Raw genomic sequence first — 48,456 nt, 5'->3', positions numbered from 1 at the left:
ATTGCTTTAAGAAAGAACCCCTATACTTTAAAGTACTATCTGTGTGATTATTTATAAGTAATATAGTGGTATAATAAAAAAATCGGATGGTATTAGATAATACCATCCGATCCGAATCAATATCAAATACTGATTTTTATTTTTTCTCTTTCAGAAGATCTCTTATTTCAGCCAGTAAAACTTCTTCTTTAGATGGTGCGGCAGGTGCTGCTGGTACTTCTTCTTTTTTATGTTGAAGACTATTCATCCCTTTGATTACAAAGAATATTGCAGTTGATATGATTATAAAGTTGATAACCATTTGTATGAAATTGCCATAATTGAGGCTAACAGCGGGTATTGCTGCTCCTGCTGCATCTACGGAAGCTTCTTTAATGATTAGTTTTAGATCTGTGAAATTTACACCGTTAAGAAGTACTCCGATAGGAGGCATGATAACATCATTCACGAGTGAGGTTACAATTTGACCGAATGCTCCACCGACGATAACCCCGACAGCCATATCGACTACATTACCACGCATCATGAATGCCTTTAACTCTTGTACAATTGCCATGTTTATGTTGTTTTTATTAGTTATATTTTTCTTTTATACATTTAGATTGTATAACGCTAGTCAGTAATTAATTGTTTAGTAATATCTCTATTTTCTTTTCTCCGTTTTCTATATATGTTTTGAAATATGCTTGTTCTTTGCTCATCAGTTTGAGAAGATGGTAGCTTTTTAAATAGTCAGGATGAAATTTTTGAATATTATTACTGAAGAATAGAGAAACTGTTTTTGTACTTATATTTAAAGGATCGAAGTCTGTTTGTATAGAATAGTTTCCATTACGTTTCAGATATTGAATCATAATATCTCTATCGGCAGCAACCAGAAGATAGTTCTTGTAAAAAGTGAGATAAACAGATGAATTGTGATGAAACACATCTTTACCCATTTGTTCAGATGTCATATATATATGCTGATTTCCTAAAACTACATCTTTGGTGCTGAATTTTCTATGTATATAATTTACTTCAAGTTTATTAAGATGATTATATAGATCGAAGCGGTCTTCTCTATGTTTAAGTGCGTAAATGGGTGATGTTTGATTTTCATTTATAATGAAACCATACGACGGAGCATCAAATAGGCAGATAAGCGAACTTGATATGCTTGCTGCATTAGTATCTATCTGATAAGATATTAATGAATCGGGAAATATAGAGTAATCAATAGTTATACTGTCACTATCGCTAATTGCTTCGTTAGGCCAGTTGTTAGAAAAAGTAGTATTGGTAAAACCTTCAAGTTCTATAAAGTTATTCTCTAGATTTATATTGAAAGAGGTGAAAAATGTTTCGTTGTTGAAATATAAGTTTGCTGGATAGCTTGTCTTTATTTTTTTAGCTATTTCCGTAGCAGGTTTACTGCTGAATATATTGTTAGAGGAATCGGTATCTACAAAGTTTTCTAAAAGTACATAGTTGTATCCTCCAATAAAAAATCCCTGATAAAACATACACGAAAAAAAGCGATTGTTGCTGGTTGGGTAAAAAAGTATTTTTGCGTCTTTGTAGGTTCTTACTTTAGGTGCAAAGGCAGGAAAGAGATCTATACTCAGTAGCGATTTTATTTTAGATTCTTGTTCGCTTGTAATTTTGCTTATTATATAAGTGTCTTCTTTATGTTCGGCAATTAATATCGGATAAGTAAGAGACGTTTCTATTGTTTGTATTATATTTTCTAATTCAGGAAAGAAAGGTGTAAATACTTTAGTGTGTTTTTCTTTGTTGATCTGTAAGATACCTGTAACTTTCGCTGGAATATGCGTATATAAGTCTGTCTCAAATACCCCCTTATCATGACTGAGTTTCTGAAACATAATTATCCCCGTAGTTATTATTGCAACAACCAACAACGATAAAAGACCTATTTTAGCTCCGGATTTTATATGCATATACAAAATAAAGTATCAGACCTATCTGTTGCTAAAATTAAGCAGTCAATAATTATTTTATTGAACTTAATCAGCTAGTTACAAAGATATAGTAATATTTCTTTAAATTTAACACCTATAGATAACAAAAAGACACTAAAAATAGTTTCCCTATTGTATATCTTTGTTGACTTGTGGTGCAAACTCGTTCTTATTACCATAAAAGGTTGCTGCAACATAACAGAGTAAAGAATATTGTATATATTTAAATGATAAGACTTTATTTTTATAAACTTATCTTATATATAAAAGGAATAGATTAGTATGAATGTTTTGATACGAAAGGAGCTGGTTTCTATCTTATGCTCGGGTATAGGATTGTTTTTTGCGCTGATATTCTTAGTTGCAAATGGGGCAATGCTTTGGATTTTCGAGGGGACTTTTAATATAATGGACACAGGTTATGCCACTTTAGAGAAATTCTTTAATTTGTCATCTATTCTTTTTGTCCTGCTTATTCCGGCATTGACTATGCGGCTTATTGCCGAAGAAAAGCGGAATAGAACGTTAGATATACTTCGTTCGCGCCCTGTTGGAATATTTGCTATTATCGGTAGCAAATGGTTAGCCTCATTATTATTTGTAGTGTTGGTTCTTCTTCCGACCATTATATATATTTATACTTTGTATATTTTAGGTAGTCCCGTTGGGAATTTAGATATGGGAGTTGTACTGCTTTCTTATCTGTCTTTGATTGGATTAGCGAGTATCTTTATTGCTGTAGGTATATTGGCGTCATCACTTTCAAAGAATCAGATTATAGCTTTTGTTATAGCTTTGTTTATCAACTTTGTTATCTATTTTGGATTCGATCTATTAAGCACACTTTTAGAGGGAGGTGCAACAAAAGTGTTCGTCGCTTCCTGCGGCTTGTCATATCATATGACGCAGATACAGCGAGGAGTTGTTAGCCTTAATAATATATGGGTGTTGATAAATTACATGCTTATCATTCATTTGATAACCCTGTATATATTGAGTTTAAGAAATAAAAAGATAAATAAGAAATTAGGGATATATGCTGTAAGTATTTTAGTTCTAAATATTGTGATGTTGTGTGTGCCTAATCCTCGATTTGATTTTACTGCCGATAAAAGATATACAATCAGTGATTATTCGAAAACCTTGGTAGGTTCTCTTGCTGAAAGTAGATCACCACACGTTGGAGTCAATGTATATTTAGATGGCAACCTTAATTTTGGTTTTCAACGTTTGAGGAATGCTACGAATCAATTTCTCGATGATTTAAATAGATATGCAGGTTATAAAATGGATGTTTCATTTATAAATCCTGCTTCATTGGATGTGTCAAGAGAAAGTTTACCCGATTATATGGCACAACGGGCAATGCCGCCTATTATGCTCAATGAGGTTGATCGTGATGGAAAGGTTAGCAAACAGTTGATTTATCCGTATGCCGAAGTTATTGTTGATAGTGATACTTTGCAAGTTTCTTTATTGAAGAATATAAAAGGTAATACGGCAGAAGAAAATCTGACAGCTTCAATCGTAAATCTAGAATTTCAGTTTGTAGATGCTTTGCGTCTTTTGTTGAGAAAAGAATCTCAGGCTATTGCTTTTATAGAAGGGCATGGCGAATTGCCGAGAGCTTATGTATATGATGCCGAGGAAGCTTTAGCCAAATATTTTTTTGTAAACAGAGGTGAAATAGGAACAAATCCTTCTATTCTCGACGATTTTAAGGTTGTTGTTATAGCAGGACCTACTCAAAAGTATTCGGAAACAGAGAAATATATTCTTGATCAGTATTTGATGAAAGGTGGGCGAATTCTTTGGTTAGTAGATGGTGCATATCTATCGTTAGATGATTTGGCTAATAAAGGACAATCGGCAAGTATGAGGAATGAAACAGGTCTTGATGATTTGTTATTTACTTACGGTGTGCGTATTGGTTCTAATTTTGTACAAGATGTTCAATCTTCCCAGATTTTGATTCAAAATGATTCGGGGACACAACCTGTAAATATTCCTTGGTATTATTCACCCTTGCTCCTTCCATCCTTAGATAATACAATTACAAAAGATATAACCGAAGTAAAAGCTGCCTTTGTGAGTAGTATCGATATATTAAGTAAATCGAAGTTGGTTACGAAAGATATTCTATTGACAACATCGCAACATAGTCGTATTGTACCTGTTCCCGAGATGATAACATTTGATGTAGAGCATATTCAGTCTGATGCACACTATTTTAATGAATCGTTTCTATCTGTTGGAGTTGCTCTAAAAGGTATGTTTCAATCGGCTTTCAATAACAGACTTATACCTGATAGTATAGATTTGAGAGGATATAAAACACGTGTAGAGAGTGCTGATACAAAAATGATAGTGGTGGGCTCTTCTGATATTATAAGGAATGAAGTAGTAGGGCAGGGCGATAATACAGAGGTTTTGCCGATGGGATATGATAGAACTTCGGGACGATTATATGGAAATAAAGATTTTATAGTAAATGCGGTCAATTGGCTGGCAAATGATGATGGTTGGATGGAACTTCGAGCGAAGACTCAACAATTGAATCTTTTGGATAAAAAACTCATTTATGAGGGTCGAAATAAGTATGCTGCATTGAATATACTTGTTCCTGTTTGTTTTATAGGATTGATTATTGGCGGGGTAAGTTTGTGTCGTCGTTATAAATATACCCGATAAATTTATGATAAAAAAAGAAAGAGGTTGAAACATATTCGACCTCTTTCTTTTTATATAGATAGTGTATCTTATTTAAACACTAATACACGTTTTTCGAGTGGTGAGAATTCTTTCTCTCCTGGTTCTGTTGCAGGTGTACCAAACGGCATTTGAGAGATTAGCTTCCAGTTTGGATCAATATTCCAAGTTTTGGCAACCTCTGCATCTATCAATGGGTTGTAATGTTGTAGAGAAGCTCCAAATCCTGCGTCTTCTAACATATTCCAAATTGCATATTGGTGCATAGCCGAGGTATGCTCAGACCATTTTGGGAAGTTCTCACTATATGAAGGGAAAGCTTTTTGTAGACCTTCTACTACAGCTTGATCTTCGAAGTATAAAATTGTACCATATCCAGCAGCAAAACAATTATCTATTTTGTCTTCTGTGGCTTTAAAGCTATCTGCTGGCACTACTTTTCTCAATGTTTCTTTTACGATGTTCCACAATTTACGGTGATTGTCACCAAGTAATAGAACTACTCTTGTTGATTGAGAATTAAATGATGATGGTACATGTAGTACTGCATATTCTACAATTTCTTGTATCTCTTTATCCGAAATCGGAGAAGTATTACTTATTGAATAATAAGTTCTGCGATGTTTAATTGTTTCTTTAAAATTACGAGCCATAATTCTTTATTATTTAGTTTATGTGATAACAATTAGCTTTTTATTTTGTTGTGTAAGGTGATGTGTTTTAAGTAATCTAAAGGCTTTTCGGCTGTATTTCTTAAATATAAGAAAATTTATTTGTGCTTATATAATTGTAATAAAAAAAGCTCCTTGAGAAAGGAGCTTTTTTTATTATATATTCAATATATTAATAAACTGTATGGTTTAGATATTTGAAACTTCTTTAGGGTTAGCTCCATATTCGTTTGTTCCTGGAGTTCCTGCTTGTGCCCATAAGTAGATATTATAAAGTGGAATAAGAATAAACCAACCACTTTTACCTATATCGTGCATTCTTCTTATACCTACACCTATTGTTGGTAGTAATAAAGCTAAACTTAAAAGGCTACCTACAATTCGCATTCCTATAATACTGTCAATAATAGTTGAAACAATAGCAATGATTAGATATACAAGGTAGTACATCCAGAATTCTTCTCTTCTTGCTCTGCCGTCAAATTTAATGTACTTGTTTTTTACAACCTCTAGAAACCAATTGAAATTCATAATCTTTTTAGTTTAAATAATTTAGAAATCTAATTACCTAATTGTTCTGTGAAAATATTAGTGTGTCACATGACGAATTATTTTTCAAAATTAGTAAATTTTACCATATATATGTCAAAAATACGCATTTATTTTAAAATAACTAGATTAATCAATTGTTATCTAATGGCTTCCGATTGTGTCAGAAACAACTGTTTAACAAACAGATTATTTTCTTAACCAAACATTAGTTATGTCACCAATTAGTAATTGATGATAGTTCTTAGCCGTTTTGTAAGCTTTATTCAAAAACTCTTTATCTTCAGGCTCTACAACATCAGCAGGATTAATAGTTGTTTGTTGTAGTACTTTACATTCTATTACAAGAAAAGCTTCTTTATAGGTAATGTTTCCTGAGGGAGTATCTACTTTGGTGAGCTTAAGTTCTTTCATTTTGTCAGAATCTCTACCTGTTTTGCTTCCAAGGAAAAGTACCTGTTTATTATATGCTTCATCAAAGAATGAGAATGTATAAGTTCCTTTTTCTTTTATGAGCTCCAATGTATAGCGACTAGCATTTAGTGTACACCACGCAACTTGCTTTTCGTATAATCTGCCCCATCCGCCCCAACTTGCGGTCATAGAGTTATACAGACTATCTGTTCCAGCGGTGATCACCGAATAGTTTACTTCCAATAATTTGAATATATTCTGATCAATATCTTTAGCGTCAATGGACTTGAATAATTCGTCAAAACTTTTTCCCGATACATCTACAGTAGATGTAGCTACTGTTGTACTGTCATTGGTTTGCTTGTCAGTATTTTGTTCTTTTGCTGCGTTATTACATGATGATAATAAGGCAACACTTACTAATAATAAAAAGATCTTTTTCATATGTTGTTTTAATTTATATTATTTAATTGTATGTTTCTGTATTTTAGAGTAATAACCAAGATATACACTACAAAGTATCAATAAGGTGATAGACCTTATTGAGATTCCAGTTTTTTTATTTGTTCTTCGGCTTCTTCTGTTATTTTTTGTGCATTCTTTTTTGCTTCAGATACTAATTTGTCTGAGGCTTTTTGTGCAGCTAGTTTCGCTAGGGCTCCTTTAGGTTCAGCAGCAGTAACAAGTTGTTGTCCTCTTTTTTGAGATTCTTCTACCAACTTATCAGCAGAGCTTTTTGCTTCATCACGAAGTCTTTGAATTTGTTTGGTTTTCTCTTCTCCTACTTTTGCTGTAGCCTCTTCTTTTTTATTAGCGGTATTTCCTCCTAATAATTTATCTACTGTATCACCCGAAAGTAAATTACCAATTAGGCTTTTAGTATCTACACCAATTTTGGGGTCTGAGAATGTTCCTCCTATAGTGATAGGGATATTGCTAATATATGCATTAGCCATTGATTTAGGTAAGGTTATAGAACCTTTATAGTTGATCGATTGGTCTAAGCCGGTTGTTCCTTCAAGATTGAGTTTTCCTCCATCACCTATTCCCACGGTGAATGGCTTAGTGTTTATTTTACCTTCATTTACCGTAAAAGGAATACTTATATCTTTCGCCGAGAACGACTTGAGAGCATCTGTTTTTAAGCTAGATGATAGTTTGTCTAAAGCTTCGACACCTTCTACTTGAACGTCATTCGCTTGTAAAACACCGCTTGCAGTAAGTCCGCTCAACATTTGGAGTAAGTTATCTCCCATTGATGCGTTCATATTCATGTTCATCGAATAATTCCCCAATACCTTATCGAATACGGGTGCAAATTTCTGAATAGCTTCTACCGATTTAAATGTTTCGGCAAAGGAAGCTTTAGTTATATTGGCATTAAGAGATACTTTTGGATTCTTTGGATCTGCAGCCGTGCTGTATGATCCTGTAATTTTAGCTGTTCCACCTAAAGCATTTGCTGTAACATCTTGCATGGTTATAGTACCATCCTTTACTGCAATAGATCCTTTGAGATTGGTAATATTTACCCTCTCATAAACTACTTGTTTCATATCTGCATTAAGTGCAAAATTTAGATTCGTAGGCACTACAAAGTTATCAGATGATTGACTTGTTGCTGATGGTGTTGTTTCCGAACCACTAGCAGGCGCAGAAGGCGTACTTTCTGTTATAGAAGCAGTTGAACTATCACCCATAAAGTCATTTAGATTGAAATAATTTGATTTCAAATTAAGTTGACCTTTTAAGGTTTGATTCTTCAAGGCATAAGCAATAAAATTTTCAAGACGACCTGTTGCCGAAATATCGTTCTTCCCAATCTTAACATCTAATGACGATAAATTTACATATTGTGGTGTGAATCCTAATTCTGCATTGTTTATAACTACATCTTGCATATCGCCAGACTTATAGATCATATTGTTCAGTTTTAATGATCCACTGGCATTCACATTTTGATATTGCTCTTTTTCTATTGCCGACATACGTGTTGCAATATTAAGATCAGCTGTCAATTTCCCGTTTAGCTCAGTACCTTTATCTAGGGGATAAACATCTTTAATCATTGCTAGGTCTATGATACCTTTCAATTGAGCTTTTAGACTGGCATCGCTCATCGGTGTCTGAATATTCAAGCTTGCAGAGAATGGATTACCTGCCATTGTAAAATTAAATTTACTGATATCGATAATTGTATTATCAAACGAGCCCCCCTTATTGCTGATACCCATATCTACATTGATATTATCAACAGACTTAGGTAACGATGGGTATTGAAACATTGCATTGTTAATCAAAAGCTTGAAGTCGAAGGCTGGGTATTGTTCCCCCTGCATCAACCCTTTTACAAATCCATCAAGAGAAGCAGTACCTGATGTTTTAATATCCTTGAAATCTTCGGTGTACATTGCAGGAAGGATAGACAATATATCCTTGAATTGTGTATCGGGAGCTTTCAGTTTAAGGTCAAAATCTTTACTATCTTCGCCTACCATAGCTACTGATCCATCGATTGAAGCTTTTACTTCATTTAGCTGTATATCGCTTTCAACGAATGTAAACTTAATCTTATCCATGTCAGCATCAATAGTTGCATTGGCTATTCCTTTGATTTTAGATAGATATGGAATACCATCCATTATAAAAGACACTTCTCCGATATTCGATTTCGTTTTCAGTGTAGTATTATCTGCACTAAAATCACCAGAAACTTCGCCACTCCAATTGGTCAGTATAACTTTCATGTTAGATTGCTGATCTTCGTAAGTCACTTGGCAATTATCGAGCGATATCTTTTGTAATTTCAGTTTAAAGGATGAAGCATCTTTAACGGTTTCTTCATTTGTAGGCGTAGGAGCAATTTCTGTAGGATCTACTTTTACAATATCCCAGTTGGCACGTCCATCAGTAAGAACTTTGGCAAAAACGGTAGCACCATTCATATTAATTTTCGAAACTTCATAATTACCTTTCAATACCTGCATGATATTTAAAGTAACATCTGCCGATTTCGCTTTCAATAAAGTGTCACCTTTAAAATCGCCAACTCCGCTGAGAGACATATCTTCGAGAGACAGTGTAATATTGGGGAAATTTGAGAAAATACTTACTCCAAAATCTTTTACATGAAGTTCTGCATTAAGACTACTGTTTGCAGCATCAATAACTGCATCTTTAATCTTATCTTTAAATAAAAATGGGATTGAAATAATTATAGCTAAGAGGACTACAAAAACTCCACCTCCTATTATGAGTCCTTTTTTTACACCTTTTTTCATTCGTCTTTGTTAGTTTAATGCTTTAAATCTTTTGAAATTTTAGATTTATATTAAAGTATGGGCTTCCTTACTTTAATATTGGCGCTAAAGTTAAATCTTTAGTCTGCCATAATAGTAATGATAACTGTTAATGTATATAAAGAATAGAATATCTAGTGAGGTATTAATAAAAAGAGAGATCAAGTGATCTCTCTTTTTAATTATGCTTTGGTTTTCATTTCCTCTAGCTCTATGGTGACAAGTTCCCATGTACTCATCTCATTTTCTATGTCTTTCGTCATCTTACCATGTTTCTCAAATAGTGCAGGATCGCTTGATCCCTCGGGAGTGGCAAGAGTTTCTTCTAAAGAAGCTTTCTCTAGTTCCATTCGTTCTATTTTTTGCTCGATGTCCGATATTTGTCTTTCAAGACGCTTGATAAGTCGATTCAACTCCTTGCGTTCTTCATAAGAAAGCTTATTTTCTGATGGGGTAGGAGTTGTCGTTGCCGTGGTTGCCTCAACAGTTTTGGCAGCAGATGCTTCAACCTTTGCAGCCGAAACAGCTTCGAGTTCTTGTAGAGTATCCATTTTTTTCTTTTGAAGAAATTCGTAAATACCGTACAAATGTTCTTTTACTTGCTGATTTCCAAACTCGTATACTTTGTCTACAAGCCCATCTAAAAATTCACGGTCATGCGATACAACTATAACTGTACCGTCAAATTCCTTGATAGCATCTTTCAGGACATCTTTAGAGCGCATGTCTAAGTGATTGGTTGGCTCATCGAGAATCAGAAGATTCACAGGCTCTAACAATAGACGGATCATTGCCAAGCGGCTTCGTTCTCCTCCTGAAAGTACTTTTACTTTTTTGTCAGATGCTTCTCCTCCAAACATGAAAGCTCCAAGTATATCTCGAATTTTGGTACGTATGTCGCCTGTTGCTACATAATCAATAGTCTCGAATACTGTACGACTTTCGTCAAGTAATGAAGCCTGATTTTGTGCGAAATATCCTATTTTTACATTATGTCCTAATTCTAATTTCCCTTTGAAATCGGTCTCACCCATGATACACTTTACCAAGGTCGATTTACCTTCTCCGTTCTTACCAACAAAGGCTACTTTATCGCCTCTGTTGATTGTGAAAGTGGCATCTTTAAATATCAGATGATCACCATAGCTTTTTTCTAAGCCGTCGGCAATAACAGGATACGAACCCGATCGGGGTGCGGGAGGAAATTTTAAGCGAAGACTCGAATTATCTTCTTCATCTACTTCCAAGCGATCTATTTTATCTAATTGCTTGATTCTAGATTGTACCTGTACAGCTTTGGTTGCTTTATATCGGAATCTTTCTATAAAGTCTTCTGTTTCTTGTATTTGTTTTTGTTGATTTTCGTAGGCTCTGATTTGTTGTTCGCGGCGTTCTTTTCTTAACTCTACATATTTAGTGTAGTGAACTTTATAATCGTGAATTTTCCCTAACGAAATTTCGATGGTACGTGTAGTCACTGCATCCAAAAAAGCCCTGTCGTGAGAAACTAAGATAACCGCATTGGCATGTGTTGATAGAAAATTCTCCAACCACTGTATAGATTCTATATCAAGGTGATTGGTAGGCTCATCGAGTAACAATACATCGGGACGGCGAAGCAATAGCTTAGTCAATTCGATACGCATACGCCAGCCTCCGCTAAATTCGTTGGTTGGGCGTTCGAAATCTGTACGTTTAAAACCTAATCCGATTAGAGTCTTTTCTACTTCTGCAAGAAAGTTTCCACCTCCCGACATTAAGAATTGCTCATTAAGATACGAAGATCTATCTATCAGATTATGGTATTCTTTAGATTCATAATCGGTACGTGTGGCAAGTTGTTCATTGACTTGTTCTAGTTCAACCTCTAATTGTTGGATATGGTCGAAAGCCAAAGATGCTTCTTCAAGAACTGTGTTTCCATCATTTAGTTGCATATGTTGTGGCAAATAACCGATAGTAAGTTCTTTGGGATAAGAAACATTTCCTTGTGTAGGTTGTTGTAATCCTGCAAATATTTTAAGCATAGTCGATTTGCCGGCTCCATTTTTGCCGACAAGTGCTATTCTGTCTTTTTTGTTTACGACAAACGATATATTATCGAAAAGAGGACGACCTCCAAATTCTACTGTTAGTCCTTCTATTGAAATCACTTTTTCTAAATTTTATTTGCAAAAGTACAAATTTTAAGGTCGCCGACCTATTTGTTGATTTTTTTCTGGGAAATCATCTATTTATTTGAGATTCTTTTTGCAATTTGTTCTATGTGTGTATTATCTGTACCGCAACAACCTCCAACAATATTGAGGTTAATGAAATCATTCAATTTGAGAATTTCATTAGTGAGTTCAATACTATCAGAGCATTTCAAGTCAGCGGAATTATCTAATTCTGCGGGAGAAAGAGAGGATGTGTTTGCCTGTATTCCTCCGAAGCGCTCTTTTACTAGTGGAGTTTGATTATATTCTTTTTCTAGTGCCGAATATAAAATTCTTGGATGTACACAGTTAGTCATGTAGCAAACAGGCTTTTGTTTTGTTGCCTTATCTATTGCCTCAATTGCATTGTGAATGGATGTGCCATCTAATAGATATCCATCTTCTCGGATCATAAAGCTGATGATATATGGTAAATGTGTTTCTTCTAAAGCATTTGCCATTCCGATGGCTTCGGATAGTGCAGGCATAATGGCTGCAAATAAAAAATCGACTTCCGATTCTTTAAATAAATTTGCTTGCCATGAATGAAATCCTTTAGCTTCTTCAATAGATAGAGCGTCTTTAGTTTGGTAGGCATCTCTTTTGCATCCCATAAGTCCCCCAATAAACACGGTTGTTTGGCTATTTGCTTTAATCGATTTTAAGAAGGAAACATTTTCTGAAATAATATCTTCTGTATATTTCGACCGAGTGATGCGTTCTTTATTAGCTCGTCGGGTAGGGGTGGTAGCAATAAAAGGAAGGTTATGTTCTTCGGCAATAGCTATGTATTGGTTCCATAGATGCGCTAGGGCTTGACGACCTTCGCTGGTGTAAACTAGGCTTGCCATTGCTACGTCAACATCAAAGGATAAATTGTATTCTCGTTTTAGCCGTTCTCCCAATGCGCCTTCCATCAAAAGGGGAGATTTGTTTGTGTAGCATGTTAAGAAATCCATATGGCTGAAAAGTATTTATTATTATTTCTACATTTGTAGAGGTCGATAAATGAATAATAGAGTTTATTGCTTAATTTTATCTGGAAAATAGATCGCAATCGTATTATTGACTAACTAAACAATAAAAAGGTTTTAGACCTAATAATTATTTCTTTATGAAAAAGATTCTGGTAATTGTTTTTATCTCAAGCTTACTTCTAAGCTGCAAATCATCCTCTAAAGCTTGTGGTTGTCCTTATGGAAGCATACATACACCATCAAGCGAATATCTGGCTCAGAAATAATAATTCTGAGTGTTTTAATGTGCTGATGTTTTAGACCAAACATTTATAATAACTACTCCTGCTACAATAAGTACCAATCCGATAATAGCCGGAAGGTCGGGTACTTGTTTAAAAGCGAAAATACCTATTATGGTTATAAAGACAATGCCAATTGCCGACCAAAGTGCATATGCTATTCCTACAGGTAAAGTTCTGAGGGTTAAACTCAGAAAATAAAATGCAGCAATATAACATACTACGGTGACAACGCTGGGGATGAGCTTGGTAAACTGCTCGGACATTTTTAGCGAAGATGTTGCTACTATCTCAAATGCAATAGCCATTAATAAGAATACGTAATGCTTCATTGTGATTAACTTTAGACTACAAAAATACTCGAAAAAGACGGCTTTGAGAAAATAAAGATTCTATTTTAATGTTTTTTCTCTTGTAGTTAGTTTGTTAGATTTCTTCCGTTTTCCGCAAAATTGATAGATAATAACCGTTTTGTGTTTTTAATTATTATTACCTTTGATTTTTGAAAGTTTTTAGGGTGATTTTATAACATATATTATATATACATTTTGTTCTATGAAAACGTACACAAATGTCAAAGATTTAGGGGATTTAAATGCTGCTATTCAGGAAGCATTAGAAGTTAAAAAAAACAGATTTGGATATAAACATCTGGGTGAAAATAAAACCCTTTTGATGGTGTTTTTCAACTCTAGCTTGCGTACACGTTTGAGTACACAAAAGGCTGGAATGAATCTTGGAATGAATACAATGGTATTGGATATCAATCAAGGGGCATGGAAGTTGGAGACTGAAAGAGGTGTTATAATGGACGGAGATAAAACCGAACATCTGTTGGAAGCAATTCCTGTGATGGGTTGTTATTGCGATATTATAGGAGTACGTGCTTTTGCTCAATTCGAGAATAAGCAGGACGATTATGAAGAAAAGATTCTAAATCAGTTTATTAAATATTCGGGACGTCCCGTTTTCAGTATGGAAGCAGCTACAGGGCATCCTTTGCAAGCTTTTGCTGATTTGATAACTATTGAAGAGTATAAAAAGACCGCACGTCCTAAAGTTGTATTGACTTGGGCACCTCACCCAAAAGCATTGCCACAGGCTGTACCCAACTCTTTTGCTGATTTTATGAATGAGGCTGATGTTGATTTTGTAATTACTCATCCCGAAGGATACGAACTAGATCCTAAATTTGTGCGTGGTGCAAAAGTAGAGTATAATCAGGATAAAGCTTTGGAAGGAGCCGATTTTGTTTATGCTAAAAACTGGGCAGCTTATACAGATCCTAACTATGGACAGATATTAAGTAAAGACAGAGCATGGACAGTATCTACCGAAAAAATGGCTTTGACTAATAATGCTTATTTTATGCATTGTTTGCCTGTTCGTCGCAATATGATTGTAACGGATGATGTTATCGAAAGTCCACAATCGATAGTCGTTCAAGAGGCAGCTAATCGTGAGATTTCGGCACAGACCGTTATTAAACGTATGTTAGAAAGTTTATAAAACTGTTTTAAGAATAAATATTAAATATAATAAAGATGAATAGATTGTATTATTATTTACCGGTAGCCATTCTGGCAGCAGCAACTACGGTTGGTTGTAAACAGAAAGCTAACGCAGAGGAGGAGGTGCTTATGGTAGAAAGTTTAAAGATTGAGAATTTAGATACTACAGCTAATCCTGGCAGCAATTTCTATCGTTTCGCAACAGGTGGATGGTCGGATGCCAATCCTATACCAGACGAATATTCTCGTTACGGTTCATTTGATCAGTTGAGAGAAAATAATCAGAAGCAAATAAAAGATCTGATTATTGAATTGGGTAAAACTGAAAATAAACAAGGATCTACCGCTCAAAAGATCGGAGATTTGTATAAACTGGGTATGGATAGTGTGAAGCTGAACACCGATGGTGCAGCTCCTATCTTGGAGCAATTAGCTACTATTAATGCTGCTTCTACAGTAGAAGATATAATTTCTCTATCAGGAAAAATCAGACACTATACATCAGCTCCCTTCTTTGGTTTCTATGTAGGAGCCGATGATATGAATAGTTCAATGAATATAGCTCATATCTACCAAAGTGGTTTGGGATTGGGCGAACGCGAGTATTATTTGGCTACTGATGCAACATCAAAATCTTTGCGTGAAGGATATATTAAATTGATGGAAACTCAGTTTAAACATGCAGGATATACTGAGGCTGATGCAAAGGCAGCAGCTACGGCTGTTATGAAAATAGAAACAGCATTGGCTAAATCGCATTTCGAGAAAGAAAAAACACGTATCCCTGAACTTAACTATCATAAAATGCAGGTTAGTAGCCTAAATGATTCGATAGCTAAATTTAAATGGGACGAGTTTTTTGCTGCTGTAGGTGCAAAAGATTTGAAGGAACTGAATGTTTCTCAAAAAGAGCCTATTATTGCAGCCGTAAAACTTATTCAATCTACACCGGTAAAAGATTCTAAAGCATATCTTTCTTGGTGTTTAATTAATGCTGCTTCTAAATACTTAGGTGACGAGTTTGTGAATGCAAACTTTGAATTCTATGGTAAGGAAATGAGTGGTAGTAAAGTAATACAACCTCGTTGGAAAAGAACTGTAAATACAATTAATGATGCTCTAGGTGAGGAAGTCGGACAATTGTATGTTGAGAAATATTTCCCTCCAAAGGCTAAAGAGCGTATGCTTGACCTTGTGAAAAACCTTAAAGAATCGTTGAGCGAACGTATCAACAATTTGGAGTGGATGAGCAAAGAAACTAAAGCTAAGGCTCAAGAAAAATTGGGAACGTTTATCGTAAAGATTGGTTATCCTGACAAATGGAGAGATGTTTCGGCTTTAGATATTAAAGATGATAACTATTGGGCAAATATTGTTCGTGCATCTAATTTCGAGTTCGATTTTATGTTAAATAAGTTGGGTAAACCTGTTGACCGTTCAGAATGGTTAATGTCTCCTCAAACAGTTAATGCTTATTATAATCCAACTACAAACGAGATTTGTTTCCCTGCTGGTATTTTGCAACCTCCATTCTTCTATATGGATGCTGACGATGCTGTTAACTATGGCGCAATTGGTGTGGTTATTGGTCATGAAATGACTCATGGGTTTGATGATCAGGGTCGTAAGTATGACAAAAACGGTAATATGACCGACTGGTGGACAGCCGATGATGCTAAGAAATTTGAGGAGAGAGCTAAAGTATTGGCTGACCACTTCAGTAATATTGTAGTGCTGGATGATTTACATGCTAATGGTCAATTTACTTTAGGTGAAAATATTGCTGATCAAGGAGGTTTGCAAGTTTCTTACTATGCCTTTATGAAGACTAAGCAAGGACAATCGAGCGAAAAGATTGATGGATTTACTCCTCAACAACGTTTCTTCCTAGCTTACGCTAATCTGTGGGCTGGTAATATCAGAGACGCCGAAATCAGACGCTTAACAAAAATAGATCCACATGCTTTAGGCAAATGGCGTGTAGATGGTGCTTTACCTCACGTAGAGGCTTGGTATAAAGCATTCAATATAACAGAGAAAGATTCTCTTTATTTACCTATTGAAAAACGTTCTTCTATTTGGTAAGAAACAAAGACTTTATTAATAGATAGTAAAATCTCCCATGAGTTAATTTTCATGGGAGATTTTTTTTGCTCTTAATGAGTCGAATAGACTCATTTGTGAAAAAATAACACTTTTTTTGCAGAATATTCAATAAGTATTTTTAGATTTGCAGGCTATGTTATTAGAAATGTATAGCGTAAATGCACACTAATTGATTAATACTAACCATTTTATATATTTATGAAAAGATTGTTACTATCAATGTTTCTAATCAGTATGTTGGCAACTCAAGTATCTTATGCTCAGGACAGAAGTTCGGCTGATCCTATGATTCAGTTGAAAATAGAAAAGTTAAAAGCACAAGAAGCGAAGGATATAGAGAAAGCCAAAAGTAAAGCTTTAAAGAATTCTGAGAAGGCTCATAAAGAAGCTGACAAAAAAGCTCAAAAAGAGTCTGATAAAATCAGAAAAGAAGGTGATAAACGAGCTGCAAAATATCACGAGGAGTCTGAGCAAGAGATTGCAAGAATAAGACGCCATACAGCAACTAAGATTTTGGCATTATAAAAAATATGGAGTTTGTTGAGAACTGATATTTTATATTATAATAAGAAGGTTTGACTTTTAAGTCAAACCTTTTTTGTTTCTATAGGTGAATAAGATTTTAGTAATTTGATTGATCGTATAGTTTAGCTTCGGGATGTTTTGGAGGAATTGACTTTTATTTCTCGAAAAAAAAAATTATATTTGTGATAATAGCTTTCCTAATCATATAGATAAAATATATTGTATTTCTAAGAGGAATAGTATATAAAGTCTTTGTTGCTGCATTTTTCAGGCTAAGCCCATCGGGGTTTAGAGTACATGAAAGATAGTAATAAGTAAAACAGATATTTTACAAAATCGTTTGACATAAATATTATATGCCAAAATATATCAAAATAAAGAAAGGTCTGAATATTCCGATAGAAGGCGATGCACCAGAAGTTATTGTAGGTAGTGTAAAGCCATCCATCGTAAAAATTGTGCCTGATGATTTTCCTTGTCTTATTCCCAAAGTAGATGTTAAAGTAGGAGATCGAGTAAATGCTGGTACTCCAGTAATGCACGATAAACGGAACGAGCAATTAGTTTTTGTTTCGCCTGTGAGTGGTACGGTGGTGTCGGTAACACGGGGGGAGAAAAGACGACTGCTAGATATTACGATAGAAGCAGATGAAGAGATTCAACGTGATGTTTTCGATATATCGTCTATACAAGGTGACTCCGCAGAAGAAATAAAAAGTAAGTTATTAAAAGCCGGACTTTGGCCATTTATTAAGCAGCGTCCTTATGATATAATTGCAGATCCTAATAGTTCGCCTCGTGATATATTTATATCTGGATTTTCGTCTGTGCCTTTGGCTCCATCATATGATTTTATAATTGACAAAGAACCTTTGGTTTTTCAGAAAGGTATTGATACCTTATCTAAATTAACTTCAGGTAAAATATATTTAGGAGTTAGTCCTAACACTAAATCAATAGCTTTGCTTGATGCCAAAAATGTAGAGGTTTGCGAATTTGAAGGTCCACATCCTGCAGGAAATATTGGTGTACAAATCAATTCAATAAATCCTGTAAATAAAGGTGAAACAGTCTGGACTATTACTGCACCCGATGTGTTAATGATTGGTCGTTTTCTATTGAAGGGATATGTTGACTTTACTCGTCTTATTGCTTATACCGGTTCGGAGGCAGTCAAGAAAGGGTATTATTCTGTAGTTATAGGTTCGAAGTTAGATCATTTATTTGATGCTAATGTTACCAGAGGTGCTGCATTGCGCTACATTTCGGGTAATGTGTTGACTGGTAAACAGATTGATAAAGACGGTTCGCTTCATTTTTATGATTCACAAGTTACTGTTATTCCTGAGGGTGACGATAAGCATGATTTCATAGGCTGGGCTTCTCCCGGATTAAACAAAAAATATAGTGCTGGTAGTACTTATCTATCTAAATTGGTGAGTTTATTGAAGCCCAATAAAAAATACCGTTTAGATGCCCGATTAATGGGCGGACGTCGTGCTATTATTATGTCCAACGAATACGATAAGGTATTCCCTCTGGATATTCTTCCTGAACAACTTATAAAAGCCACAATAACGTATAATGTAGATAAGATGGAACAACTGGGTATATATGAAGTTGCTCCCGAAGATTTTGCTTTGTGCGAATTTGTTGATACCTCAAAACTCGAAATTCAGAAAGAGATTCGTGAAGGGCTCAATAAGTTGAAAAAAGAAATGGAATGAAGCTTCTGAGCTTCCTGTTAGTTGTAAGTTTTATAAAAAAATAGATATAACATTGAAATCATTAAGAGATCAACTGGATAATAAGATTAAGCCTCACTTTGAAAAAGGTGGTAAGCTCGAGAAATTGCATTCGTTATACGATGCAATAGATACATTTTTATATGTGCCGAGTGCTACTTCAAAAAGTGGTGTGCATATACACGATGCTTCTGATACGAAACGAACCATGTCGTTGGTTATTTTAGCCTTGGTTCCTGCATTGCTTTTTGGAATGTATAATGTCGGCTATCAGCACTATCAGGCAATAGGAGAAGTTCCTGTTTTATGGAACTGTTTTCTATTTGGCTTATTAGCTATTCTGCCCAAGATTGTAGTGTCGTATGTGGTAGGTTTGGGTATTGAAATTATTATAGCTCAGATTAAAGGGCATGAAGTACAAGAAGGTTTTCTGGTGTCGGGTATGCTGATTCCTATGATTGTACCTGTCGATCTTCCTCTATGGATGCTCGCAGTTGCTACTGCATTTGCTGTTGTTTTTGCAAAAGAAGTTTTTGGGGGAACGGGTTATAATATATTCAATGTTGCTTTGGTTGCAAGGGCATTTTTGTTCTTTGCATATCCTTCTAAAATGACGGGTGAGCATGTATTTGTTCGTGCTGAAAACAGTTTTGGTGTAGGTGATGCAAATATAGTGGATGGTATTACGCAAACGGTAGATGCTTTTTCGGGAGCTACCCCCTTATCACAAATAGAAACTGCAACAGGAAATAGTGTAACATTGGTTGATGTTACGGGGCATGTGCTTACGTATTGGGATATGTTCTTAGGACTTATTCCCGGTTCAATTGGTGAAACATCTAAATTGGCTATTCTGATAGGTGCAATTATTATGATCTTATTTGGTGTTGCTAGTTGGAAAACGATGGTATCTGTTTTTGTCGGAGGGATGGCAACGGCTCTTTTGATCAATCAATTTGCTGTAAATGCTGTGATGCAGATAACTCCTCTGGAGCATATTCTTTTAGGAGGATTTGCTTTTGGTGCCGTTTTTATGGCTACCGATCCTGTTACATCTGCACGTACCGAATCTGGAAAATGGGTGTATGGGTTTCTTATTGGAGTGATAGCCGTTTTGATCCGCGTATTCAATCCCGGCTATCCGGAAGGTATGATGTTGGCAATACTGTTTATGAATGCTTTTGCTCCTTTGATAGATTATGTTGTGGTTGGGCAAAATATTAAACGCAGAATGAGACGAGTATCTCAGAAAACTGATAAAAGTGTATGAATAGAGATAGTAATAAATATACGATCGTATTTGCGAGTATAATGGTTATTCTTGTAGCTGTTGTACTTTCTATAGTTCACGTATCATTAAAAGGGATTCAACAGAAGAATGAGGATGTCGATAAAATGTCGCAAATACTACGTTCTATTAATATAAATACAAAAGGAGAGGCATCTGAACGAAAGTTTAAAGAACTGATTCCGAATATGTATATGATAGATTTAGATGGTAATATTATTCCTAATTCTGAACAAGATGCATTTAATGCAGATATGAAAGTGGAGATGGATAAGCCTTTAAGTGAGCGCAGATACCCGGTATATGTCGCAAATTTAGAGGGTAAAACTTTATATATTCTGGCTTTGAGAGGTTCAGGATTATGGGGTGCTATGTGGGGATACATTGCTGTGCATGAAGATGGAAATACAGTATATGGAGCTGATTTTGATCACGAATCGGAGACTCCTGGCTTGGGGGCTGAAGTTTCTCACGATTGGTTTAGTGACGAATTTGTGGGAAAACACCTTTATAAGGATGGTGTTTTTAAATCAATAGCAATTGTAAAACCCGGCAAAAGCGTCTCAGACAGAGATTATGTAGATGGTATATCGGGTGGTACAATTACCAGTCATGGTGTAGATAATATGCTCTATAATACATTGGAAGGTTATAGTAAGTTTTTGGAAAATTTAAAGAAGAACTAAAATGAGTCAGCTATTATCAGATAAAACAAGGGCTATACTATTAGGTCCATTAAATAGAAAAAACCCAATTTTAGTCCAAGTATTAGGCGTTTGTTCGACCTTGGCTGTAACTACTAAACTGGAGGCATCGATAATGATGGGTGTCTGTGTAACTATTGTGGTTGCTTTTGCTAATTTATTTTTGTCTCTATTACGTAATCTTATTCCAGATAAGATTCGTATAATAGTGCAAATGGTTATAGCGGCGGCTTTAGTAACACTTGTGAGTGAATTGCTAAAAGCATATGCTTTTGATGTAAATAAACAGCTATCTGTATTTATTAGTCTTATTCTTACCAATTGTATCTTAATGGGGCGTTTAGAAGCTTTTGCTTTAGGTAACGGACCTGTTTCCTCCTTTTTAGATGGGCTTGGTAATGGTTTGGGATATGCAGTAGTACTATTTATTGTAGGTTTCATTCGCGAATTATTAGGGTCGGGCACGATATTAGAATTTGAGATTACACCTCAATCTTTTTATAATATGGGTTATATGGACAACGGATTTATGATACTTCCTCCTATGGCTCTTATAGTGGTAGCTGTGTTGATATGGATACAACGCTTCCGTAATAAAGATTTACAAGAGAGCTAATTGAGCAGAGTCTGAAAGAAGGCTTTAAAAAGCCTTAGTAAATAGATTATAAGAAAAAGAACAGAACAAATATGCAAGAGGCTATTAATATATTTATCCGATCCATTTTTATTGAGAATATGATATTTGCATACTTTTTGGGTATGTGTACATTTCTCGCTATTTCTAAGAATGTGAAAACTGCAGTAGGGCTTGGTATTGCAGTAATCTTTCTTCTTACTATAACTGTTCCCCTCAACTATTTGTTGGAGAACTATTTATTGAAACCAGGTGCTTTACAATGGTTGGGTGATGGTTTTAAAGATGTTGATTTGAGTATGTTGACATTGTTGGTGTTTATTGCTGTACTGGCATCGGTAACACAAATATTGGCTCTGCTTATCGAGAAATACAGTCCATCATTGTATGCTACTCTAGGTATATTCCTTCCTCTGCTGGCTGTTAATTGCGCCATATTTGGAGGCTCGTTATTTATGCAGCAGAAAGAGTTTCCTAATATTGGCTATGCTACAATATACGGTTTTGGATCGGGTGTGGGTTGGTTTTTGGCAATTATAGGATTAGCAGCCATACGCGAAAAACTCGAATACTCTGATATTCCTAAACCTTTGAGAGGCTTGGGGATTACTTTTATTATAACGGCATTAATGGGAATCGCTTTTATGAGCTTCTCAGGTATCAAACTTTAAGTTTTTAAACTGATTGTTTAGCTTAAATTATTTGTGCTTGCCAAAGTAATAAATTGATAGGTTTTAGACTTTAATGAATGTTTTACATTATTTACTTAATGGTATGAAACTAATTAAATACAACGAAGGCATAGTTTCTTTCAAATTGCCGATCAATTGGAAAGAAGAATATTACGATGATGGTGATGCAGCTTTTTATAGAGATGATGCAGATTCAGGAACATTGAGATTGAGTGTTCAGTCTTCAGAGGCAAAAGAAGAATATAACGAAAGCATAGAACTATCATCAGCATCGGGTATATATGTGGAAGATGGTTTTTCTTTAAAGGAAGAAGTCAAACTTACCAACGAAGGAGATCAAGATCTTCTTGTTTATTCATGGACAATAATAGTTCCTATAAACTCAAAAGGGAGAAGAACTATTCTGTTCTCATATACAATATCCGCCTCCAAGGAGGGAGAGCCTGAAATTAGTTTGGAGTTGAATTTTATAAGAAATACAATTCTTAAAGCGAGTTATTCAAAAGAAGATAATTGAAGTATTAGACTTTAAAAGATAAAAGTAAAATTTATGGTGTTTTTAATGTCATCAAGTATGTTGACAGTAATCTCAAGTGTGGTTGCATTTTTGATTCTGATTCTACTCTTTGTTATAGCCATTCTCTATTCTAAGGCAAAGTTACTTCCTTCGGGAAATGTAAGAGTGTTGGTAAACGGAGAAAAAGAGTTTCAAAGTCCCATTGGCACATCTGTACTCAGTGCTTTACAATCGCAGCAAATCTATTTGTCTTCGGCATGCGGAGGTGGAGGCACGTGTGGCGAATGCCGATGTAGAGTAGTAGAGGGTGGAGGAGAGATATTACCTACAGAAATTGGTTTTTTCTCGCGGAAGCAGCGAAAAGAGCATTGGAGATTGGGTTGCCAGACAAAAATAAAAGCTGATATGCAGATTGAAATACCTGCTGAAGTTTTTGGTGTAAAAGAGTGGGAGTGTGAGGTAGTATCCAATCACAATGTGGCTTCTTTTATCAAAGAATTTGTAGTTAGATTGCCTCAGGGTGAGCATCTTGATTTTAAACCGGGTTCGTATATCCAAATTAATATACCTAAGTATCAGCTCAATTTTACAGATTTTATTATAAAAGATCGTTTTAAATCAGAATGGGATAAATTTAAGATGTGGGATTTGGGAGTAACCAATACGGAAGAAACCATGCGGGCTTATTCTATGGCTAACTATCCTGCGGAAGGTGATATTGTAATACTTAATATACGTATTGCAACACCTCCTTTTGACAGATCAGTAGGAGGGTGGAAACAGGGCATAAAACCGGGTATTGGCTCTTCTTATATTTTCGGGCTTAAACCTGGTGATAAAGTAAGGGTGTCGGGACCTTATGGTGATTTTCATATTCTGGATACTAAAAACGAAATGTTATATATAGGAGGAGGTGCTGGTATGGCTCCACTTCGCTCGCAGTTATTGCATTTATTCAATACACTTAAAACTACTGATCGAAAAATATCATATTGGTATGGTGCCCGTTCGAAGAACGAGATTTTCTATGAAGAAGACTTTCGCCAAATAGAAAAAGAATACCCAAATTTCACTTTTAATATAGCTCTTTCAGAACCATTACCTGAGGATAACTGGACTGGTTATGTCGGCTTTATTCATCAGGTAATATATGATAACTATCTGAAAGATCATGATGCTCCCGAAGATGTTGAATATTACATGTGTGGACCGGGACCGATGGCTAATTCGGTCAAGAAGATGTTAGATGATCTGGGTGTTCCCCCAGAAATGTTATTATTCGATGATTTCGGTTGATAAAACAAAAGCCCCACTCTTTACTTTTAAAAGTGGGGCTTTATATTTTTATGATGGGTTATTCTTTTATTGAGATTTTTCCAATAGTATGAAATTTTTTTTCTCTCTTCGCTTATGCCTCCAATGGCTACTGAATAAGATCCTTCTGAAAGAGTTTTATATAAATAGATAAGAATATCATTAAGAGAGGATAGGGGTGTATCATCAAAATAAGACATTATAGCGTAAATTGAAGAATAAAATATAAGGAACTTTATTTGTTTTTATATCTTTTATTGACAAATAGTAATGATACCATTTTGATATTTGCACTGTGATACGTTTGTTGTATGTGTTTAATAACATGTTTGCTAAAATTTGTGACATAATGATATTTTATGTCTGATTTATTGCTTAAATTTGAATCATAATAATAAAACAAACATTTAATCACTTAAATAAATATCATTATGAAAGCAAATGTTTTTACTTCAGTTGTTGTTGCTCTGCTTTTATTTGCAACTAATTCTAGCGTGGTAAAAGCAGATTCGGATGCAGTATTGTATCATAATGTTGAAAAAACAGAGAATGTAGTTTCGACTACTTATTTCAAAGGAGATGTCAAGAATAATAATCTTGTGCCTTTCAAAAAGAAAGTAAACACATTAAATGAACAAGGGGCATTCGTGTCTAAGATCACTTATATATGGAATGAATCGAATAAAAATTGGACTCCTTCTAATATGATGGTTTATACCTACGATGGTACTAAGGTTATGAGTGTATCTCATTATGCTTGGAATGAAAATTCTAAAACATGGGGAGAGCCTAAAAAAGCATCTTATACCTATAATGAAAATGGAACTTCAGTGCAATAAGTGATCTTTTCACAAATTCCAGATATATAAGTAGTAGTGTTGAAAGAGTAGATGTCTCAGTGATATCTACTCTTTCTTTTTATTAACCTTGATATGATCGTCTTCTATTAGGAAAGATTCCTGATCGAGATGAAAGCGAATAACATTGATGATATCTTCTTCTTTATATCCTGATATTTCATTTATCAATTCCTCTATTGAATAATCTTTTTCACGGATTAATTCCTCTATTTGATCAGTAATATCATTGAATTTATAATTGTTGATTCCTGTATCAGACTTTGCTAGGCATACATCACACTGTCCACAATCAGAGCTCCTTTTCTCTCCAAAATAAGTGAGTAACATTCTACTGCGGCATATATCCTTTCTTTCGGCATAATCGGTTATGCCCATAATTCGTTTTTCGAATCTCGCTTTCCTTACCTCGTAGACACTTTGAGGAATGACAAGATATTTTATGGATATCCTGGGCTGTTTATAAATGATGAAAGGAGTTTTCTTGAAAGGTATATATTCTATTATTCGCTTTTTGGCAAGAACTTTAAGCATCTGATATACTTCGGTTCTGCTTTTTTGGAGATGAAAGGCTATTGTTCCTTCATTTATAGAGACATAGTCTGCGAATATACCAGTATACAATCTTAATACTATGTTTATAAGGAGCTCGTATTCTTTAGTAAATTCATACTTATAGAGTTCGTCCCTATAAATAGAGAAAATTATTCTCGATTGATTGTCTGTATCATCAGTATATTCAATATATCCAGCCAATTCGAGAATCTTCAACGCATTATGAGTCGGAATAAGTGGGTATTTGTAGATAGAGCAAAACTTTTGTAAACTGAAATCATAGGTTGAATTATGACCAAAGCCTTCGGCTATTTGAAAGAAGTAAGCGAGTGATTCGTATGTTGCAATAACAAAATCGCGTTCGGGGAACTCATCACTAATGCGTTTCTTTAATTTAGTACTGTCAGTTTTAGAGTAGAGGATAACGGCATAAGCCTTCTTTTCATCTCTACCTGCCCGTCCGGCTTCTTGATAGTATTCTTCTATCGAATTAGGTAAATCTATATGTACTACAACACGAACATCGGGCTTGTCGATTCCCATTCCGAAAGCATTGGTAGATACTATTATTCGGCATTCGTTGTCTTTCCATGCATTTTGCTTGCGTGTTTTGTCATCACTGCTTAATCCTGCATGATAAAAATCAGCTGAAAGACCATGTTGAATTAGTTCTGTTGCAATTTCTTTTGTCTTCAGTCTACTACGGACATATACTATTGCCGAGCCTTGAATCTTTGATAGAATCTTGATTAATGATTCTGTCTTATTATCACTTTCACGAACAATATAAGACAGGTTTTTCCTTTCGAAGCTTTTTCGAAATACATTTTTTTCCTTAAATCCGAGAATGTTTTGGATGTCTTCCGTCACTTCAGGTGTGGCGGTTGCTGTAAGTGCAAGTACCGGAACATTGGGTAGCTCCTTTCTTATGTCTGCAATATTCATGTATGATGGGCGAAAATCGTAACCCCATTGAGATATGCAATGTGATTCGTCAATAGCCAGAAGACATACATTCATACTACGAAGCTTGGCTTGAAATAGTTGTGTGCCTAAACGCTCGGGCGAAATATAAAGGAATTTATAATCACCTAAGATGGCATTATCTAAAGTGATCACTATCTCATTGTGAGACATACCCGAATAGATAGATAGTGCTCTTATTCCCTTTTCTTTCAGATTATCAACCTGATCTTTCATTAGGGCAATTAGAGGAGTGATAACAAGACAGATACCATCCATAGCCAAAGCCGGAACCTGAAAAGTTATAGACTTTCCACCTCCGGTAGGCATTAGACCAAGAGTGTCTTTTCCTGAAAAGACAGATTTGATGATATCTTCCTGTAAAGGTCTGAATTCTGAATATCCCCAGTATTCACGAAGTATTTTATGAAAAATATTCAATTCTGTTTTCAGAATATTTTAGAGGTTCGACATTGAACGCACTAATAGTTTGGCTTTGTTATTTTCCTTCTCTAGAGCTTTTGTGATTTTATCGTCGTTAAACTCCGAAAAGTGATAGGGGTATAGGTATACCGGCGATACTTTTTGTGCAGCATCTATAAACATATCATCTGTCATTGTATACGGAGTATTTTTGGGTAGAAAAGCAATATATGCACCTTTTTGCTGCCCCATCTCCGGAATATTTTCTGTATCACCTGCTATGTATACTTTTTCACTACCAAAGGTTAGTACATATCCGTTTCCTCTGCCTTTTGGATGATAATATTCACCATCGGGTCTTTTACTTTCAATGTTATATGCAGGAACAGCTTGAATGTCGATTCCTTCAAAGATGGTTTTGTCTCCATTATTAAGAACTTCTCCATAACCTATTGAGTCTGCGCATACTTTTGATACAATAAAACGAGTTTTAGCTTGTCTTATTTGCTCAATAGCACCCAGATCTAAATGGTCTGAATGTTCATGAGTAAGTAGAACTAAGTCTGCTTTGGGTAGCTTAGAATAATCTGCAACCTTAGAATATGGATCTACGTGTATTACTTTTCCGTTTATCTCGAACATCAAAGATGCATGTCCAACTAAAGTTACATTCAGTTCTCCTAATTTAGTAAGATAACTATCTGATGTTAATGGTTGTGATGGAGTTTCTTTCATATCACTGCTATTACTTGAAACGCTATTATTAATAGTCTCTACTTTTTTATCGCTATTGCAAGCTGTACCGATAGATAATATCGTTGCTGCTGTAAAAAACACAATTAACCCTCTCATATATTGGCTGTCATTTTATATATTAATTTTTAAAATTGTCCTTTGTCAATATCCTTTATGTATAATTGAGTGTTAGTTTTTCCGTTGTGAACGTTTTCTTCCAAAGTATAGCAAATATCGAACAGTCCATTCTTTATCATACTAAAGCTATTGCTCTGTCTGAAAGCGATACCATGCATTGGGGCATTAACTGATGAGTCTACCATATCTAGTTTGATATGCAGAGAATCTTTACCAACTAATTTGCTGTTACCATGATCTAAAACGTCTTTTGATACAAAGATTGGATTTAAATTTTCTGGACCGAATGGCGCAAACCTATCCAGATCAGAAACAAATTTATTATTTATATCAATAAATTTTAATTCAGCATTTATATCAATCTGAGGGCGCATCATCTCGGGAGCAATAAGTTCAACAGACATTGCTTCGAAGCGGCGTCTGAATTCTGATAAGTTTTCTTCCTTCAACGAAAGACCTGCTGCATAGGTATGTCCTCCAAAATTTTCGAGTATATCTTTACATGCCTCAATGGCTTTATAGACGTCAAAACCCATAACTGATCGAGCCGATCCTGTAACTAAGTTGTTAGACTTGGTAAGAACAACCGCAGGGCGGTAGTATTTTTCGGTAAGTCTTGATGCTACAATCCCAATTACACCTTTGTGCCAGTCTTTATTGAATATAACTATACTATTGATTTTTGTAATATCAAGTTCTGATTCTATAAAGTTGGTCGCTTCTTCTGTAATACGTTTATCCAGCTCGCGACGATTGGCATTATAATGGTCTATATTCTCACTCTTTAGTTTTGCATCATGGGCTGTATTTGATAAAAGCAGATCAACTGCCTCTTTTCCATTCATCATACGCCCCGAAGCATTGATACGGGGTCCTATCTTAAATACGATATCACTTACTGTGATCGATTTATCGTTTAGTCCGCAAATATCAATAATGCCTTGCAATCCCATGCTTGGGCTTGAGTTTAGTTGCTTCAGTCCATAATAAGTAAGAATACGATTTTCTCCGGTAAGAGGTACAATATCAGATGCAATACTTACAGCAACTAAATCAAGAAGGTCTAGTAATTCAGAAAAATCAATTTTGTTATTCTGTGCCAGCGCCTGTGCTAATTTAAAGCCGACTCCGCAACCAGATAAATGTTCGTAGGGATAGATTGAGTCTACTCGTTTAGCATCTACAACAGCTACAGCGTCGGGCAATGTTTCATCGGGCATGTGGTGATCACAGATAATGAAATCTATACCCTTGCTTTTTGCATATTTTACTTTCTCTATGGCTTTTATACCACAATCAAGAGCAATAATTAGTTTTACATCCGTTTCTGCTGCATAATCTATTCCTTGTTCCGATATTCCGTATCCTTCGTCATATCTATCGGGAATATAATAATCCAGATTGGTTGTAAACTTTCTTAAAAACTTATAGACTAATGCCACAGCCGTGGTTCCGTCTACATCATAATCACCGTATACCAAAATACGTTCTTTCTGTCCTAAAGCATCCTCGATTCTATCGATAGCCTTATCCATATCGGGCAAGAGAAAAGGATCGTGAAGATCTTTTAAACTTGGATGGAAGAATTTTTGAGCTTGCTCAACAGAGTTTATTCCTCGTTGAATAAGCAATTGACATAGAGCTGGGTGCATACTCAATTGAGTTGCTAGCTCATCTCTTATATCTGTTTCTTTTGGTGTAAGTGGTTTGTAATTCCATTTGTAAATCATTATATATTGTTTTTTTCTTTTCTCTGTCGGGGTAGAAGCTTCATCAAGCCTCTAATGCTCTTTGTATCAGTAGTTATTCTCTATAATAATAGAGCTGACACATTGAGGTATATCTCGTAAAGATACTATTTATATATAACACTGAATAGTGATTTTCTGTTTTTGTTCTTGAAAAAAAAATGAGAAAACCAAGATTTATTGATTAATAATTCTTTATAAGTTAATCAAAAATCGGCTACAATCTTGAAGTTTAGTTGACGTCCCGTTAAATAGTTGGGTACTGCAAATTGTTCATTAAACACATTGGTTACCCAATAGTATGAATTGGTATTATTTATTGCAAAAAGGTTAAAAATATCAACACCAAACCAAATATTTTTGAATGAACCTAAGAATGAATTATTATTTCTGATACTGAAATCTTCGCCTAAAGCTTGCCATGCAAAGCCAATATCAACCCTGCGATAGGCAGGTGTGCGGAAGAAGCCTTTTTCGAAGAATCCCGAGTTGGGTGCAGTTTGTGGCAATCCTTGTGAAAGGTGTCCTCTAAGATTCATTGTTAGACGTTCTATTCCAGGGAAATAGTCTTGGAAAAACAGAGAGAAGTTATATCCCTGATCGGTAGGTAGTGGTGCTTTTATACCATTTACCGTTTGTTGGGTTTTCATTAAAGAGAAGCTTATCCAACTATCGGAGCCTTTTACAAACTCACCAAATAGTTTCATATCCCATCCCATGGCATATCCAGTTCCCGAATTTTCTCCTGAATATCTAATTTTTACGTTGTCAACAGTGTATGGAACTAAATCTGATAACTTTTTATAATACACCTCACTTGTAAATTTAAAAGGACGATCCATTGATTTAAATTTATAATCGCCTCCTAATATGAAGTGTATAGACTTTTGTGATTTTATATCTTTATTAAGCTCTACTACCGAATTCTGACCTGTTGTTACTATCTTCTGGTATTCGCGATAAAAAGGAGCTTGATAATAAATACCTGTCGCAAAACGTAGAGTAATATCCCTCTTGGTATCGGGTATAAGTGCTATTGATGCACGAGGGCTTATAATGGTTTCGTCATTGAATGTCCAATGACTGGCTCTTATACCTGCATTGATGTATATGATGTTATCTCCAGAAGTGAATTGATAGGTATCTTGCAAGAAGCCCGAATATCTGTTGCTATTAATTATATTATCTGATCTAAGATTAGAATATACGCTCACCACATCTCCGAGGTTAGGAAGGGAGTGACCTGCCGAATCGCGAACACTCCACTCTTTTATTTGGTCGTCTATTTTTTCTTGTTGAATTGTCATACCCCAACGTAGAGCATGTTTACCAAATTTGAATGAACCTAAATGACGAATATTCGAGACATCTATATTCAGATTATTACGTGCATGTTCCAGATATGACCCTACTCCTAATAAATTACCGTTGTCTCCTTCTGATCCGTTGGATGAAAGACCTAGATCGGTGAGTTTATATTCTCCGCTTATATCATAACGTTCGTATTCTCGTGATGAAAAGGCCGATCCCATAAATTCTACTTCGAGATTATCGGTCAATTTGCCTTTCATGCTTAATGCTCCGAAATAGGTGAGGAATTTGTCGTTCTCCCAACCATCAAAATAAACTGTGAAATCTTTGGCATTGGCTGCCGAACCAAAGCGTGTTTGACGACTTTGCGGTGTGAATTTATAAACGTTGCTCGATATATTACCTAAGAAACTGACTTCCCATTTCGACGATAAGCCTAGAGTCATATAAGTTTGTGCATCCACAAAAGTGGGGTCATACTCTGCGTTTGTATCTAATGTGCCGAGTAAAGCCCGTGTTGTTTTATATCTGAATCCGGTAATTTGAGAAAAACGTCCGCTCGAACTTCCTATATAAGCATTTGCTCCAAGTAGGCTTCCTGCTACTGAGGCTTCAAAAGCTTGTGGTTTCTTATAGGTAATATCAAGAGCAGAAGCCATCCTGTCTCCATATGCAGCCTCAAAACCTCCTGTTGAGAATTTAACTTCTTTAGCCATGTTTGGGTTTATAAAGCTAAGCCCTTCTTGCTGTCCCGAACGAATAAGAAGAGGTCGATATACCTCTATTCCGTTTACATATACAATATTTTCATCGTAGTTACCGCCACGTACTGAGTATTGCGAACTCATTTCGTTAGTATTACTTACACCTGGTCCTAGGGCAAGAATAGATTCAATGCTTCCTCCGGAAGGGTCTGTCAATAGATTACTCTTACCTATTTCTATTTTACCCATGGTAGTTGTTTGACCTTTTTCACCGAGAATAGTTACTTCCTCTAATACTGTTTCGCGCATCATCATATTGATAGTCATATTTCCGATGATTTTGGCTATCTTCTTTTCGGATGTTTGATAACCTACTCGTGAAAAAACAATGACAATAGAGTCACCTACTGGTACTGAAATCTGATACTTTCCTTGATTATTAGTGAAAACCCCGAGTGATGAACCTTGCATTGATACACTTACAAAATCTACAGGGCTATTATCGAAATTGGTAACAGTACCGCTAATCTTTGCCTGCTGAGCTGATAGATTAAGAGTAAGTAAAAGAAACGCTAAGATTGTAGATATCGGATGTTTAATCATTTTTTGCTTAGAATGAGTTTCTGTAAATCCCTTAGATAAGGAGATTCAATAATGCCCAAAGTTAATTTATATTTTAGAATTTAAATAAGGAGAATGGGTGAGATTGTCTGTTCTTATTAAAAAAGTTAGTTTTGTTCATCTTTTCTTATTGAAATTATCTATTGGTAATATGTCTGTGTATCTTATTTTTAAGTGTGAATAGGTAAGTGCTTCTTAACATTATGTTGACAATTTTATAGATAAAAAAGGATGGAATGTGATAATAAGCTATAACTTTGTAGCCATTCAACTGACCGGAAAACGAAATGTGGAATTATCAAAAGTAAATTGACAACTATCTATAATAAGATATGGCAAAAGTAAAAGGAACAGTAGTGGTCGACGTCGAAAGATGTAAAGGCTGCGATCTCTGTGTTGTATCCTGTCCTTGTGATGTGCTTGAATTACAAGCTCGTGAGGTGAACGAAAAAGGATATCATTACGTATTTATGAAAAATGAGGATGCATGCATCGGATGTGCCAATTGTGGCTATGTTTGTCCTGATGGATGTTTAACCGTATATAGACAAAAAGGCTAATTTCTTAGGAATATTAGTCTTTTGTAGTATATTAACTTACTCCAATTAAAAGTTATGTCAGAAGAAATATATTTGATGAAAGGCAACGAGGCAATCGCCCACGCTGCAATTCGCATAGGAGTTGATGGCTACTTTGGCTATCCTATTACTCCCCAATCGGAAATTATAGAAACATTGATGGCCGAAGCTCCCTGGACTACAACTGGTATGGTTGTAATGCAGGCTGAAAGCGAAACAGCATCCATAAATATGGTATATGGAGGTGCGGGCTGTGGTAAAATGGTGATGACATCATCATCAAGTACAGGTATGAGTCTTATGCAGGAAGGTGTTTCTTTCCTAGCAGGAGGTAACTTACCTTGCTTACTTATTAATGTAATGCGTGGAGGTCCCGGTTTGGGAACTATCCAACCATCTCAATCTGATTACTTTCAGACAGTAAAGGGTGGGGGACATGGTGATTATAAAATGATTACTCTTGCTCCGGCATCGGTTCAAGAAATGGCTGATTTTGTAGATCTTGGCTTTGAACTCGCATTTAAATATTCGACACCTGCTACAATATTAGCAGATGGTGTAATCGGACAAATGATGGAAAAAGTAAAACTTCCAGAATTTAGAAGAAGACGTACCGAGAAAGAAATACGTGAGCAATGTCCTTGGGCAACCTTGGGTAAACCTGCCGATCGTAAACCTAATATAATAACAACTCTTGAGTTAGATTCTCACACGATGGAGAGTAACAATCTTCATTTACAGGCTAAATACAAAGAAATTGAAGCCAATGAAGTGATGTATCAGGAAATAAATTGTGAAGATATAGATTATCTAATAGTAGCCTTTGGTTCGGCTGCACGTATCAGTCAAAAAGCGATTGAACTGGCTAGAGCAGAAGGTATAAAGGTAGGAGTATTAAGACCAATAACATTGTGGCCTTTCCCTACCAAGATAATTAAAGAATACGCATCGAAGGTAAAAGGGATACTTACTGTGGAAATGAATGCCGGACAAATGGTTGAAGATGTACGTTTATCAGTAAACGGACAAGTACCGGTTGAACACTTTGGACGTTTGGGAGGAATTATTCCTACTCCAAATGAAGTAGTTGCTGCTTTAAAAGAAAAAATGGGTTGTTGATTTAAAATCGCAATTCTTTCTTAATCACAGCAAGTAGTCGATGTAACATTACTTATTTATATATAGTTGGTTGCATTTATACTTGTTAAAGTAATAAAAAGGTCTGAGACCTAAATGTAAATTTAAGGATAAATAGAATGAGCACCAGTATAATAGATCCTAAGAATTTGGTATATGCCAAACCCGTATTGATGAACGAAACCCAGATGCATTATTGCCCGGGTTGTTCGCATGGTGTTGTCCATAAATTGGTTGCAGAAGTAATCGATGAAATGGGCTTGAAAGAAATAACTATAGGTATAGCTCCTGTGGGCTGTGCTGTGTTTGCATACGATTATTTAGATATAGATTGGCAGGAAGCTGCGCATGGTAGAGCTCCGGCTTTGGCAACGGCAGTAAAACGTTTGAACCCTGATAAGATGGTATTCACGTATCAAGGTGATGGAGACTTAGCTGCTATTGGTACTGCTGAGACTATTCATGCTGCAAACAGAGGCGAAAATATTGCTATTATCTTTATCAATAATGGTATATATGGTATGACGGGAGGCCAGATGGCTCCGACTACTCTTATGAATATGAAAACTTCGACTACGCCTAATGGTCGTGATACTCATGAAAACGGGTATCCATTGAAAATTACCGATTTATTGGCTCAATTACCGGGTGTTTGTTTGGCTACACGACACAGTGTACATACAGCAGGAGCCGTTAAAAAGGCGAAAAGGATGATTGCTAAAGCTTTCCAAAACTCGTTAGATGGCAAAGGTACTTCTATTGTAGAAATAGTTTCTACTTGTAGTGCCGGTTGGAAAATGAGTCCTGCGGGAGCAAACGACTGGATGGTTGAAAATATGTTTCCTGTATATCCTATGGGTGATATAAAGAATATCTGATCTGAGACCTTAAACAACAAGAAAATTTAATAATGGTAAACGAAATTATTATAGCCGGATTCGGTGGACAAGGTGTATTATCGATGGGTAAGATTTTGGCTTACTCAGGTTTAATGGAAGGAAAAGAAGTTTCGTGGTTTCCGTCATATGGTCCCGAACAACGTGGGGGAACAGCAAATGTAACTGTCATCTTGAGTGACAATACTATCAGTTCGCCTATTGTTAGTGAATATGATATTGCAATAATATTGAACCAACCATCACTTGACAAATTCGAATCTCAGGTTAAACCCGGAGGTATTTTACTTTACGATCCCGAAGGTATTCCACGTGCACCCAAAAGAACTGATATATTGGTTTATAAAATAGAGGCTATGGCTACGGCTTCGGAACTTAAAAACCAAAAAGCATTTAATATGTTTGTATTGGGTGGATTACTTAAAGTTTGTCCGATAGTTACACTAGAACATGTGATGATGGGATTGAAGAAATCTTTACCCGAAAGACATCATGGTATGTTACCTATGAATGAGCAAGCTATCTTGAAAGGAATGGAAATTGTAGAAGAAATAAATAAACCTGCTTAAAAAAGTACTTATAGATATAATATAGTAAGGAGCAACTCTGTATAGGGTTGCTCCTTTTGTTAAATAATAAGAAAAAAGAAAGCAATAATAATCTTTTTGCTGTTTAGTGTTGTTTTAATTTTAGATGAGTTGATTGTCATATATTGTAAATGAAGATTCTTATACTAACGGTGAGAATTGACTGATATATTATTTTCTTGTCTTCTACTTATCAAAGAAACAAATAGGTTTGCGACCTCTAAGCGGTTATAAACCTATTTGTTATTTTGATAGGTGTACTAATCCTAGTTTAATTATGAATAGAGGTATAGTAATTGAGTATTGCTGTACTAATAAATTAAGTAAAAGAAATGGATAATAAAGCAAACAAAACGTCGTCTATTAAAACGGTCAATCCAACGACTAATGAGGTTGAGAAGGTATTTGATGTGATGACCGAACATCAAATTGAAGAGATTATAAGTGCGGCTGATAAAGCATTCCAATTCTGGAGAAAAACTTCGTTTGAAGAAAGAGCTAAGCTATTGCACAAAGTGGCATCTATTTTACGTGAGCGTAAAGAAGATTTGGGCGAACTGTGTACAATAGAAATGGGAAAGCTTAAAACAGAAGCAATAGGAGAGGTAGCTTTATGTGCTGATATTTTTGATTATTATGCTAACAATGGAGCTAAGTTTTTAGCGGATTCTCCTCTTGAAACTCCCCATGGAAAGGCTTTTCTTAGTTATGAACCAATAGGTGTGCTATTAAGTGTACAACCTTGGAATTTCCCCTTCTATCAAATTACACGCTCAGCGGCTCCTAATATTATGGCAGGCAATACTTTTTTGTTGAAGCATGCTTCAAATGTACCTCAATGTGCTGCTGCTATGGAAAAAATATTCACAGAAGCTGGAGCTCCCAAAGGTGTATATACTAACCTTTTTGTGCCCGGTTCTAAGATTTCGAATTTAGTTGCAGATCCTCGAGTTAAAGGTGCTGCATTGACAGGTAGCGAACCGGCAGGATCTAGTTTTGCAGCTATGGCTGGAAAATATGTAAAGAAATCTACTCTCGAATTAGGTGGTAGCGATGCCTTTATTGTTTTAGAGGATGCCGATCTTGATAAAGCAGTATACACAGCGGCATTTGGTCGTTTGTGGAATGCTGGACAAGTATGTGTGTCTCCAAAGAGAGTGATAGTAATGGAGTTGGTTGCCGAAGAATTTATAAAGAAAGCGAAAGCTATTTATGAGAAAGTAGTAATTGGTGATCCTCTTGATCCGTCAACTCAATTAGCTCCTTTAAGTAGTGAAAAGGCTGCGGAAGATGTTATCGCTCAAGTTGAAGCTACTGTAAAAGCAGGAGCCAAATTAGTATATGGTGGTAAACGATTGAATCGCTCAGGAGCATTCATGGAGCCAACTATTCTTACAGGTATAAAAAAAGGTATGTTGGCATATTCGGATGAAATTTTCGGACCGGTGCTATGTATCTATCCTGTAAAGAATGAGGACGAAGCCATAAAATTGGCGAACGATACAAAATTTGGACTTGGTGGTACTGTATTTGGTAAAGATACTGATAAGGCAGTAAAAATTGCCCGTCAGATTGATACAGGTATGGTTTATATAAATCATGTGACAGGCATAGCTCCCGAACTTCCATTTGGAGGAACTAAAAATTCGGGTTATGGTCGCGAGCAATCACCAGCCGGTATTTATGAATTTGTAAATGCGAAATTGATTCGTATTACAACCCCCGATGCTGCTTATTAAAAATCAGAATAAACCTTTTCAATTTTTAGAAAACAGAGGGCATATGCTCTCTGTTTTTATTTGGTATTTGATTATTTTTTTTCTATCTATATTATAGGACGTTAGAAAACGACAAAAAATAAGTATCTTTGCACCAAATAAGATAGATCTTAATAATTTATGGGAAATTTAGTAGCGATTGTTGGACGTCCAAATGTAGGAAAATCAACACTATTCAATCGTCTGATACAAACTCGTCAGGCTATAGTTGATGAGACTTCGGGGACAACTCGCGACAGACAATACGGTAAAACAGAGTGGGGAGGACTAGAGTTCTCTGTGGTTGATACCGGTGGATGGGTTGTAAACTCGGATGATATTTTTGAAGAAGAGATTAATAAACAAGTGAAAATTGCGATACAAGAAGCAGATGTAATTCTGTTTGTAGTGGACGTAATGAATGGTGTTACCGATTTAGATTTGGGCGTGGCTCATATTTTGCGTAGAGCAAAAGGTAAACCTGTAATTTTAGTAACAAATAAGGCTGACAATTTTAATGTTCATCCACTTTCTGCTGAGTTCTACTCTTTAGGATTGGGTGATCCAATAAATATTTCTGCAATAAACGGTGCTGGAACTGGTGATTTACTTGATCTGGTTATTAGTAAGTTTACAAAGAAAGATGATCAGGTATTTGATACCTATGAGGATACTATACCTCGTATTGCAGTAGTAGGTCGTCCTAATGCAGGAAAATCGTCATTTGTAAATGCTTTGATTGATGAAGAGCGTAATATTGTAACAGATATTGCCGGAACAACACGTGATTCGGTATATACTCGTTTCGATAAGTTCAATATGGACTTTTATCTGGTAGATACCGCTGGTATCCGTAAGAAAGGAAAAGTTACGGAAGACTTAGAGTATTATTCGGTAATTCGTTCTATTAAAGCCATCGAAAACTCGGATGTTTGTGTATTGATGCTTGATGCTACACAAGGTATCGAAAGTCAGGATTTAAATATATTCTCGATCATTCAAAAGAATAGAAAGGGATTAGTTATATGTGTAAATAAATGGGATTTAGTAGAGAATAAAGAGCAGATTGTTGTTAAGACATTCGAGAATACAATCCGCGAACGATTGGCTCCATTTACTGATTTTCCTATTGTATTTGCATCTGCACTGACAAAACAGCGTATTCTAAAAGTTTTGGAAACAGCCAAAGAGGTTTATACCCGCAAAAAGGTTAGAATTCCAACACATAAGCTGAATGAAGTGATGTTGCCTATTATAGAGCGTACACCACCACCCTCTAATAAAGGGAAATATGTTAAGATTAAATACATTACTCAATTGCCTAATACGCAAGTTCCAACATTTGTATTCTTCTGTAATTTACCTCAGTGGATTAAAGACCCATACAAACGTTTCCTGGAAAACCGTATCCGTGAGCATTGGAATTTGTCAGGTACACAAATCAATATTATTATTAGAGAGAAATAAGACTATGTCTTTTACCTGATAATAAATAGAACACAGATATTGTAAACCGATCTAATAATTATATTAGATCGGTTTTTTGTTTCTCGGAATTATACTCTTTAGTCTTTTATTTTTATTTTTTATCTTTGCACGACTAACTAACATTTTATTCATTATGATTATTTATGGAACGAAGTCTAGTAAAGGAAAATTTATAGACACCAATTGTCAATGCCCATTTTGCGGAAAAGAAAATGCGTTGGCTGTATTACCTTTTCAAAAAAGCTTTCATGTATATTGGATTCCTATTATTCCTACAGGAAAAGAATTCTTTGTAGTTTGCAAAGCTTGCGGTCATGAGGCTCCTGATCATTATATCGGAGGAATTACTCCAGAAGTGAAAAAGCAAGCTAAGACTTCCTTGTTTTCATTTATCGGACTTTTTATAATACTGGCTTTAGCTGCTTTTGTATTTTATTCTACAACAATGAGGAAAGGTGAGAGTTCTTCTAAGAATGATGCTGTCACTATTCTGACTAATCCTAAGGTTGGAGATGTATTGGAAATGAAAATAAAAGATAACCAGTATTCGGTATGCAAAGTGGCATCTATATCTGAAGACTCTATTTATCTACAATTTAGTGAGAGTATAGTGAGTAAGAAGAAAGATTTGAAGGATTTGAAAAAGAGCTTTGCAAATGAAGTAGAATCGAAAGATCTGATTGATGGCTACAAAAGGACGGAGTTATTTAATCTAATAAATAAGGGTGTTATAATCGGAGGTGATCAATCGAAGAAGTAAATTTGTGTGCGAATTGCTATATAAGAGAGAAGGGATTACATTTATATTGTAATCCCTTCTGTTATTTTAATTTAAAGCATTATATGCTTCCAGTGCTTTTTCAAGAACAGTTAAAGCATTGCCTAGATCTTCTTTGTTTAAAACATAAGCCATTCTAACTTCGTTTTTACCTAATCCGGGTGTTGTATAAAAACCCGAAGCTGGAGCCATGAAAATAGTTTGCCCTTCATATTCAAAATCAGACAAGCACCATTCGCAGAACTTATCAGCATCATCTACGGGAAGTTTTACTACAGTATAGAATGCCCCCATAGGTATTGGAGAATAAACTCCGGGTATCATATTTAATCTATCGATCAAAAATTTTCGGCGTTCAACATACTCTTCATAAGTATCTCGTAAGTAATCAGGATCTGCATCTAGTGAGGCTTCAGCAACTATTTGTCCGATAAGTGGCGGACTTAAGCGTGCTTGGCAGAATTTCATTACTGCCTTCAGCAGTTCTTTGTTCTTTGTTATAAGAGCACCTATACGTATTCCACACTCACTATATCGTTTCGATACGGAGTCGATAAGTACTACATTTTCTTCAATACCAACCAAGTGGCAGGCTGAAACATAAGGAGAACCTGTATATATGAATTCGCGATAAACCTCGTCCGAAAATAGATATAGATCGTGTTTCTGAATAAGCTTTTTTATCTGATTCATCTCGGCTCTTGAATATAGGTAGCCAGTTGGATTATTCGGATTGCATATCATTATTCCTTTAGTACGCTCGTTGATTAGCTCCTCAAACTTTTCAATTGGAGGTAAAGCAAAACCTTCTTCAATTGTTGAAGATACTGGCCTAATGATAGCACCTGCAGAGACCGCAAAAGCCATATAATTGGCATAGGCGGGTTCTGGCACAATAATCTCATCACCGGGGTTTAAACAGGCTAAAAAAGCGAAAAGAACGGCTTCTGATCCACCGGTAGTTATAATAATCTCGTCAGCCGATACATTTATATTATATTTGGCATAGTAGCCCACTAATTTTTCACGATAAGAGCGGTAACCATCACTAGGACTATATTCGAGAATAGTTCTGTCAATATTTTTTAGTGCATCTAAACCCGCTTGAGGTGTAGGTAAATCGGGTTGACCGATATTAAGATGATAAACTTTCAGACCTCTAGCTTTTGCTGAGTCTGATAAAGGTGCCAACTTCCTGATAGGGGAGCTGGGCATTTCTATTCCACGTTCCGAAATTTTAGGCATATCTATCTAAATGAGGTTACAAATGTAATAAAATGTAAGCGAGTTATATTATTTAGTATATAGAATGATTCTTTAAAAAGTAACTAATCTTACACTTTTTAATGTAAATATTAAAAGGATAGAAGAAGTTGTAGATTTACATTTCTTCTCTTTAATATTATAATTTTTGTTTTACTTGGTTTTATAATAGTCATAGGCAGCCTTTGATATTTGGGCAATTATCGCTGCATTAGTTTTATCATCTTCCATTGAGTTTACTATAAAGACTGCTATTGAAAGTTGTTTGCCGTTAGGTAGCTCTATAAAACCTAAATCATTATCTGCGGCTTTTAATCCTTGTTCATTACGAAACGAATTTCCGGTTTTATGTCCAACCACAGTTCCTGACGGAAGTAGTCCTTTTATCTTGTCTTTACCTGTAGATGTTTCAACAAGAGCATCCCATAATAAACTTTTAGATTGGCTAGGAAACCAGTTGTCTTGTTGCTTAAATTTTTCCAAAAGCTCCACTGCGGCATACGGAGTAGTCCAATTGGCATATTGTTTATTAGGATCATCATGCATTTCTTGTTCCGTTGCTGTAATTGCAATTTGCATAATGCCTAGGCTTTTTATATATTTTTCGACATAGTTTGGTCCCCCTAAAAAGTCAAATAATATATCGCAAGCATTATTGTCACTTTGAGATACGCTATATTGTAATAGTTCCTTAATTGGCATGTAAAAGTTACCTTCGGGTCTGGCTTCTCTTAGTGGGCTATGTGTATCAGGTTGTAATGCCGCTTTACTTACATATATTTGTTGATCTAAAGGTAGATTTCTTCTATTTAGATTATCTAATACTGCAAGTGCTTGATGGAATTTATATACACTCATTGTTGGATAGCGATACTGATTATTTACTGTCAAGGTATCTTTACCATTGAAAATAATAGCTACTCCAACCGTTGCATTTTTATTTTCTATAATTGATTGTATATTTTTTCTTAGTTCATTGTTTTGAGCAAACCCCAAAATTGTGATCCATAGGAAACATCCTAAAATAAGAAAACGATTCATCTTCATTGAAATTTATTTTAGTGTGAGAATAGAGTTAGGTCTGTGACCTTATTATTTACAAATATAGCAAATATACTGAGATTTCTCTTTGTTCGCTTATTTGCTGCTCAGCCTTAAAAACAAAAAAGGTGCAACTTTCGTTACACCTTTTCTATATATAGAATTGTATTAATTCTTATTTTCCTTCGCCTGAAAGTTTATCTCTCAATGCAGCAAGTCCTTCGATATCACCTAAAGTAGTTTTTTCAGCAGCAGTAGATGTCATTTGAGGAGCATCGTCTTTTTTAGCTGATTTTCTAGGAGCTCTTTTTTCAGAAGCTTCTCTAGCTTCGCCACCACCTTTTTCGTCTTCATAAACTTTGCTATGAGAAACGATGATTCTCTTAGAATCTTTATTGAATTCGATAACTTTGAATTCAAGTTTGTCTTCAACTTGAGCTTGAGTTCCGTCTTCTTTCACTAAGTGTTTTGGAGTTGCAAAACCTTCCACACCGTAAGGAAGAGAGATAACTGCACCTTTGTCAACAAGTTCAACAACTGTACCTTCGTGTACTGATCCTACTGTAAAGATAGTTTCGAATACATCCCAAGGATTTTCTTCTAGTTGTTTGTGACCTAGGCTCAAACGACGGTTGTCTTTGTCTATTTCAAGTACTTGAACTTGAATATCAGCACCGATTTGAGTTATTTCGCTTGGGTGTTTGATTTTCTTAGTCCAAGAAAGATCTGAAATGTGGATAAGACCATCAACGCCTTCTTCTATTTCAGCAAATACTCCGAAGTTAGTGAAGTTACGTACTTTAGCAGTATGTTGGCTTCCAACTGGATATTTTTCTTCGATATTTTCCCATGGATCTGGTTTCAATTGTTTGATACCTAGAGACATTTTGCGTTCGTCACGATCAAGAGTTAGAACTACAGCTTCTACTTCGTCTCCAACTTTCATAAAGTCTTGAGCACTACGTAGGTGTTGTGTCCAGCTCATTTCTGATACGTGGATAAGACCTTCTACTCCTGTAGTGATTTCGATGAATGCACCATAGTCAGCCATAACAACAACTCTTCCTTTCACTTTGTCACCAACTTTCAAGTCAGCGCTAAGAGCATCCCATGGATGAGGAGTAAGTTGTTTTAGACCAAGAGCGATACGTTTTTTGTCATCATCGAAGTCAAGGATAACCACGTTGATTTTTTCATCCAATTTAACCACTTCTTCTGGATGTTGTACACGTCCCCAAGAAAGGTCAGTAATATGGATAAGACCATCTACGCCACCAAGGTCGATAAATACACCATAAGAAGTGATGTTTTTAACAGTACCTTCTAGCACTTGTCCTTTTTCCAATTTCGAAATGATGTCTTTCTTTTGTTGTTCAAGTTCAGCTTCGATAAGAGCTTTGTGAGATACAACAACGTTTTTGAATTCGTGATTAATTTTAACCACTTTGAATTCCATAGTTTTATCTACGAATACATCATAGTCACGGATTGGTTTAACATCGATTTGAGATCCTGGAAGGAACGCCTCGATACCAAATACGTCTACAATCATACCGCCCTTAGTACGGCATTTGATGTATCCTTTGATAATTTCGTCTTTTTCAAGAGCTTCGTTAACACGTTCCCAAGAGCGAGAAGCGCGTGCTTTTTTGTGAGAAAGGATAAGCTGTCCTTTTTTGTCTTCTTGGCTTTCGATGTATACTTCTACTTCGTCACCAACTTTTAAATCTGGGTTGTAACGAAATTCGTTCATCGAAACAATACCGTCAGATTTGTAACCAATATTCACAACCACTTCGCGTTTGTTCATAGAGCTTACTTTACCCATAACCACTTCTTTATCATTGATTCTGCTCAACGATTGGTCATAAGTTTTTTCTAAATCTTCTTTGCTTCTTTCAGAGAAAGTTTCACCGATCTCATAAGCATTCCAATCGAAATCTTCAATTGGACTTACATTTTTTAAGTTATCAGACATTTGTTACTGTTCGATCCTCTAGGATCATTTTATTAATAAATTAGACATTATGTTGTTTAAAAAACGGTGCAAAGGTATTGTTTTTCAAGTAATAAATCAAATTATAGGCAATTATTTTTCAAGAAATGTTGACCTTAAGTAATTTAGGTGCAATAAATGCGAATGGCTGTGATTTCGTATGAATAGATATGCTGCTTACTATAATTTCAGAAGTAAGGGCTGAGACATGCTCAACCCTTACTTTTAAAGAATATATTAATTTGTATTTTATTGTACAACGACTTCTATAATCGAATCAATATCATCGAATGTAGCGTTTAATAAATCAAAAGTGACATTTCCAGTTTTTTTATCCACTGTCCAATTTAATTTAGAATCTATATTGAGCCATCGTGCTGATTTAATTTTTTTAGGAATATTTATTGTCAACTGATTTCCGTCTTGTTCAAACAGGTGTATATAATGAGTATTTCCTTTTTTTGTGGCAGCACCCCACGATTGAGGTTTTATTAATCCTCCCTCTGTACCATAAATAGTTTGCCCGAATTGTTTAGTCCAATTACCTACCTCCTGTAAGCGTTGTACAGATTCGGGTTGTATTTCTCCGTTTGGCATAGGACCTACATTTAATAATAAGTTAGCTCCATATCCGGCAGCTTTAACAAGATAATGTATGATTTCTGTGGTCGATTTAAATTTGGTATCAGTAATACTATATCCCCATGTTTGATTCATTGTTTCGCATGTTTCCATAGGAATATGTTGTGATACTGTTTGGCCTTCACTAAATCCTGTTTTGTTCTCTCCAGGTAAGTCTTTTTCAAAAGCTTGGTAATCTTCTCCTTTCAAAGGCTCTTTGTGGTGGTTATTTGAAATCATGCAATTAGGTTGCAATGTATGTATAAGATTATATATTTCAGGGTAATGCCAATCTACCTTAGATGTTGCATGTGTATGACTATCACTAGGATGTTGATCCCAATCTCCATCGAACCATATGCCTGCTATGTCTCCATAATTTGTTAGTAGTTCTGTTAATTGAGCTTTCATGAAATTAATATATGAATTCCAATCTCCTCTTTCTGTACGACCGCAGCCTTGACCTGTATATCCTGTCCAATATTGGTAATCGTTTCTCGACCAGTCGATAAGTGAATAGTATAACACGAGCTTGATTCCTTCCTTATGGCATTCATCTGCTAATTCTTTTACTATATCTCTGCCAAAATGAGGGGTATTCATTATATTCCAATCCGATTGTTTAGTATTCCAATTACTGAATCCGTCGTGATGTCGTGAGGTAAATGTAATATATTTCATTCCTGCATCTTTAGCTATTTTTACCCAAGTTTTGGCATCAAAATCTTGTGGATTAAAGAATTTTTGAAGTTTTTTATATTCCTGCACTTTTATAGGTCGGTTTTGCATCACCCATTCGCCATCTCCTAATACACTATATGGACCAAAATGAATAAACATACCAAATCGAGCTTCATCAAGCCATGCATGGTTTGGGTTATTAGGAGTTTGACTCTGTACCTTTATAAAAGATAGAGCCATGATGAATACAAGTAAGATGTTTTTTTTCATAGTAATTATTTAAGTGTTGATATTTTTATGATTCTAAGACTTAATAAAGGGTACAGCAGTGTTCTTCTACTTTAAGCTTTCGTCCTTCTATTTGTATGGTGATATGTTTAATACCAGTATGATCGGCTAAAGCTTCGAGTGCTTGCTCTAGTATAAGATCTCTGTCTGAATCGTTTTTCACTCTAAGGTGTACGGTTAGTGATGGGAACTCCTGAGTAATCATCCAGATGTGTAAATCGTGTACATCTTCTACATCGGGTATTGCACGTAGGATATCTACTACTTCATGCGTATGGATATTAGAAGGTTTGCTTTCCATCAAAATATTAACAGAATCTTTTAAAATATGCCATCCACTATAAAGAACGATGACCGATACAATCATACTGGCAATAGGATCGGCTATATTCCATCCGAAAAGCAGGATCAATAATGCTGCGATAATAGCGCCTACTGAACCGAGTAAGTCTCCCAAAACATGCATAAATGCACTTCTAATATTTAAGTTGTCTTTGGTTTCACCTCTTGATAATATCCATGCTACAATGATATTGATAAGTAAACCGATAATTGCTATAATCATCATTCCCTTTCCTATAACTTGGGGTGGGGAAGAGAGGCGTACTATGGCTTCGTATAATATGTAAGCGGACAACGCGACTAACGCAATTCCATTGAGCAAGGCGGCTAATATTTCGAAGCGTTTATAACCATATGTTTTTTCGATGGTTGCAGCTTTTTGTCCGAATATAATTGCTGTTAAGCTAAGCCCCAAAGCAACGGAGTCGCTAAGCATATGACCTGCATCTGATAATAAAGCTAAGCTATTGGTGAGAATACCGCCGATGAATTCGACAAACATAAATCCTGCAATGAGCAGGAAACTAAAGGTGAGGGCTCTTTTGTTTGTGGTGTGACTATGCGAATGAGAATGTCCACCATGAGCATGATTATGTGACATATCTGATATAGATTTAGTAAAGTAAATATTTACTGCTATCATTATTTAGTCTAGTATGGGGAAAGCCGAACTTTACCATATTACTAAGACCTATAATTGAATGATATACAAAGAAAGCAAGGATTGTTTTGATATCAAACAATCCTTGCTTTAATTTTTTGAGTTTAAGGTTAAAGACTAATGTCTCTATCTTAACTATTTAGTTCTTAGTCGTTCATTGAGATTAGGAATTCCTCGTTATTGATTGTTTTCTTCAATCTCTTATCAAGGAACTGCATTGCTTCTACCGAATTCATATCTGATAAGAAGTTGCGAAGTACCCACATACGGTTAAGTGTATCAGGATCAAGCAACAGATCATCACGACGTGTACTTGATGAGATAATGTCAACAGCAGGGAATACGCGTTTGTTAGATAATTTACGATCCAATTGAAGCTCCATGTTACCCGTGCCTTTAAATTCTTCGAAGATAACATCATCCATTTTAGAACCTGTTTCAGTAAGAGCTGTAGCAATAATGGTTAATGAACCACCATTTTCGATGTTACGAGCTGCTCCGAAGAAACGTTTTGGTTTGTGTAATGCATTTGCATCAACCCCTCCGGTAAGTACTTTACCTGATGCTGGTTGAACTGTATTATAAGCACGTGCCAAACGAGTTATAGAGTCTAATAGGATTACTACATCGTGACCACATTCAACCATACGTTTTGCTTTGTTCAGTACAATTTCAGCAATCTTTACGTGGCGGTCTGCAGGCTCATCGAAAGTAGATGCAATAACTTCTGCATTTACACTCCTTTCCATGTCTGTAACCTCCTCAGGACGTTCATCTATCAATAATACAATCATGTATACTTCAGGATGATTGGTCGCTATGGCGTTTGCTATATCTTTAAGTAATGATGTTTTACCTGTTTTAGGCTGAGCAACAATAAGACCACGTTGTCCTTTTCCTATTGGCGAAAATAAATCTACAACACGACATGAGAAATTGTCATTTCTGCCGGATGTTAATTTGAATTTTTCGTTAGGGAAAAGAGGTTTTAAGTGATCGAATGGTACACGATCTCTAACTTCGTCAGGGCTGCGTCCATTTATTTTATCCACTTTTACAAGAGGGAAAAATTTCTCACCTTCTTTTGGAGGGCGGATAGGACCTTCTACGATATCTCCGGTTTTAAGACCAAATAAACGTATCTGAGATTGAGATATATAGATATCATCAGGAGAAGACATATAATTGTAGTCTGAAGAACGTAAAAATCCGTAACCTTCTTGCATTATTTCTAATACACCTGTTGCAGATAGAATTCCTTCAAATTCGAATGATTTTTCTTGCGCCTGATTATTATTTTGTTTCTGATTTTGACTGTTGTTGTTATTTCCGCTGTTGCTTGCAACTTGAGTTGGAGCCACTGTAGGAGGGGTAGCAGTCACTGGAGCCATTTTAGGAGATTCTGCAACAATAGGAGCCACATCGGTATCTACTTCTAGTGGCGATAGAGGAGCCATTGCCGGAACTTCTTCTTTAGGTTCGGTACGTGGTTTGCTAGACTTAAATACTAATTGTGTCGGTCTTTGTGGGAGAGTTTTAGTATTTGTCGATTCATTAGCATTGTTACTGGTAGTCTCTACATTTTTGCGGTGGACTACTCTTTCTTTGGGTTTAGCTATTGCAGCTTCCTCTGTAGGAGTATTTATCGGAGGTTGTTGGTTAGCAGTAGGAGTTTCAAGGATCTCTTCTACTTCTTCTTTTTTTACTTCCTCTACTTTAGTTTCAACAACAGGTTTAGGAGCGGGAGCAGCTTTACTTGGTTTTGTTTTAGCTGGAGCTTCCGTGTTTTTCTTTTCCGATTGTTTGCTTTCAGCTTTGTAGCTCTCCGAATTTTTGTTTTTTGCCTCAATAATAGCTTGTTCGTCTAAAATCTTGTAGATTAATTCGTCCTTTTTGTATGCGTCAGGACGTTTTATCCCTAGTTCTTTAGCTAAGGTTCTTAATTCAGTTGTGAGCTTTTCGTTTAGCTCAAGAATGTTGTATATACGCATGTATATCTATGTTGTTTTGTTATTTAATATTCTGATTAGACAGCATGAGAGATTATTGCTGATTCAATTTGATGCAAAATAAAAAGGATACAATCGAGTTTTTACTATGATTTAAAATAAGAAATCTGTAGTTTTTTCTTATCGTCATACAAAATTATATATATTTTTTGGAAAAACAATCTTTTGTTGGACTAAATA

The 48,456-nt window shown here is 35.6% G+C and carries 39 protein-coding genes; 20 read left to right on the top strand and 19 right to left on the bottom strand.

Going from position 1 to position 48,456, the window contains the following annotated elements; all coding sequences use genetic code 11:
- Positions 1-136: 136 nt before the first annotated feature.
- Both mscL and HGC4_RS09050 read right to left on the bottom strand, forming a co-directional pair.
- Entirely contained in the window at positions 137-556 is a 420-nt protein-coding gene (mscL, locus tag HGC4_RS09055; protein WP_050709812.1) for a large-conductance mechanosensitive channel protein MscL, read from the bottom strand.
- 67 nt (positions 557-623) lie between these two features.
- Entirely contained in the window at positions 624-1,943 is a 1,320-nt protein-coding gene (locus tag HGC4_RS09050) for a hypothetical protein (protein ID WP_050709811.1), read from the bottom strand.
- 303 nt (positions 1,944-2,246) lie between these two features.
- Between HGC4_RS09050 and gldG the strand changes: the two genes are divergently transcribed.
- Positions 2,247-4,655, top strand: a complete 2,409-nt coding sequence (gene gldG, locus HGC4_RS09045; protein WP_050709810.1) for a gliding motility-associated ABC transporter substrate-binding protein GldG — start codon at positions 2,247-2,249, stop codon at positions 4,653-4,655.
- Between the two features lie 68 nt (positions 4,656-4,723).
- Here gldG and HGC4_RS09040 read toward each other — a convergent pair whose 3' ends face one another.
- The 6 genes from HGC4_RS09040 to HGC4_RS09015 form a co-directional block, all read right to left on the bottom strand.
- Positions 4,724-5,326 (bottom strand): nitroreductase family protein, encoded by a 603-nt coding sequence (locus HGC4_RS09040; protein ID WP_050709809.1) that lies wholly within the window; start codon positions 5,324-5,326, stop codon positions 4,724-4,726.
- 207 nt (positions 5,327-5,533) lie between these two features.
- Positions 5,534-5,875, bottom strand: coding sequence for a DUF805 domain-containing protein (locus HGC4_RS09035; RefSeq protein WP_050709808.1), 342 nt, complete (start codon positions 5,873-5,875; stop codon positions 5,534-5,536).
- A 207-nt stretch (positions 5,876-6,082) separates the two neighbouring features.
- Complete coding sequence (locus HGC4_RS09030; RefSeq protein ID WP_050709807.1) at positions 6,083-6,751, bottom strand: flavin reductase family protein; 669 nt, start codon at positions 6,749-6,751, stop codon at positions 6,083-6,085.
- Positions 6,752-6,846: 95 nt separating this feature from the next.
- Positions 6,847-9,588: an AsmA family protein gene (locus HGC4_RS09025; RefSeq protein WP_050709806.1), complete on the bottom strand. Its 2,742-nt coding sequence runs from the start codon at positions 9,586-9,588 to the stop codon at positions 6,847-6,849.
- Positions 9,589-9,788: 200 nt separating this feature from the next.
- On the bottom strand, positions 9,789-11,759 hold the full coding sequence (locus tag HGC4_RS09020; RefSeq protein ID WP_050709805.1) for an ABC-F family ATP-binding cassette domain-containing protein: 1,971 nt from the start codon (positions 11,757-11,759) through the stop codon (positions 9,789-9,791).
- A 77-nt stretch (positions 11,760-11,836) separates the two neighbouring features.
- A complete protein-coding gene (locus HGC4_RS09015) occupies positions 11,837-12,763 on the bottom strand; it encodes a homocysteine S-methyltransferase family protein (protein ID WP_050709804.1) in 927 nt (308 codons plus the stop codon).
- 155 nt (positions 12,764-12,918) lie between these two features.
- Between HGC4_RS09015 and HGC4_RS19065 the strand changes: the two genes are divergently transcribed.
- A complete protein-coding gene (locus tag HGC4_RS19065) occupies positions 12,919-13,047 on the top strand; it encodes a hypothetical protein (protein ID WP_255349826.1) in 129 nt (42 codons plus the stop codon).
- A 14-nt stretch (positions 13,048-13,061) separates the two neighbouring features.
- Here the strand turns inward: HGC4_RS19065 and HGC4_RS09010 are convergent, their stop codons facing one another.
- A complete protein-coding gene (locus HGC4_RS09010; RefSeq protein ID WP_050709803.1) occupies positions 13,062-13,394 on the bottom strand; it encodes a DMT family transporter in 333 nt (110 codons plus the stop codon).
- 223 nt (positions 13,395-13,617) lie between these two features.
- Here HGC4_RS09010 and HGC4_RS09005 point away from each other — a divergent pair, with 223 nt between their 5' ends.
- From HGC4_RS09005 to HGC4_RS08955, 11 genes are all read left to right on the top strand, one after another.
- Positions 13,618-14,571, top strand: a complete 954-nt coding sequence (locus HGC4_RS09005; protein ID WP_050709802.1) for an N-acetylornithine carbamoyltransferase — start codon at positions 13,618-13,620, stop codon at positions 14,569-14,571.
- A gap of 35 nt (positions 14,572-14,606) precedes the next feature.
- A complete protein-coding gene (locus tag HGC4_RS09000) occupies positions 14,607-16,658 on the top strand; it encodes a M13 family metallopeptidase (RefSeq protein WP_050709801.1) in 2,052 nt (683 codons plus the stop codon).
- A gap of 219 nt (positions 16,659-16,877) precedes the next feature.
- Positions 16,878-17,204 (top strand): hypothetical protein, encoded by a 327-nt coding sequence (locus HGC4_RS08995; protein ID WP_157258206.1) that lies wholly within the window; start codon positions 16,878-16,880, stop codon positions 17,202-17,204.
- 356 nt (positions 17,205-17,560) lie between these two features.
- Complete coding sequence (locus HGC4_RS08990; RefSeq protein WP_050709799.1) at positions 17,561-18,931, top strand: Na(+)-translocating NADH-quinone reductase subunit A; 1,371 nt, start codon at positions 17,561-17,563, stop codon at positions 18,929-18,931.
- Between the two features lie 52 nt (positions 18,932-18,983).
- On the top strand, positions 18,984-20,219 hold the full coding sequence (locus HGC4_RS08985) for an NADH:ubiquinone reductase (Na(+)-transporting) subunit B (protein WP_050709798.1): 1,236 nt from the start codon (positions 18,984-18,986) through the stop codon (positions 20,217-20,219).
- On the top strand, positions 20,216-20,923 hold the full coding sequence (nqrC, locus tag HGC4_RS08980) for an NADH:ubiquinone reductase (Na(+)-transporting) subunit C (protein ID WP_050709797.1): 708 nt from the start codon (positions 20,216-20,218) through the stop codon (positions 20,921-20,923). The genes HGC4_RS08985 and nqrC overlap by 4 nt, the downstream gene beginning before the upstream one ends.
- A gap of 1 nt (position 20,924) precedes the next feature.
- On the top strand, positions 20,925-21,557 hold the full coding sequence (locus tag HGC4_RS08975; RefSeq protein WP_050709796.1) for an NADH:ubiquinone reductase (Na(+)-transporting) subunit D: 633 nt from the start codon (positions 20,925-20,927) through the stop codon (positions 21,555-21,557).
- Positions 21,558-21,628: 71 nt separating this feature from the next.
- Positions 21,629-22,246: an NADH:ubiquinone reductase (Na(+)-transporting) subunit E gene (nqrE, locus tag HGC4_RS08970; RefSeq protein WP_050709795.1), complete on the top strand. Its 618-nt coding sequence runs from the start codon at positions 21,629-21,631 to the stop codon at positions 22,244-22,246.
- A gap of 103 nt (positions 22,247-22,349) precedes the next feature.
- A complete protein-coding gene (locus tag HGC4_RS08965) occupies positions 22,350-22,784 on the top strand; it encodes a hypothetical protein (RefSeq protein ID WP_157258204.1) in 435 nt (144 codons plus the stop codon).
- 45 nt (positions 22,785-22,829) lie between these two features.
- Entirely contained in the window at positions 22,830-24,080 is a 1,251-nt protein-coding gene (gene nqrF / locus HGC4_RS08960; RefSeq protein ID WP_050709793.1) for an NADH:ubiquinone reductase (Na(+)-transporting) subunit F, read from the top strand.
- A gap of 449 nt (positions 24,081-24,529) precedes the next feature.
- Positions 24,530-24,937 carry a DUF3836 domain-containing protein gene (locus HGC4_RS08955; RefSeq protein ID WP_050709792.1) on the top strand — a complete coding sequence of 136 codons (408 nt, stop codon included), beginning with the start codon at positions 24,530-24,532 and terminating at the stop codon, positions 24,935-24,937.
- A 66-nt stretch (positions 24,938-25,003) separates the two neighbouring features.
- Here HGC4_RS08955 and HGC4_RS08950 read toward each other — a convergent pair whose 3' ends face one another.
- From HGC4_RS08950 to HGC4_RS08935, 4 genes are all read right to left on the bottom strand, one after another.
- On the bottom strand, positions 25,004-26,914 hold the full coding sequence (locus HGC4_RS08950; RefSeq protein WP_050709791.1) for a RecQ family ATP-dependent DNA helicase: 1,911 nt from the start codon (positions 26,912-26,914) through the stop codon (positions 25,004-25,006).
- A gap of 18 nt (positions 26,915-26,932) precedes the next feature.
- A complete protein-coding gene (locus tag HGC4_RS08945) occupies positions 26,933-27,748 on the bottom strand; it encodes an MBL fold metallo-hydrolase (protein ID WP_082204124.1) in 816 nt (271 codons plus the stop codon).
- A gap of 29 nt (positions 27,749-27,777) precedes the next feature.
- The gene (recJ, locus tag HGC4_RS08940) at positions 27,778-29,499 is read right to left on the bottom strand and encodes a single-stranded-DNA-specific exonuclease RecJ (protein ID WP_050709790.1); all 1,722 of its coding nucleotides are present in this window, start codon (positions 29,497-29,499) and stop codon (positions 27,778-27,780) included.
- A 224-nt stretch (positions 29,500-29,723) separates the two neighbouring features.
- A complete protein-coding gene (locus HGC4_RS08935) occupies positions 29,724-32,135 on the bottom strand; it encodes a TonB-dependent receptor (RefSeq protein ID WP_050709789.1) in 2,412 nt (803 codons plus the stop codon).
- 350 nt (positions 32,136-32,485) lie between these two features.
- Here HGC4_RS08935 and HGC4_RS08930 point away from each other — a divergent pair, with 350 nt between their 5' ends.
- The 7 genes from HGC4_RS08930 (at position 32,486) to HGC4_RS08900 (ending at position 39,356) form a co-directional block, all read left to right on the top strand.
- Positions 32,486-32,713, top strand: a complete 228-nt coding sequence (locus HGC4_RS08930; RefSeq protein WP_050709788.1) for a 4Fe-4S dicluster domain-containing protein — start codon at positions 32,486-32,488, stop codon at positions 32,711-32,713.
- Between the two features lie 54 nt (positions 32,714-32,767).
- Complete coding sequence (locus tag HGC4_RS08925; RefSeq protein ID WP_050709787.1) at positions 32,768-33,850, top strand: 3-methyl-2-oxobutanoate dehydrogenase subunit VorB; 1,083 nt, start codon at positions 32,768-32,770, stop codon at positions 33,848-33,850.
- 137 nt (positions 33,851-33,987) lie between these two features.
- On the top strand, positions 33,988-34,746 hold the full coding sequence (locus HGC4_RS08920; protein ID WP_050709786.1) for a thiamine pyrophosphate-dependent enzyme: 759 nt from the start codon (positions 33,988-33,990) through the stop codon (positions 34,744-34,746).
- 32 nt (positions 34,747-34,778) lie between these two features.
- Positions 34,779-35,333 carry a 2-oxoacid:acceptor oxidoreductase family protein gene (locus HGC4_RS08915; RefSeq protein WP_050709785.1) on the top strand — a complete coding sequence of 185 codons (555 nt, stop codon included), beginning with the start codon at positions 34,779-34,781 and terminating at the stop codon, positions 35,331-35,333.
- Between the two features lie 350 nt (positions 35,334-35,683).
- Positions 35,684-37,090 (top strand): NAD-dependent succinate-semialdehyde dehydrogenase, encoded by a 1,407-nt coding sequence (locus HGC4_RS08910; protein WP_050709784.1) that lies wholly within the window; start codon positions 35,684-35,686, stop codon positions 37,088-37,090.
- A gap of 159 nt (positions 37,091-37,249) precedes the next feature.
- A complete protein-coding gene (gene der / locus HGC4_RS08905) occupies positions 37,250-38,575 on the top strand; it encodes a ribosome biogenesis GTPase Der (protein ID WP_050709783.1) in 1,326 nt (441 codons plus the stop codon).
- 154 nt (positions 38,576-38,729) lie between these two features.
- Complete coding sequence (locus tag HGC4_RS08900) at positions 38,730-39,356, top strand: hypothetical protein (RefSeq protein WP_050709782.1); 627 nt, start codon at positions 38,730-38,732, stop codon at positions 39,354-39,356.
- Between the two features lie 66 nt (positions 39,357-39,422).
- Here HGC4_RS08900 and HGC4_RS08895 read toward each other — a convergent pair whose 3' ends face one another.
- From HGC4_RS08895 to rho, 6 genes are all read right to left on the bottom strand, one after another.
- Positions 39,423-40,619, bottom strand: a complete 1,197-nt coding sequence (locus HGC4_RS08895) for a pyridoxal phosphate-dependent aminotransferase (protein WP_050709781.1) — start codon at positions 40,617-40,619, stop codon at positions 39,423-39,425.
- A gap of 171 nt (positions 40,620-40,790) precedes the next feature.
- A complete protein-coding gene (bla, locus tag HGC4_RS08890; RefSeq protein WP_242047110.1) occupies positions 40,791-41,678 on the bottom strand; it encodes a class A beta-lactamase, subclass A2 in 888 nt (295 codons plus the stop codon).
- Between the two features lie 175 nt (positions 41,679-41,853).
- A complete protein-coding gene (gene rpsA, locus HGC4_RS08885; protein ID WP_050709779.1) occupies positions 41,854-43,656 on the bottom strand; it encodes a 30S ribosomal protein S1 in 1,803 nt (600 codons plus the stop codon).
- 267 nt (positions 43,657-43,923) lie between these two features.
- The gene (locus HGC4_RS08880; protein ID WP_050709778.1) at positions 43,924-45,246 is read right to left on the bottom strand and encodes an alpha-L-fucosidase; all 1,323 of its coding nucleotides are present in this window, start codon (positions 45,244-45,246) and stop codon (positions 43,924-43,926) included.
- Between the two features lie 40 nt (positions 45,247-45,286).
- On the bottom strand, positions 45,287-46,207 hold the full coding sequence (locus HGC4_RS08875) for a cation diffusion facilitator family transporter (protein ID WP_050709813.1): 921 nt from the start codon (positions 46,205-46,207) through the stop codon (positions 45,287-45,289).
- A gap of 206 nt (positions 46,208-46,413) precedes the next feature.
- Positions 46,414-48,258, bottom strand: a complete 1,845-nt coding sequence (gene rho / locus HGC4_RS08870; protein WP_050709777.1) for a transcription termination factor Rho — start codon at positions 48,256-48,258, stop codon at positions 46,414-46,416.
- Positions 48,259-48,456: the final 198 nt, after the last annotated feature.

It is taken from the genome of Dysgonomonas sp. HGC4, assembly GCF_001261715.1.
Classification (GTDB): domain Bacteria; phylum Bacteroidota; class Bacteroidia; order Bacteroidales; family Dysgonomonadaceae; genus Dysgonomonas_A.
This window is presented reverse-complemented; position numbering and strand designations above follow the sequence as displayed.

Bases quoted from the DNA above. Each gene is read 5' to 3' on its own strand.
- HGC4_RS08895 (WP_050709781.1), bottom strand. From the start codon at position 40,619: ATGCCTAAAATTTCGGAACGTGGAATAGAAATGCCCAGCTCCCCTATC.
- rho (WP_050709777.1), bottom strand. From the start codon at position 48,258: ATGCGTATATACAACATTCTTGAGCTAAACGAAAAGCTCACAACTGAA.
- HGC4_RS09000 (WP_050709801.1), top strand. From the start codon at position 14,607: ATGAATAGATTGTATTATTATTTACCGGTAGCCATTCTGGCAGCAGCA.
- nqrF (WP_050709793.1), top strand. From the start codon at position 22,830: ATGTCATCAAGTATGTTGACAGTAATCTCAAGTGTGGTTGCATTTTTG.
- bla (WP_242047110.1), bottom strand. From the start codon at position 41,678: ATGAATCGTTTTCTTATTTTAGGATGTTTCCTATGGATCACAATTTTG.
- der (WP_050709783.1), top strand. From the start codon at position 37,250: ATGGGAAATTTAGTAGCGATTGTTGGACGTCCAAATGTAGGAAAATCA.
- HGC4_RS08880 (WP_050709778.1), bottom strand. From the start codon at position 45,246: ATGAAAAAAAACATCTTACTTGTATTCATCATGGCTCTATCTTTTATA.
- rpsA (WP_050709779.1), bottom strand. From the start codon at position 43,656: ATGTCTGATAACTTAAAAAATGTAAGTCCAATTGAAGATTTCGATTGG.
- HGC4_RS08900 (WP_050709782.1), top strand. From the start codon at position 38,730: ATGATTATTTATGGAACGAAGTCTAGTAAAGGAAAATTTATAGACACC.
- recJ (WP_050709790.1), bottom strand. From the start codon at position 29,499: ATGATTTACAAATGGAATTACAAACCACTTACACCAAAAGAAACAGAT.
- HGC4_RS08875 (WP_050709813.1), bottom strand. From the start codon at position 46,207: ATGTCACATAATCATGCTCATGGTGGACATTCTCATTCGCATAGTCAC.
- HGC4_RS09005 (WP_050709802.1), top strand. From the start codon at position 13,618: ATGAAAACGTACACAAATGTCAAAGATTTAGGGGATTTAAATGCTGCT.
- HGC4_RS08955 (WP_050709792.1), top strand. From the start codon at position 24,530: ATGAAAGCAAATGTTTTTACTTCAGTTGTTGTTGCTCTGCTTTTATTT.
- HGC4_RS08975 (WP_050709796.1), top strand. From the start codon at position 20,925: ATGAGTCAGCTATTATCAGATAAAACAAGGGCTATACTATTAGGTCCA.
- nqrE (WP_050709795.1), top strand. From the start codon at position 21,629: ATGCAAGAGGCTATTAATATATTTATCCGATCCATTTTTATTGAGAAT.
- HGC4_RS09050 (WP_050709811.1), bottom strand. From the start codon at position 1,943: ATGCATATAAAATCCGGAGCTAAAATAGGTCTTTTATCGTTGTTGGTT.
- HGC4_RS09035 (WP_050709808.1), bottom strand. From the start codon at position 5,875: ATGAATTTCAATTGGTTTCTAGAGGTTGTAAAAAACAAGTACATTAAA.
- HGC4_RS09040 (WP_050709809.1), bottom strand. From the start codon at position 5,326: ATGGCTCGTAATTTTAAAGAAACAATTAAACATCGCAGAACTTATTAT.
- HGC4_RS08935 (WP_050709789.1), bottom strand. From the start codon at position 32,135: ATGATTAAACATCCGATATCTACAATCTTAGCGTTTCTTTTACTTACT.
- HGC4_RS08915 (WP_050709785.1), top strand. From the start codon at position 34,779: ATGGTAAACGAAATTATTATAGCCGGATTCGGTGGACAAGGTGTATTA.
- HGC4_RS19065 (WP_255349826.1), top strand. From the start codon at position 12,919: ATGAAAAAGATTCTGGTAATTGTTTTTATCTCAAGCTTACTTCTAAGC.
- HGC4_RS08920 (WP_050709786.1), top strand. From the start codon at position 33,988: ATGAGCACCAGTATAATAGATCCTAAGAATTTGGTATATGCCAAACCC.
- mscL (WP_050709812.1), bottom strand. From the start codon at position 556: ATGGCAATTGTACAAGAGTTAAAGGCATTCATGATGCGTGGTAATGTA.
- HGC4_RS08995 (WP_157258206.1), top strand. From the start codon at position 16,878: ATGAAAAGATTGTTACTATCAATGTTTCTAATCAGTATGTTGGCAACT.
- HGC4_RS09010 (WP_050709803.1), bottom strand. From the start codon at position 13,394: ATGAAGCATTACGTATTCTTATTAATGGCTATTGCATTTGAGATAGTA.
- HGC4_RS08910 (WP_050709784.1), top strand. From the start codon at position 35,684: ATGGATAATAAAGCAAACAAAACGTCGTCTATTAAAACGGTCAATCCA.
- HGC4_RS09015 (WP_050709804.1), bottom strand. From the start codon at position 12,763: ATGGATTTCTTAACATGCTACACAAACAAATCTCCCCTTTTGATGGAA.
- nqrC (WP_050709797.1), top strand. From the start codon at position 20,216: ATGAATAGAGATAGTAATAAATATACGATCGTATTTGCGAGTATAATG.
- gldG (WP_050709810.1), top strand. From the start codon at position 2,247: ATGAATGTTTTGATACGAAAGGAGCTGGTTTCTATCTTATGCTCGGGT.
- HGC4_RS08965 (WP_157258204.1), top strand. From the start codon at position 22,350: ATGAAACTAATTAAATACAACGAAGGCATAGTTTCTTTCAAATTGCCG.
- HGC4_RS08930 (WP_050709788.1), top strand. From the start codon at position 32,486: ATGGCAAAAGTAAAAGGAACAGTAGTGGTCGACGTCGAAAGATGTAAA.
- HGC4_RS08990 (WP_050709799.1), top strand. From the start codon at position 17,561: ATGCCAAAATATATCAAAATAAAGAAAGGTCTGAATATTCCGATAGAA.
- HGC4_RS09025 (WP_050709806.1), bottom strand. From the start codon at position 9,588: ATGAAAAAAGGTGTAAAAAAAGGACTCATAATAGGAGGTGGAGTTTTT.
- HGC4_RS09030 (WP_050709807.1), bottom strand. From the start codon at position 6,751: ATGAAAAAGATCTTTTTATTATTAGTAAGTGTTGCCTTATTATCATCA.
- HGC4_RS08925 (WP_050709787.1), top strand. From the start codon at position 32,768: ATGTCAGAAGAAATATATTTGATGAAAGGCAACGAGGCAATCGCCCAC.
- HGC4_RS08945 (WP_082204124.1), bottom strand. From the start codon at position 27,748: ATGAGAGGGTTAATTGTGTTTTTTACAGCAGCAACGATATTATCTATC.